This is a genomic window from Flavobacterium foetidum (assembly GCF_004634245.1).
Lineage (GTDB): Bacteria > Bacteroidota > Bacteroidia > Flavobacteriales > Flavobacteriaceae > Flavobacterium > Flavobacterium foetidum.
Window position 1 is genome coordinate 57,672 of record NZ_SJTF01000017.1, and the last position, 57,004, is coordinate 114,675.

Sequence of the window (57,004 nt, forward strand, 5' to 3'; positions counted from 1 at the left end):
AGGATAAAAACCTTGTAATGTATTGTACGGGAGGTATTCGTTGTGAAAAAGCGAGTGCTTATTTTAAGCACCAAGGTTTCAAAAACGTTTATCAGTTGGAAGGCGGAATCATTAATTACGCTAAACAATTGAAAGAAGAAGGTCTAGAAAGCAAATTCATTGGTAAAAACTTTGTATTTGATAATCGTCTGGGCGAAAGAATTACAGACGATATTATTTCACAATGCCACCAATGCGGAAAACCTTGCGATAATCACACCAACTGCGAAAATGATGGCTGTCATTTATTGTTCATTCAGTGTGATGAATGTAAAGCAGCGATGGAAAACTGCTGTTCTACAGAATGTCTAGAAATTATTCATATGCCTTTGGTGGATCAGGTTCGTTTAAGAACTGGTAAACAAGTTGGAAATAAAGTATTCAGAAAAGGAAAATCTGAAAACTTAAAATTCAAACATTCAGGTGAATTGCCAGAGACTGCTTTGGCGACAGCACAAAAACCAGCCGATATTCGTCAGAAAATAAAAGTAAAGAAAGTCCTTCTCGGAAAAGCAGAACATTACTATGTAAAAGCACAGGTTGGACAATTTACTATCGAAAATCAAGAACTAAACAGTGGTGATAAAATTTTAATTTCTGGTCCAACTACAGGAGATCAGGAATTGGTTTTGAATAGAATCATCGTTAATGGTGAAGAAACTCAAACTGCTAAAATTGGTGATAAGGTTACTTTTGAGGTTCCATTTCGTATTCGTTTGTCAGATAAATTGTATAAAATTGTAAATTAGCGAAATTTTTATGCTAATTTATTTATGTCACAATCGTTTACGAAATTATGGATTCATGCCGTTTGGGCAACCAAAAATCGACAGGAATTAATTGATTTTTCAATTGAGAAAAATCTCTACGATTTCATTTGGCAAGAGCTAACGGAACTTGGATGCCCAGTAAGAATCATCAATGGAATGCCCGACCATGTGCATGTTTTATTTTTACAAAACCCGCAAAAATCAATTTCAGACATTGTAAGGCAAGTAAAAGGAAGTTCTTCTCATTTTATGAATGGAGGAGAATTTATCCTTGAAAAATTTGCTTGGCAAACTGGATTTGCAGCATTTTCTGTCAGCGAATCTCAGTTAGATGTTGTTTACAATTACATTAAGAATCAAAAACATAATCATCTTAATAAAAACAGTCAAGATGAATTTGATGAGTTTGTAAAATTACATGGGCTGGGGGATAAATGATTGCTTGGCTTAAAGATGCGTTCCCCGTGGTTGAAACCACGGGCTATATTTGAGAAACCAACGCAAGGAAAACATAGCCTGCGGTTTGAGCCGCATGGACGTAATGCATATCCAGAACGCTACGTTCCCGTGGTTGAAACCACGGCTATATTAGATTAAACATAAGCAAGGAAAAACATAGCCTGCGATTTCAACCGCATGGACGCAATGTATTGTCCTCAACGTTGCGTTCCCCCGTGGTTGAAACCACCGGCTATATTTGAAAAACATACCCAAAGAAAACATAGCCTGCGGTTTCAACCGCATGGACGTAAAGGATATCCACAATGCTACGTTTCCTGTGGTTGAAACCACGGGCTATATATGAAAAACATACCCAAAGAAAACATAGCCTGCGGTTTGACCGCATGGGCGCAATGCATTGTCCACTGTGCGTTCCCGTGGTTGAAACCACGGGCTATATTTGAAAAACATAGTCAAGGAAAAACATAGTTTGCGGTTTCAACCGCAGGAACACAACGCATATCGACAACGATAATTAATACTGCTGCGAATAATTTTTAAAATATAAACTATGATATAAATCATAGGAATCTAATCTGCACCCACATTATTTTTGTTAATTGTTAGATGACTGATTAAAAAATCATTTCATTGGAATAATAAAATCAAAAATGACAATTAACAATACGATTGAACTTATGTCTCCAGCGGGAGACTTTGAGTCTCTTCAGGCTGCTTTAGATAATGGCTGTGATTCCGTATACTTTGGAGTTGAACAGCTCAATATGCGTGCACGCTCAACGGTGAATTTTACGATTGATGATTTAAATGAAATCGCCATTCGATGCGAAGCCAAAAACGTTCGAAGCTATCTTACATTAAACACCATTATTTACGATCACGATTTATCAGTTGTAAAAACATTATTGGCGAAAGCCAAAGAAGCCAATATTACAGCTGTAATTGCATCAGACCAAGCCGTAATTGCCATGGCAAGATCTATTGGGATGGAAGTTCATATTTCTACACAATTGAATGTGACGAACATTGAAACCATTAAATTCTACAGTTTGTTTGCCGATACTATGGTTTTAAGCCGAGAATTGAGTTTGCGTCAAGTAAAGAATATCACAGACCAAATCGAAAAAGAACAGATTAAAGGGCCAAACGGAAATTTAGTCGAAATCGAAATTTTTGGTCATGGTGCCTTGTGTATGGCAGTTTCAGGGAAATGTTATTTGAGCTTGCATTCTCATAATTCCTCTGCAAATCGTGGCGCTTGCAAACAAAACTGCCGAAAAAAATATACCGTTATCGATCAGGAAACTGGTTTCGAAATTGAATTGGATAACGAATACATGATGTCGCCAAAAGATTTGTGTACTTTGGATTTCTTAGATCAGGTTATCGATTCAGGAATCAAGGTTTTAAAAATCGAAGGTAGAGGCCGTGCGCCTGAATATGTAGCAACGGTAACCAAAACCTATCGTGAAGCTATCGATGCGTATTATGATGGCACTTTCTCCAAAGAAAAAGTCGCAGATTGGATGAAAGCTTTAGAAACGGTTTACAATCGTGGATTTTGGTCGGGTTATTATCTAGGTCAGGAATTAGGAGAATGGAGTGATATTCCAGGATCTGCAGCAACGCAAAAAAAGGTTTATGTGGGTAGGGGAACGCACTATTTCCCTAAAGCTGCGGTAGGACAGTTTAAGATTGAAGCCTATGATATTAAAATAGGTGATAAAATTTTAGTTACCGGACCAAGCACAGGCGCTCATGAAATGATTATTGATGAAATGTTTGTAAACGATATTGCGGGAGAAAAAGCAACAAAAGGAGATGACTGCAGTTTTAAACTGCCATTCAGAATCAGAATGTCTGATAAACTCTATAAAATCGTTGAGGCATAATGGTTATTGTAACTTTACAAAGAGACAAATGCATCGGCTGTAATTATTGCGTCGAAATGGATCCGGTTCATTTTCAAATGTCAAAGAAAGACGGAAAATCGGTTTTGATTCATTCTGTGAATTCAAAAGGCTTTTTTACGCTCAAATCTCCCAATCATACTATTGTTGAAAGTTGTGAATTGGCAGCGAAAGCTTGTCCAGTGAAGATTATTACGGTTAAAGAAACTTAGCCTTTTCTGCAGCAACACAGAATAGGTTTTTTTATTCATTCTCCCGAAACATCCAATTCATCAAAATCTTTAATTTCTGATAATTTGAGAAGTTTTGTTCGGGCAATTTTAGTTTCCGTTTTTTCGAAAATTTCATCATCGTCATAAGTGTTTTCATTGACGTTCTGATTGACAATCTTTTTTCGGGTCAGGAAATTGATGCTGGTTTCTGTCAAGACAATTGGGCCACGATTACTGCTCGAATCATAACCAATTAATTCAAAATCATTGTTTTGATATCTAAAAGTGTAATTCCAATAACCGTATCTTCCATGAGCATAATTTACATATAATTTGCCATTTTTTATTTCAAAGTCAAGTTCTGGGGCATAATAAACGCCTCCTTCTTCATTTTCAGACGAAAAGCAGTCATAATTTTTAACGGCCAATTCATAACCATTATTTTTGTTGATTAAAGCTATGATTCCTCTGCGGTTTCGGTCTAACTCGCCTCGATATTCGTGCTGGATTATTTTGCTTTTGTCTGTACCTTTGATGATGAGGATATAATCTTCGCGACCATCTTTATTAAAATCGCCTGTAATGGTATCAAAAGGAACATAGCCTTTCGGAATAAAGTCTTCTGGTTTTTTCTTTATTTCTGCGGAAGTTATATCTCCTTCAAAGACTTCTTCGACCGTTGGGATTTCTGAGACCTGTACAGATTCGGTTTTCTCTTTGGATTTGTTGCAGCTTGAAAATCCAATAAATGCTAAAATAATGGTTGTAAAAAATAGGTTTTTAATCATAATCTTTTTTTTAAATTTCATCAAATGGCACATTTTTATATCGTTCATAATAAATATTTTCATCCAGATTTTCTCCATTTGAAAGTCTTTCAGCTATTTCTTTTTGAAATTGAATTTCTTCCTCAAGCAGTTTATTCCAGTATTCCGGATTATCTGAGAAATCCTCATAATAATCCAATATATCTATTACTAGCAAAAAATTTGACATATTAATTTGTGGTTCTTCCAAACAGAACGCACAGTTTTCAAGACCGCTTAAAATGTTGATTTCCATTGGCTCCAATTCAACAAAATCTTCTGAGTATGGATCTGTTTCGGCATCATAGTTCTTTAATAGATTTCGGAAATACTGAAGATTGTTATTTTTAAAATCATTGATAAACTGCTCTTCGGTAATTTTAATTTTTAAATGCTCTTCTAAACATTCTGATACATTGGGCAATAAGAAATAGAACTTGGCAAAAGCACAACCAATACTCTTTTTTTGATTTGGGTTAAGTGCCTTAAGATTGTCTTCTAAAAAAGCTGTATGTTTCGAGATTACGGATACAATGTCAAACATTATTTACGGGTTTTAAGGTTCTTTTTCTATGGGCTTTTTTGTCAATTTGAGATAAAACATGAAAAGAATACTGCCATTACAATAGCAACTGCAATATCTGATACTAAATATAGAAAAATAAAACTTGTCATGCTTTTCGCAGAAGCAACCATTCCGCCATACACAATATAGAACGAAGCTGGAAAACCAACCCTCTTAAAGATTTTCAGGTTTAATTGTCATTCTTAGTATACTTATTATCGTTTCCTATTCCCATCAAAAAGCAAAATATTATTATTTACCCATTGGTTTTGTTTGTTCCATTTACCGCCACAATCTGATTGCATTTGGTGTACTACTTTATATTTTTTTATGTCTACAATAACGCAATGATAATTTTCATAATGTACACTGTCTGCCTCTTTTTGAATGTATCCTTTTGTGATGTAATCCATGACAACAAATAGTTTATTGGGTGCTATTTTTATAGAAGCACTGGTGTAATTATTTAAATCAAATCCGCTTATTGCATGTTCTTTGTTTCGAAACAGAATTATTGGGTTTTGGCACAAACTCGTTTCAGCGCTAGATTTTTTCAATATCATTTTATATTCTGTAGAAATAGGGAATACAACTTTATCGGGTTTAGTTTGACTAAATGTGAATGTTGTGAATAAACTAATTATGAATATGATTTTTTTCATTTCATCTTACTTTAAAAATTACGTTTAATGCAAATCCATGCTATTGATGGAGGTAATTTTAAATTCATTTTTTAATAACATTTTTGTACTGTGATTGCACAAGTTGTATAAATCCTTTTTTCAAATTAGCGGGGAGGTCTTTAAACTTCTCAGTCAAATTATCTTTAATTGTATAATTCTCAAAATTTTCTCCGTGTAAACGAATATGATAAACATATTTTTTTCTGTTGTACAGTAGGATGTAGGTAATATTCCTGTCATCATCGGCATTGCCACAATTGGCAAATGGTATAAATACGGCCTGTTTTCCTGAATATGCTTTTACAACAATAGTACTTTCAGCTAAATCTATCAGCGACATGGCTACATACGGATTGTAGTATAACAGTGTGTCGCCAAAGCTTTTATTGCTTAAGCGTACAGAAATATAATTTAACCATCCGTCGACTCTTTTTTCTTCTGCGTTTTCGGAACGTTTGCATGGATTAACAACTTTAATTTCCAAGTTATTCTTTCCGCTTTTATCTACAAATGTTTTGTGTATAACAAGCGAATCGGTTATGTATGGTTGTAATTCTGCAAGGATTTTTTTATCGCCTGGTAACATTTTTCTGTGGTTTAGCCGTTTGTAAAATGTTTCTAAACTGTCTATGGGAATTTGCTGTGCGTAGGAATTTGTTACGAGCAATAGCAAAATTATAATCCAATATTTTTTCATCAGCATTGTATGTTTAGGTATTTGGAAATCTGAGTTTAGTATTTCTACTCATTTTTTTAACTTTTATAAGAAAACTAAACTTTAACCTGTGTATTGCCACACGAAAGGATTTGTGCGGGAGCGGGGTAATGCTTTTTTTACTACACTTATTTTTTCTATTGCTGTAAAAGATTTATATATTACTTAAAGCACATTTCATCATGGTAAAAATCAGCATCAACTAGTTCTTTATTTATATCATACATGAATTCGCATTTGCATTTTTCGATTTCATAAATGCCATTTTCATTGGTTTTTAAGGTTCCAATAGCAACGTCAACAATCAATGGAATAAATGATATTCCGAAATACCTTTGCTCTATTTTTATCGATAAAATATTTAAGTCATCATCTATACTAAATAGGAATTTTTTTTCACTCCCTTCTTTAAGGGAATAAGAATATAATTCTGTTGCTTTACTTTCTTTAAATTCAACGTTTTCTTTTTTTAGCATATCAAACAAATCCTGTCGAAGTTTATTTGTATTCAAATACAATTCAACATCTTGAATAATGTTGTTATAGTTTTCTAAAAATGTCATTTTCTAAATATGTTTTCAAATAAATTAATTGTTTCCTGAACTCCTTTCGTGTGGTATGTTTTGTTTAATCTCTCAGAATTATAATCTTTACTCATTTTTTTTTCTTTTATAAGAAAGCTAAACTTTGACCTGTGTACCGCCATGTAAAAGGATGGGCTTCGCCGAATTTCGTTTTGTGCGGTAGCGGGGTTACCACTGTATATTGTTTCCGCTATAGCATCCAGCAATACAATCCAACCAATCGTCTACTAAATCCATTTTAGATTCATCTGTATTCATATATTTCAAATGTAGTTTGTACACTGTATTATATGCAATTTCTTTGTTTCCTCCGAGGTTTTTAAATTCCTCTATTTTTTCATGCCCTTTTTTGAATAATTCCGAACGATTGCTATTATGTAGTTCTATCAAAATTGTTTCAATGTCATGCAGTAATTTGATTTCTTTTTCCATTATTAAAATTTTCCGTCCTCAACAGCTAAAACTTTACAGCTCTCTGCATCATCTATATATTTTATGTCGCGTTTTAAAATGTAAACTCCTGCTGGTGCAAGCATCTTTTACCATGCAATATTTTGTCTATTTATATCGCCTAATTCATCGTTTGAAAGTGTTGTTTGCAAAAGGCTGGGTTTTTGTTTTCCTATCAATTTTTGTAACTTTTTGTCTTCAACAGGAAACATTTGAGTTACGGTTAGGCTTGATAAAGAGGTGTTTTTTAAAAGAGGAATTAAATTTTCTGCTAAAATTCTGTGTTTATCAACAGCCATCCAGGTATCAAAGACTTTCAGACATGGTAAAAATTCCAATGCTGAAAAATCAAATTGTTTTCGAATGTCATTTTCATTGCGACATACTGCAAAGATTGTATGTAAATGTTTTAAACTTTGAAGTTCAGAAAAATTATCAATGCCAAGCAGATTTAGATACAAGTATTCTACATTTGAAAATGTTCTTATAAAATCAATACTTTGAAGATATTTCTTATCTTGCTTTAAATTATGCAAACGCAGGCTGGTAATATTTTCATTTCCTTTTAAATCTGTCCAATAATCACTTTTACAGGCTAAAAAACCTAACTTTTTCAATGATGGAAAATGTCTCAAAAAATCAAAACTGTTGATTGTTGAACCCGAAATTATAAGACTAGTTATTTGAAGCAAGTCTGCTGTTTTTCCTGTGATAGTTTCTGTAGATTTTTTAAAGTTCGAAAAATCTGAAAAATCAAGTACTTTCATAACATTTTCAGAAACGACTATTTTCGGTATATTTTTATCTTTCATTATTTCTCTGATTCTGTCAATTTTTTTTCGCTAACGCTCTTTTCCCCTTTCTGGCGCAAGTCCCACTTGTGGCTGCTGTATTCAAAATTGCATTTAGTGGCTTCTTCGTCAAAATCTTTTTTAAATTCTTCTTCAATTACATGTATTGGCAAATACGAAGCTTCTTCCCAAGACGGAATATCTTCTTCTTGTATTTTATTGAATTCCAAGCATAAACTGTCTACATTTTCAAGTGCTTTGTAAAATACATCTCTGCCTCTTGTAATGAGCCAGTTTCTAAAATCCATAAAACCATCATCACTGCATCCGCCCATAACAATATAGGCCACCGCCCATAAATCTTGTCTGTAGGCTTTGTTTTCTAAATCGCCGAAAATACATTCATAGGCAACAATTTCTTTTATGCTTAGATTTTTAAGTTCAGAAACCAGTACTTCCTGTTGTTCATCGAGAGTTGGGTAAAGGTTATTATTTGTTTTTAAAGAAGTTTCTATTATTTGCCAAAATTTGTCCTCTGTTAAGGTATCAGTTGGTTGCGTTCTCATGTTTTTTTTATTTTAAGTTTTTTATGTATTTAATGGTTGTTGAATTTATTTGAAACTTGAGGGTTGTATAACGGGCAATCGAATTTCAGTATCGTAGCGATAATTCTGTTCCTACTGTTTCCGTTCATGCTGTAACATCGAACCGTACAAATTGTGTAATCCGTGTCCGCTCCAATTATTAAATCTTATTTTATTCTCCTAGTTTTTATTTTTCTTCTCTTTCACTTTGCCGAGATACTTTACGGGCATAGATTTCAAATCTGCACTATCGGGTTGCAAACTGGCACTATCTGATTCTTTTCTTTCATAATCTATTATTCTTTTTTCTTAAATGTGTTAATCTTACAAAGCCTTTCATGGCTGTATTTTCAGGACCAAATACATTATAATAATGGTGTTCGCAATAGCATAATTTATCGCCTATCTGTACATTGGTATGAGGCGGTATAATCATTTGGGCGATATCTATTTCAAATTCATTTTCATCTGTATCTACAAATTGCATTACATTATCTTTTATAGAGGTAACCTTTAACTGTCTCATGATAAATGATTATTTAAATAATCTTTCTGTTGCGGTAAACACTACTTGTTTAAAACTTGTAACTCGTTGGGTGAAATTATTTTCAACACATAGAAACATAGTTTAACTAAACTTAAAAAAGGCGTTTCACTAGTCTAAATGCACATAGTTTAGCTATGTGTGGAAACTTGTTTCTTCCATTTTCTTTTTTCGGCACAAAAAACTATGCTTCTATGTGTTAAAATGCTTTTATTTTTAATTACACCCAACGGGTAACTTGTATTAAATTCATATTGCCAAAAATTATATGCCATAACCAAATTCTTCTACAGCTACTGGCCACAATTGGTTTTCTTGGGCGAAGGCATTTTTATCCAATATTCTTAAATCTTTTTTAAGCTCTGAAGCAATCATTTTACGTTCTTTATCGCTGATGTCTTCTGCTGCATCACTTAATTTAGCCCACCGTATTGTACATTGGCAAAATTGCTCTAATGTTGAATTTACCAAAGAGATATTCATTTCATCATCTACAATCTTAACCTCGCCACTTTTGCGGTCAACTACAACTATAAAAACCACATCTTTTATAATCAATGCACATTGTTGTTGGTTGATATTGATATCCTGATATGGCAAAGCCATCCAAACACCCTCAATAGGCGCAGCTGTTAAACCTGTTTTTCCTATTTCTGAAAGTTTGGACGAAATGTATCCATCTGTGTATTTCATGTTGTTTTCACAATTTAAATTGTTGATTCAATACAAATCACTCTGCCGGTATAACTAAATGCTCCTATAGAAATAACCGAGTTTTATAATGGTTTTAGACAAACAGATTGTGTGTTTCATATTGATTGTTGTCGTATTGCTTTTTGTAATTCTTCTAAAATGTAAAAAGGGGGAAGGTTTTTTAAATTAGTCATAAACCCGCGATTTTTTTCAGATAAACCTAGAATATCAATTCTTTTAAGTTTCTGATTGCTTTCGTATTTAACAGCAATTGTGTAGCTCCATCCCCAGTTTTTTCTGTACTCTGGAATTAAATATTTTATAGAAGATAATTCTATAGATTTTTCTTTGCCAAAAGTTTTTTGATAAAAAAGTTTGTTTCCGTTTATATAAGCTTTAACAGGGTAAATAAGTACGAATGCAATGCAAGCAATTATAAAGAATCCGATTAATACAAACCTGGCTTCTTGTTCACTAATAAAAAACATGCCTAAACTTAATAATACAAAAGGAAGAATTTTGTAAATGAAAAGAGCTTTTTGTCCTTTTCCTTGAAGTAAATCTGTCATATTTTGTTGTTTTTTAAAAATTAAGAATTGTATGAAAAGACCGATTTCGGTATCAATCGGTTTTATTTTTTTAATGCTTTGATGCAGCGGCAATAAGAATTAAATTAGGGCTGGATATTGGTATGAGGAACCAATTTTTATAAAATATGCAGTCATCGTTTATTGTTGTATTAAAACTTATCTAAAATTTCAGGTTTTTGGCCGGTTAGCTGTTTTTGAGTTCATCAGGCTGTCAAATTCTGGTGTAATGATGATGATTTTTATTGTGGTTTTTGCTACATCGTTCAAATAATGTTTAAAGACATTTGCCACTTCATTTTCAGAAGGTTTTTCTGAAAGAACATAATCATCATCTGAAAATCTATCGTAAATCGCTTGGGCTGTTTTGATGAGTAATTTTATGATTTGATTTTTATTCTTCCAGCGAATTCCAAATGATGATGCAATACCATGTATACCTTCATTAGAACGAAAAGGCAGTCCTATATTATCGATTATAGCATCTTTTTGATTGGAATTGATTGTGTTGAACAAAGATTCAATTGTTCTTTTTTCTACATCGTCTTCTGAAACAACTACGGCATAATTCGAATTGCTTGTAGGATTGGTAACAAATACAAGCTTACTGAAGTTAATGGTTTGAATGTGGGCTAAACTTTGTTGTGGATTTTCTATCTCATAATAATTATAGTCAAAACTTCTGCCATCGATTTCAAAAGTATCTTTAGAACTATTTGCAAAAGAGCCTTTAATGTCGCACAGACTTTCAGCTAATGCTATTGGATTTAACATGTTTAAGTCAATACCGGTATTAAAATAAGAAGGTCTTGAAATAGATAAATTTAATCCTGATAAATCAGTTGGCTTTATCATTGCCTTAAGTTTGTTTCTTTCTGCTTGTAACTTTTGGTTTTCCTCGAGATATTTATCTTTACTGATATTGGTAAGGTTCAATACGAAACGGTTTTCTTCGTCACGTTCAGCATAGTAAAATTTGATAAGAAGCTTATTACCTTCGTTTTTTATTTCATATACACTGTCAAGAAGCTGTCCGGTTTCTTTTATTCGGCAATTGGTAAATGATTTAAATTCAGATATTTTTAGTTTTTTCTTGTACGGATACGAAAAAATAAGTGAATCGTTACTTACTGAAAGATGAATCTGCATTTTGGAAATCATCTCCATATAGGATTCTGTTATTCCCCATATAGGTTTGTTATCAATTCTAGCCACTTGTTCGGCTTTCCAATAAGTTTCTGTTTTTTGTCCGTTGCAGCTGTACAGTGTCAAGATTATAATTATAATGTTAATATTTTTCATTTATTTATTATGTTTTTTAATCTTTCTATTCATCAGACGTGTAGAGTTTTTGTCTTATCATTTTCTTATTGCTACTATTACCAGACTAAGTCTTTGGCTTTGTTTTAGATTTACGTGGACTCAAGCGAACACTTCAACTAGTTGGTTTTTTTGTTTAATCATTCATTAAAGACTTACAAGGTTTTAGAAACCTTATTAGCCGTTCGCTTTTTATTCGATATCATATTTTTCATACAACTCGTCTTGCATTTCATAAAGTTCAGGTGGCATTCCCTCTATAAAATTTTCAGGTTCCTCAACTTTTTGGCCTTCAATTTTCTCGAACATAATGTCAGGTATATTTCTTACCGTAATTTCATCTGCGTAATCATTTGTCCAGTCGTAGTTTTCGTGCGATAGGGAAAGAGGCGGTCTGATAATTATTGCCCCATTATTAAATTATACATCTTCGTGCCATATCTGTTTTAGGGATATTCCTTTGCTAAAAGTTTCTTTTGTATCGTCTTCAAAAGAAACTTCAACTATAATATCATCATCATTATCATCTGATTGTTGAATCCAATCAACCCATTCAATCATTGGCGATAAATCTCCATTTTCTCGAACTATTCTATATCCTTCTCCAAGGTTTTCAGATAGTACATTTTCAATTTTTTCTAAATTCATTTTTACTTTTTTTTGTTTTTAATGTTTTTGTAAATAATAGATACCCGATAACGCAAATTTGCAATGATGACCGTTCCAATTAGTAAATCCTTATTTATTCGCCTAGTTTTTATTTTTCTTCTCTTCCACTTTGTTGAGATACTTTACGGGCACAGATTGCAAATCTGTACTATCGGGTTTACAAATCCCGCGATACGGGCCACATTACAAATGTAGAGCAGTAGTGATAAGTCTCTACACGAAGCGTTAAGCTTCCAGTAGGTCTCCGCTTTTGGCAGTCCTCGTTGGTCGTAATTTTTATTCATTTATAAATACGATATTGCTAACGAGTTTTTTTCTCGTGAAAGAATGCTTTGATAAATAGTAAAATTCAACAATTCGTTGGTTCAAATATTCAATATCATTTTTGAGATAATCGATACTTTCTTTTAGTTCTGCAGTTAACGTTTTTCTTTTATTAAGAATACTGTCATTTACTATGATTTTCTGTTGATTTTCAAGAATTTTTAATGCCTCTTCTGTATTTTTTATTTCTTGTAAACTTGCTGAATTACTAAATGTAGACATCACTAAATTATAAACTAACTGTAGTCCAATTTTTTTTCCTTTCAAAGGGCATAATCCTTCGTTAACATAACGCTGTAAACTCATATTTTCTATTTTATTTGGTGGAATTCTTACTATGTCTTCTTCGATATTAAGTTTTTTAAAATAGTTAGAACTAGAAACTATTTCGTAAACAAATCTTCCTCCACATTCTTTATCAAATTTTTCAATTGAATTTTGTGTTTGAATTGTTTGGAATGGTTTTTCTTCTAGAAATGGTTCAACAAGTCTCGTAAATAAATAAATAGTATCTTTTGTGTTGTTTTTAACTTCAAATTCAATATCGATAATCCCTCTTACTAAAACTTCATCGCCATCTCGGCTAAGTACCTTTTTGTCTAAAGATGCTTTTTTTATCGTCAAAGTCTGGCCAAATAAGGTAATTCCAATTAAAAGTACAGGAATAGTAAAAATTATTTTTTTCATTGTATATATTTTTCGTTTTATAATGGCGCTACCCATTGCTCTTCGCGATTACTTTGTGAACTCGCAAAGCTCGGTTTACAATCCCGAAGCCTTATCTACGGATTTTCAACCTTGATAGCACAGATTTGCAATCATAAGTATTCTAAACCTTACTTCGTTGAAGATATCGTCAACTTGATTGCAAATCCGAGCTATCAGCCACATTATTTGTCTTTTTTAATGAAATTCTTTACGCCAATATATGTTAAGATAATCCCTGCAATCCAAAATAAACATGCCAGCCAATTTCCACCAATGTTGTACAAGAATGCCAGCTTTTTGCCTACACCACCAATTGTTTCTCCTCGTTCAAATGCCGAAAATTCATTAAAGAAATAAAATCCTCCTATGATTAATGCTATCCCTATAATTGGTGTCCAAATTTGGATTGTATATCTTGTAGTTTTTCTGCTCTTTCAATCGCTTTTTTTTGTTCGTCTGTTTGATTTTCCATGATTTATCATTAGCTGAGATTTTAATCTTTGCCAGCTCCAATTAGTAAATCCTTATTTATTCTCCTAGTTTTTATTTTTCTTCTCTCTTACTTTGCCGAGATGCTTTACGTGTATGGATTGAAAAATCTGTTTTATCGGGTTTCTATCCGGCATATACATAAGTTGTTGCATTAGTAAAGCAATAATGAATCCAATAGCCAGCTTCTTTACTGTAACCTTTTAAAATTAAGCTATCAGATACAGCCTCTATTTCCTGTATTAAATCAAAAGTTTCAAGATTTTTCTCCAATATGATTTCACTGAATTTACCAAATGGTTTGTCAGAAATGTACATTTTTATCTGAAACACTTCCCAATCCTTAATGTGAATTGTTATATCAGGAATGTATCTCTTTTCGATAATATCATAACCTTTTTCAGATTTGATGACTATTTCTCTTTCTTCTATCGTTATAGAAATTATTTTGCAATCTGCTAAAATAATGTTGTCTATTTTCATAATGTGCTAAATATGATTGCGCTTAGCTTTACTCAGTGGCAATAACTCAAATTCGCAATCCCTGCCCACAAAGATTTGTTCATCCTCATAATAAAGCTTCACGATTTTACTAAGCTTTTGTTTTGATGATTTTTTATGGTTTCATACTATTTAGTACACGAATTGCAAACCCACATCATTATGTTACTGGAAACGGTCGAAATTGAAGCCAAAAATTAACGCACAAAGTAATAAGCTAAGAATGGCTCCTGTCATAAATAGGCCAAAAATAAAAGCGGGACTTATTTTTCCGTCATATAATTTGAGTGCCAGTCCGGCCAAAATAAGACCATTTATCAAACCATAAAATCCGATAAATGACCTGAAAAAAAAGCAGAGCACTAATAGTAGTAACTGCAATGCAATAAATCAAATTTTAAGTTGTTTATAATTCATTTTTATTAAAATTTAATGAGTATATTCTAAGCTGTTTTAATTTGCTGTTTCTTTTACCTTGTTTTGTTTGAGGTTTTCCATCCATTTTTCGAGGTTGAAAAAATCTCTTTTAGCGAATCTTATTTTTTTGCCATTGCTTAAAAAAATCTCGTAATAATATTTCTTTACATAGAAGAAGGAAGCAGAATTTTGCGGAGAACGTATTCTCTCTTCTTCGAAAGTCTTGGCGATGGCTTTTATTTGGTCATACGGATAGTTTTTTTTGTAAAAAACGGAATGAATTTCCATTGCATAATAATAGAGCCGGATTTTTCGTGTAATAAAAAACACTTCTCTTCCTAGAAAGTAGAGACAAATTGATAAAACAAAAAGAGGGAGAAAGATTCCCTGAATTGGTTTCGACCAATCCATTTTCAAATCAGGTATTGTTGGATTTGGATATAACAACTGTCTTATATAAAACGCTGTGAGTAGTGCCATTCCGGCTGTTTTTATAGAAAGCAAAAAATAATTGGGGTAGATTGTCCGTATCAGAGCACCTTTAATTTTATCATTTGAGGAAGTAATTCTAACATCGAGAGGAGCATAAACGGTTCTCATGTTAGTAGTTATAAAAAATTAGTAACTCCTTCTCTGAAAAAAAGTGAAATTCGCTACTGTTAATTAGTAATGAATTGTAAACGAGTTGATTATTTGCAGATTGTCTGCAGTTTGAAAAATTCATTTTGATAAAAATTTTGAATGTATTTATCAAAAATATTTCCTCTTACAGAATAATTGTGCCAATGAAAGTTAAAAAAGCAGTAAAATAGGGTAGCATTTGTGCTTGAGAATTTGTACTGCTTTTTTGAAGTGAATGAGTTGCAAATCTGAATTATCAAGTTTCATGATAATTACCAAGCAAGCTGTTTCCAAGGGCTGTTAGGCTCTTCCTGAAGGTATTTTGCAATTGATATTATACCCAAATTGTACGATTGAGCTCCGCCCCACATGGCTCTTCCAAGAAGATAGCTTTTGGCATAATCATTCCAATTGGTAAAAGTGCTTTTAGCCAAAACATCTGCAGCGTCGATAAATGTCCAGGCCATTTCTTCGGAGATATATCCGGCATCAAAACAGATTCGGCTTAAAAAGACCAAACGTCCGCAATCCCAGCCAGCAGAGCCATATTTTAAGATGTCGCTGTCTTGCAAAAGTACATTGTTGGTTTTAAGCTCTTGTAGTGTGTCTTTAAGATTCTGCAGTTGCGAAAAGGCTCTGTCCAAATCATCTTCATTGCTGAATTTGTTTAGTATAATTGCTGTTTGCTGATTTTCATTGGCAGTGAATGCCTCATAGACAACAGGAAGAAAAAACCTGTGACCTCTGTCTTTTAAATTGGTAAGCGCTTCTAAAGCCTCTTGCGGATTTGTAATGCCCCACCAGTTTGCCAAAAGTTCCTGCAGTGTACTTTTTCCCAGACCAGTTTCTAATGAATTTATATAGGCAATCTGCTGTTCGCTATAAACGGCTCCCAAAGCTATTTTTCTGTATTGAGCAGGCGTTAAGTTTGCGTTTTTATTTAAATGAATTTTATTGAAGAGTCCTTTTGCTATTTTTCTGGTGTTTCTGAAAAAAGGCAAAATTTTCGCTTTAAAATAATACCCTCCTATAATTGTAATTATTATAAGAAGCACAATATTGTTTAAGATTTTATTCATTGGATAAAAATTAGTTTTATTTATCAAAAATATTTTCTCTTACAGAGTAATTGTACCAATGAAAGTTAAAAAAACAGTAAAATAGGGTAGGTTTGTGTTTGATTGTTTGATTGTGTTTTTTTGTTTGAGGCACGAGTTATAAATCTACTTTACCGCAGTTTAAGTTCTCTTCTAATTCTTCATGAGACATTACTCTGCCTAACATATAACCCCAATTTTTATCTTTGGCAAAACGCAACATTCCAGTAATACAGGATACAGGAAGTAATTCAAAGATATCAATATCGGCTTCTTTTATTAAGTTATTTGTGAAATAAAATCGGTTTTCGTCCTTGGAATAATAGGAACTTTCATGTAGTCTTTTCCATGTAGCAGGATTTGCTTTTGGTAAGCGTGTACCTCCAAAATATACATATTTATCATCTTTGGAAAAACATTCGTCTATACGCTGAAAGGTATTTTTATGTGTGCCTTTTATTAAAACGGGTTTGTACGAATAATACTCCATCCACCAAATACCCGATTTATCACTACTGAACGAAAGTTTAGAATCTCTCAATCCGTCACTGCTGATTTGAAATCCGGAATCCAGTACTTCAAAGGTGTCGTAATCTACATTTTTTACTATTCCGCCTATCGAATAAATGTGGTTTTTATCTTTTGCAAAATGGTAGTTCAGTACTTCAAAGGTTTCTGGGGCAGAGCCTTTATAGGCAGAATTTGCCCTGTAGCATTTGTTTTTATCTTTTGCAAAACCCATACAATGTACAAAAGTTTCAAAATCTGCACCTTTTACCGGATAGCTGTTAAATAAAACGGTTTTACCATCTAGTGAGTAATAAAGTTCGTCTTTTTCTTTGGTTCCGGGTTTGCCAAACTTGGGTAAGGTTACCACTCTTACTTTTTTCCAGATATTATTCATATTGTTTTATTTTTTTATTCTACTTATGCGCATAGATTGCAAATCTGCGTTATCGGTTTTTCGCTTTTTTAAAAACAGTAGTTAAAAAATACTTTTCTGGTTTTTCTAAGGTGCCGTCAGCTTTTTCAATTGTGGGAGCGGTTTTAAATATTAATTTTCCGTTTTTAACCGTCATTTCAGTATAATCATTTTCATGAATCTTAGCAGGAATGACTAATTTATTGTTCTGATAGTAAGCCTTTAAGAAAAGCGCCGGAGCTTCGCCACTTCCAATATCGATTATTGTGGCGTAATCTTTATTTTTTTCAAACTTAATTTCGACTGTATTGGTGTAATACTTTCGCTCAATAATCCATTTTCCTGCAAAAAGTGTTTTAACATTTTCAGGAATTGGACGGGTTTGACCAAAAGACATTCCAATTGAACAAATGAATAAAAATTTGATAATAAGAAACTTTATAGCTTTCATTTTGATGTTTATTTGGTTTATTCAAAAGTCACTTCTATTTTCGAAATCTTCCATTTCCCATTTTCTTTAACCATAGATACATGTGGTCTGGAATAAAACCCGCCCTCTAGCGAGTCAGACACTTTAAGCACAACAACGGCAGTATTAGCTTTGACGGAATATTTTTCTATTTCTGCTTTGTTCAACGTTTCGCCCTGTCCGTTTGTCCAAATCATATAATGAGTAAAGGCGCATTCATTTCCTTCAACATATTCGGCTGGATTCACAGCGCCAGACTCTTCGACTTGCTTCCAGCTTACTGTTCTCAATTTGTCTTCACAATCTTTGAAAGATAGTTTCTCGTTTTCATAAAATTTTGAAGAAAAATAACCGCTGGTTTTTAGGAACTTCTTATGTTCAGAAACATCTAAAACATAAATACTGTCTTTTGACAAAACTACATCTGGAGATTCTACAAACTTCTTGAGATAAATATCTTTCAGATACCAATTGTAAAAGGCGAGAGCAACGTTCTGCGGTTCGTTTTCAAAGTCTGTCTTTTTATTGTCGAATTTTCTTTCTGTTCCAATTTGGTTTTTTGACTCTGTTTTAGAATCCTCCTTTTTACAGGAAATACTAATGACAAAAAACAACAGAGCACAGATTGCACATTTTTGTTTCATTGATATGTTGTTCTAAATTTTTTTCTGGAATTTGTATAACAAATCGATTATGATTTTAATAGACTTTTATTCGAGCCAAAAGAATAAAACTAAGAAAGATAATCATAATTAGGAATAGGGGATAAGTCCACCATACCGATTTCCACGAAAAGTAAGGTTCATACTTCAGTATCTGTATGTATTTACCATTAAAAAATTTGTCTTTGGTATTTGCAAATCTTGTCGTTTTACCCTGTATATCCATGTTTATGGTAACAACATCATCATACTGTTTGGCTGCTACTTTTGCCTTTTCTTTGTAAGTTTCCTTAAAATTTTCTAGGTCTTTTACTACCAATATCGCTTTGGGTAATGTATCATGCTCACTCGAATATAACATTACATTTATAGCGTCCTCATATTCTCGTTGTTGTTCCCCGATATAAAAATGGCTAATTTCAAATTCCTCTTCGTTTGCATCAGGTAATTTATTTATAGAATAACTATGAAAGGTTTTTTGGCTTGCAGTATAATCGCTTTTGATGGTTATTACAAAAAATACAATAGCTGTAATTAAGAGAAGCAATGGCTTAATACTTCCTATTAAATTGTGTGAAAAATTGTTGTTAGTCATTGGTTAGAGATATATTTATTTTTATGGTTCCTTGAAGTATTCTCAATCACAGCAATCTTTAGCTTTTTAAGGATTGTTTTTTGAAGAATACTTCGTTAAAGTTTGATATTTAATACATAATTACTTTTTTACCAAAAGTGATGATAGGGAAGCCGGAGCTCCGAGGCAATTACTTTATCTTTTAGAAAGAAGACGGTCATTGTCCAGTCATTCAAAACCAAATATTCTATTTCGCTTTTACCAGTGCCAATATCTCCATATTCTTTTGAACCTTTTCCCAACATATCTTTTATTTGTGTTCTTGTCAGGCCAATCAATTTTTTCTCTCGAACTAAAGTCTTGGCCATTTTTTCAGGTTTATACAAAGATTGCATCCAAAGTGTTTTACTGAAAGGGGTATGATTGAAATTGTTTTTGAGCAAATAATTTGATGTGGAAAGTACAAGTAGAATGGGCAAAACAAGGATTCCCAATGCCGTGTATTTTTTGCCCTTTCGCAGGTAAAATTTAGCAACAAGAAAGGCAATAGCTAAAATCAGAACTGATATATAAAATTGCTGGATATGCTGGTTTTCTATCTCATTTAAAGGTTGTCCGCCTTCAATACTAAAGGTAAAAAAGAGGTAAAAAAATCCAATAATCAATATTGTAACAGTAGTGATGGTCAGGCTGATTAGTAATGATACAATTGGATGATAACTCGCATGTTGATGTAAGTGTCCTGTTTGTGAGGTTGAAGAATTATTATCGAATTGCAATGGTTTCATAATCAGGTAAAAGTATCAAAATCTGAAAATGAAAACAGCTTCTAAAAGTCATTACTTTATTAAAATAAGTTTTGACCCGTTTGGTGAAATAGAATAAACTAGCTTCATTCAAGAATTAAAATCTAATCTGCTAAAATCCTTTTGCTTATAAATTTTTCACGCAGATTCAGACAGATTAAAGCAGATTTGTATCTAGGCTGATATTTGCATTAAGTGTTACTAAAATTCAATTGAAAAACTGCTGTTGAATTTTTCAATTTGGTCTGTCTGATGCAGATTATTTTGGAAGCAATTATTTTTTAGCCATTTTTATTTTTTTGTATTTATTGAATAATTCGGCACACTTTTCAGCATAATTAAAATAAGTTTCTTCAGAGAAGTTTTCTAAATTGATATTTCCAAATTTCATTTTTGTTTTGATAGTCGGTATTTTTATTAACCTATCTTTCTCCATATCAAAGTAATTCCAATTTCCTATATAATCATCTGTCAGCAGGTTTACACTTGATTCGCCACTCCCGTCATTCGCCGCATTTCCAAATTCGTATCTGCTCATCCCGATTAATTGTATCTTTTTTGTCTTGGAGTTGTATCTAAATTGATTTTTGTAGCCTGCACGCATCCAGTCATTGTAAAATATAAATCCGTTTTTTGATTCTTTAATTCCACAAGTTTCATTCAAGATTTCGATTGGTTTACTTGATATGGATTTATAATTCAATGTCGATAACTTACAAACGATTGTTGATTTTATAGAGTCAATAAGAACAGTATCCTCTTTACCATCAAAATCTATATCTTTGATTAACTTTTTTTGCCCAAATGAATAATTTGCCAGGATTATTAAGGCAAAAAGGATTGAGATTTTTTTCATATTATCAGTTTCTTAAGTTTAGTCTTTTTTAATCTTTATAGATGTCAAAGTCTTGAAATTTAACACGTCCAAAATCTTTTGCGGTTTTAATTTCGGTTTTTACATTTTCTGTGTCGGAGATTTGAAAACTTTCTAAACCATCTTTATACAAAAACCATTCTTTGTCTTTTTTGGAGTATTTATATGTGATTATACTTTTCCAACGCCAATTGCTTCCACCATAATGTTCAACAGAAAAATATCCGTTTTTTATTGTTATTCCCATAAAAGGGTCGCCCAACATTCCTCCGCATTGAATACAATAAACCGTATTATCATTTCTTCTGGCAAATTTTAGTTTATTCTCTTTGTCTCTTAGTAAAATTAACAAAGGTCTTCTTTCTGGATTATCAATATCGACAGACAAAGTATCTTCTCCATTTTTTTTAAGTACAACTATTAAGTCTTTAATTTTATCAAGATTTAAGTCGCCCGATGCAGTGTCCAGCACAGAATAGTTTTTTGGTATAAAGGCTGATAATTCATTCGGTAAATTATGAACGCCCCGTTTAAAAGATTCTCTTTTGGAAATAGTCACGTTTGTTGTTTTGTCATTACTTATAATTATTGTCCTTTCTGGTTTTCGATTTTGATTACAAGAAATTAATGTCAATATAATACAGAGAAGTATGTTTGTTTTGAGCTCTTTAGGTTGCATTTTTAAAATAATTTATGAATATAAGGCTAACGTGCCGGGGCTTGGCGTTCGGGCGGGTGAAGTCCGCACGAAGTGTCAAGCTACGACTAAACCCCGCCTGACGCCAAACCCTTGTTGGGCGTTCGGCGTTGTCATTCTGCCGATTAAATTGTCGGACTGACAAAGGTTTCAAGTGCCTTATTGAGTTCAATTACATCATCCTTATATCGAGGATATTTTGTAATATTTCGCACACTATGATTTGTATCATTGACAATGCCTATATCTTGGTTTGTGTAAAAAGGTTTATCGACGATTAAACCATTCACAATAAATTTTGCGATATAATCAGATTGTTTAGAAAACATAGATATTGATTTTAATTTTTCACTTACTAACGATTCGGCAAATTCTCTTTCACTTTCTTCAATTCCTGTCATTGGCAGTAAAAGTAAGAATAGCATTTCATATTTGTCAAAAGCAATAAGTTCTTTGAGCGTTAAAAACCAAGCCTCAAAATGTCCACCTAAATTCCCTATATATTTGGAATTAAGATAAAATGTCGTTTCGGACAAATGGAATTCTATTGCAAAACCTATTTCATCAGTTAATTTCCCTGCAATCGTTTTCGGATTTTCAAATAATCCTTCATCATCTGCTTCTGATTCTGGAAGAAATTCTTCATACCAATTATCAAAAGAAGCAATGTATGTTTTAACATCAACCACTTCATTAATTGCATCGTCTAAGTTCAATTCTTTTTGGTCATCATATCCTCTGAATCCAAGAATGTAATAATACAAAAAATTCAAATTGTCAAGCCCGATGTCCTTTTTTGTCAAAATCCGACTATCCATATCTTTCATTTTTTATGTCCTTGTCAGAACGATTAATATATTTTGTTTAATTTTCAATTTTCAGCTTCATTGTCTACCATGCTGTCAGGCTGACGCCCAACGGTTCGCGGCTTTGCGAAGTGGCGGATTTTTAGCACAAATGTTCATTTGAAAAACGAAACTTGAACCTTGCACTAAACTGTCATAGAAGCACGAAACCCGCCGTTTTGCAAAACCGATGTTAGCACTTCGCCCTTCTTTTCTGTCGTGTTTGTTCGTTGTAATTTCGTGTCTGTCTTGGTGCGTTGGCTTGGTGGCTCTTTTGAAAAAATTGGTTTTAGCGTGGGCTTGTGCGGTTTTGCAAATGTGCCACCAAAAGCAGTATCTAAACTATCCCTCTTGTCTGATTTGCTAAGTTTATATTTTCAATGTTTGGTCTTAATGTATGATTTGTTGGTAATTGAATTTTGTCAAATGCTAATGATTGAAATTTTCGAAAACCTGAATCAAGTCCAACCTTCTCTAAATATTCCATTTTACTATTGTTTATCAAAATGTTGAACTCGTTGTCAAAATATATTAACGAACGGTCATAAGCTGTATGATGTAATGCACATAGGCTAATACCATTACCAATGTCGTCAGTTCCCTTTTCGTGTGAATGTGGAACAATATGGGCTGCTTCAATTAACTCTAATTGGATTCCGCACATAGCACAACGATTGTCGTAAGCAGCATAAACTATAGATTTAAATCTTGGGTCACGTTTATACCTTGTATGTGTTATTGTTAAATGTCCCTCTGGAAAGTCAGCAAAACCGTCTTGGTTATTTGAATTTAATGTGTCAGATTCATTTACTAATGCTAATAATTCCTCGTCTGGGAGTAAATGAATATTTGATAAGTTCTCCAAATAAAGTCCCAAATAGTCAGGCAAAAAACTGATAACAGATTGTCCGTTTGTGTCCCGATAAGTAGCTATTTTATTTATTGCAGCTTGTCTTTGAACAGAAAATCTAGAATACAAAGAAATAGTTTGTCTCTGATTGAAACGGTCTCTCATTAAATATGGATTCCAAGCTGTGAAGACTTTTTCATCTGCAAAATATCCAAGAACAATTACATCTGTTCTTGAATTTAGTGCATCATTAAAATTGCCTGTTTTCGCAACTTGAATTCTACATTCATCTTGATTGCCTCTGCCGTCACCTGATTCGTGAACATTCTTGATTAAAACATAAAAAGTCTTTTTGTTAATTGAAAAACGATATGGATTGTTTCCATCAATGAATACTACGTTGTCTGAATACAAACGCAAACTATCAATTAGCAGATACTTTAAGTCTGAATGATTTAAGATTATGGTGTTTCTTACGCTCATTATTTAAAATATTGTTTTTTAATTTCATTAGCGATTCTATAAGCTAATAAAGGCGGAACAGCATTACCAATCTGTCTCCATTGCTCTTTATATGAGCCTAAGAAAATATGCTTGTCTTCAAATGATTGAATTCTTTTTATTTCTTCAATTCTCAAAAATCTATTTTTCCAATGAAATGGACCCATATTATTTGAGTGGCTGGCTTGAATCGTCCAAGAAGGTCTTTCGGGTGATAGTTTTAATAAGAAAGACCAATATCTTGAACGCCATTTGAAAATGGGTTGTGGATGGTTTCTCTCTTTTGTAAAAAATAGATAATTGTCACCTGGTGGAACTAATTTTAAAAGGTCTTTATGTTTTGAACCTGCTAACATTTTACTGTCCTCTGGAGAGTCAAAATCTATATCATTTAAAATATCGCCACAAGTCACCCACGGTTTTGTTCCTTTTATTGGTTTTGCTTGGTCAGAATGCGTTTGCTTAGGAAATTTAAAGTCCTCCATTGTTTTCTTTACACCAATGCAAATAAAACGTTGTCTTGTTTGAGGAACACCGAAGTCAGCAGCATTAAGAACACTGTGAAATATTTTATAGCCTAATCTTTCACTTTCTTTTTCGACCAATTCCAAAGCTGTCTGATGTGGTTTAAAAACAAATCCGTGGACATTTTCGAAAAAGAAAAACTTTGGATTCAATTCTTCAACTGCTCTAAAGTAATTTGAAACTGTCATAAATCCATCTTCATCATCAATACCTCTTTCTTTTTCTTTACGATAAAATCGAGATTTTGAGAATGGAGGGCAAGGAGGACCTCCTACTAAACCATCAATGACTTTGTGCTTCTTTTTAATTTTTTTAAAATCAACATTCTCAATTGTGTCACAAACAATCTCTGAATTTGGAAAGTTGGCTTTCAATGATTCGCAAGCTTTGTTCCAAATATCAGATGCAAAAACTGTTTCAAATCCTGCTTTTTCAAATCCAAAATCAATACCACCAACTCCTGAAAATACACTTACAATTTTTGGCTTCATTAAATATTAGAAATTAAATGTTTAACGATTGCTTTGCCTAATAGAGATGGCACAGCGTTCCCAATTTGTTTTTGTATTGAGCGTCTAGTTCCTACAAAATGGTAATCTTCAGGGAATGTTTGGATAGCCGCACTTTCAGGAACTCTTAATCTTCTATTATTCCAATGAAACGGACCAACCCAAGGACCAGGTTGAGCAGCAATAGTCCAAGATGGTTGATTTGGATGGAGTTTTAAGAGAAAATTCCAAAATCGCTTATTTGCTTCAAATTTTGGATTTGGATGTCCGCTTCTTTCAGTTAAAGCAAAATAATTTTGTCCGGGTGGTATTTGCTTTAATTCTTCATCATAAGTTTTTCCTGTAGTTAATTCTTCTGCTTCAAAGTATTTATCTGAATCAAATTTCCCAATCCAATCAATAACTCTTTCGTGTGGTAATAAATTTTTATTTACCAATATTTCTAATTCATCACCGTGAGTTTTTATTGGTTCTCCCAAAATGCCTTTTCTTGAAGCAATAAAGAATACTCTTTTTCTTTTTTGTGGTACACCAAAATCTAAAGCGTCAGCACGATAAACAATGAATTTATAACCCAACTTATCTATTGCTTCTTTTAAGTCTGTTACAGCTTGTGCGTTTTTTGGATGCAAAAGGCTTTCTACATTTTCAAGCAAGAATCCGTCTGGCTGAAGTTCTTCAACTATCCTTAAGTATTGCCCTATCATATTTCTTGGGTCTTCGCTTCCAAGTCTATTTTTATGTGTCACCCAATAACCCGCCTTTGAAAATGGTTGACAAGGAGGACCACCAACAAGGATTAATTTTTCAGGGTTATTTGCCTTTATTATTTTATTATAATCCTTGGCATACATTTCTTTAATGTCCTTGTGAAAGTGAGCAGAGTGGGCGAAATATTTGTTTGCTTTCATTGTTGCCACGCTATCTCTGTCAAAATCTAAACTAGAAATCACTTTCGCTCCTGCAAGTTGAGAACCAATATCAAGACCACCTGCCCCTGAAAAGAATCCAATTGTTTGAATTTTACTGTCAATTATCAAATCAACTTTGTCATTAACAGTATAACCACGCTGATTGAAGTCTATTCCGATAAACTCTTTTTTGGTAGATATTTTAAACTCGTCCTCAAATAATCTTATCTGCGGTTCTTGGACAAGCATTAAAGATTCTTTCGGCAACTTGTATTGAATTGTTTTAGTGCTTATCATTTTTCTTATGGTATTTTATTTTTTGTTCGGCAACTTTCAAGATTTCAATCCCATCTTCTTCCTCTAAAAGTTGGTATGTGATTTTATCACTTAAGTAACGAACTTTCAATTCTCCCTTGTCAATTTCAAATATTTCAGAAAGTCGTTCAATTATTTGTTCACTTGCATTTCTTTCGTTCTTCTCTATTTTACTCAGAGTTGAAGTGTCAATGTCAAGTTCAGCAGCAATTTTTCTTAAAGGTAGATGTTTGTCCTCCCTTAATTGCTTGATGTATTCTCCGAACGATGTGTTATTTATCTTGGACATTTTATGCTTTGACAATTTTTGTCCAAATTTACTGCTAAAATTCGTCACGACAATTTTTTTAACCAATAATTATTAACATTTCTTTCAATTGTCCACTTGTCGGGTGATGGGGGGGCTTTGGGTGCGGTTGGGCAAAATTAAATGTGGTGTTTTTGTGTCGGCAAGTGCGTTGGCAAAACACCTCTTTTAATTTTGCGAAGGGTTGGCATTTTGTCTCTCGTTTTTCTGTTCGTTTCTTGTCGGTCCTGTCGGTCTTTTAGGGTGAGTGCTAACATTATAATATACGCAATATATACAAAATCAACCATGCAAAACACGAAGCTGTTATTTTTTTGATAATAAGTACATTACCTGCGTCATCAAAACTTTCGTATTTTGTATTGATTTAAATGGATAGAAAATTCACCATACAAAATGCGTACATCTATGGAGCTTAAAAACGCTCTATTGCTCTTCGTGATTACTTTGTGAACTCGCAAAGCTCGGTTTGCAATCCCGAAGCATTATCTACGGATTTTCAATCCGAATAAAACGGGATTACAAATCCCGGGATAGGGGTTCGACATTGCAAATGTCGAACAGCGGCACAGCGACGATGTTGGGTTTTCGAAGCCGAAACTCACAATTACTGATATTTAATTGAAAACCGCAGTTCTGTTGCAATTCAGCCCGTATAAAACAAAGCCCGTTTTAGGCGTTCGCTTTCAAATCAATTCGATAAAATTACTATCCAACATTTGCAAAAGAACATTCGAATTATTTTTATCTTTTATTTTAAGAGCGATAGGTTTCAAATAGTTGAATATTAATTCGTTTAGTTTTTCATCGCCAAAGTCATGATTGTGTTCTATTATATCGCCATTTATTTCGAATTTCGGATGGTCGCTTTCATACTCTTCTTGCCATTCGGGGAATTCTAAAAAATCAAATTCGACAAATTGAAAATCTGGGCAATTGTTTTCTGCTTCGTTAAGTGTCTTGTCTAAGTTGAAATTTGTCGTCAACCAGCCAGCCCAAGGGCAACAATAAATTCCAATTGAATTTGGATTGCCGTTTTCTATTTTAAATCGTTCAATTGAATTTTGGATGAACTCTTCTATTTGTTTAGTGTTTTTGTCGATGTTTATCATATTTCTTTGTTTTTCACTCGTTGGCGCTTCCGTTTTTATTTCTTCCATAATAAACTTCCTTAACTGTTTAAGTTTGTGAACTCCGCCAAAATGCGCCTCAATAAATCATTGTCAATTTTAGCTACCGTTTTTTAATTCACTTCATAACACTACTTGTATTCTTTACGAACTTTATCCAACAATTCTTCTTCGTCGTCTGTGTCGGCATCAACTTGTGTTACTAATGTCCAAAAGTTGTTTGTTGTCTTAATTTTTTCAAAGGCTTTACTGCTTTCAAGTCGAACCATTACTCTGCGTAAACTGTTTAAAAAGCCACTTGAAAATTCGTCAATAAAATCATAATCATCGGTATTCTCTATCATTTCGTCGAATGCCATTTCAATTGTTTGATACTTGTCTTTCCAAAGTTCCCCAATATCAGCAATTTCAGTTTCTATTAGTTCGTTTGTCCAATCTGGTGGATAATAACCTTTTTTACGCAAGTCAACTTCGATGTCTGTGTCAAAGCTCAATGAAATGCTTCCACGCCACTGGCAATTAAATGCAAAAGATTGAAATATTTTATCTGCAAATTCCGACTTCGAAAGCAAGTCCAATGATTGGTTTGTCAAGTCAAAAACTGTGTTTTCAAAATTGTATTTTTTTTCAAATTCTGTCCAATTCATAAATTATAATTTTTGTTTGTTATTTTTCGTCATACGTATCAGGATTAAATTTTTTCACTTGCAGGCTTCCCCGCCAACGAGTTCGGGGTTTTCATTGTCTGTAAATTCTAGGTAAGTTTCTCTCATATTTTTTTCTGTATATAGTATTCAATTATGTGATTATCAGATAAAAATATTAAAATCGCAGAATGAAAACAGCTTCTAAAAGTCATCACTTTGTCAAAATAAGTTTTAGCAAGAGAAAGGTTAGAAACAGGGAAGTTGCTTTTTAAAGTTTTTAGCGAAATATTATTTAGATTTTTTGTAAATGTCTTTTTAGGATGTAAGTGTTAATTAGGTACACTTTTTTTATAACTAGACAGATGTGTATTCGACGAAGTTAATACCGAATTATAAAATAGGCAATTAAACAAGCAATTGTATAAGGTCCGAAAATAAGCAAATTAGAAAATACCAGTTCCTTTTTGGTAAGAATATAGGAACTGTCGGCGTTTTCATGCCTCCATTTACTGTATCTTGATGCAAAAAGAATTGTTGGTTTTGTATGAGAAGTTGCAAAATCTTTATAAAACAGGAAAAGCAACAGGCGAAAGCAAAGCATATAAAGAAGCGGATATCCCGTGATAATGAAATTATAGAAACTGCTTTCTGTCAAAAGAATAAGAATTCCGCTAAAAAGTATAATAATAATACTTAATAAAAAATAGGGTGTAAACAGATTCTGGTTTATAATATCTTGTGATACTGTGTAAAACAAACTCCATGAACCGACTCCTACAATAAAAGCAAAAAAACAAAAATCAAAAAGCGGATTGATGTAAAATAATAACAGTGCAACTAAATACACCGCTATTAAAACCATCAGATAAATGGCAAATTTAGATTTGATAGGGGCTTTGACACGGAGTTTATTTCCTAAATTTTCTTTACATGTAGTGTGTTCAAATTTCAATTTTGTCATTTTTTCCTTAGTAATCGTTTTCAGTTTCAAGTAGTGATAATTCAATGCTCAATAGAAATGTAAATTTTTCTTTGGCCTGAAACTCTATAATGTAAAATCATACTTAACCTTTCTAAACATGTTTTCGAATTAATTGCCAGTTAAAACAAATCCCACAAGTATTTACCTGTGGGATTGTATGTAGTTTTTTTGTAAATGAAATACGTTTTTTTACCACCAACCAGCGATAATGTAGCTAACAGATGTTGATTTTGCGTAAGCAAGAGCAATATCCCTTTCTGCTTTCAAAGCAGCTCTGTCTGCAGCAACTTCATCCTGATAAACTTTCATTCTAAAGTTCCATTCTTTATTATGGTCAGCCATAATTTTAGCCCCGATTTTATCGGTAAATGCTTTTGCTTCTTTATAGCAGCTTGCATTTGGGCTAATTTCTGTAAGATATTCTCCAGCCGCATAAGCTCCTGATTCATCCTGGCTTGTATTCCAAATATTTTTCGCCTGATTTAATTTTACTTTACAATCATTGTCTATATATTGTTTGTAAACAACCTTAGTTACTGGAAGGCTTTTGTCATAACAAGCCTTGCAGGCATCCGGAATTGTTGCTAATTTATACAACGCAGCTTCATATTGTCCCTGACTAGCTTGTGATTTGGCATCTTTAATAATAAAATCACATTTACGATTATAATAATCTACAATTTTTAATTTTGCCTTTGCAATAAAATCTTGATACTTAGGGTCATCTGTTTTTAAGTTTTTCAAAGCCGACATGTATGCTTTGGTTTCATTTTCTCCAACGCCTTTCAATGTTACAGAACAGCTCGAAAACTTAATACCTTCCATTCCGTCTCCAATATAGAGATTTACACCCAAAGTATACGCTTGCATTGGCGGAGCTGTTGGCGTAATGTCTTTTGTTAATACTACAATGTTGGCAGTAATAATAAATCTTGAATTTTCAGAACTTACGCCCAAACCACTAGATGTGATGATTTGAGATAATTTGTTTTCAAGGTTATTCCGTGCAATATCCGTCAAGCCTTCCACTTGGTCGGGAACGTATGCCGTAATATCAATCTGTGAACTGTCATCAGACGAGTTTTTACTTTGAGCTCTAGCTCCCATGATTAAAAGTAGGCAAAGTATCGAAATTATTTTTTTCATCTTTTTTAGGTATTAAGATTATTTTTCTCCAACCACGATAGAAGCTTGGCCTAAGCCTTTTGTCATTAATTTTGAGTCTATTTTAAAAGTGTCTTTCAAATATTTTTGAAGTCCTTTTGCCCAGCCTTTAGCGTCTATGGCTCTTCCGTTGGCATCGGTAAGCGGAATTCTAACCTGTTCAAAAAGCATCATGTTTTCAGTTGCATCAGTTGCGCTGAATCGACCTTTTACGGTATTGTTTTTTACCCAGTTGTCAATTTGATTTCCTAGTTCATCTCCTCCGTATTCAGTTTCAAAATCTCCTTTAAACGAATCAAATTTTTTCAATCTCAAGGTAATTTCTCTTCCATTGGCAAACATATCTTCAAAATGACTCATCAATTGTGTATTGAAGTTATCCATATGAGATAAAACCGCAGTTTCTAACATTACAGGCAAATTAGAGCCGATAAGTTCACTTCCGGTTCCAGATGCTCCTGCAATTTGTTTATCGGTATAAGCGTCTAAACCTTGTAAATTAAATGTCACAGAATGCTTTGGCCCCATTGTATTAACGTTCCATGTAAGTTGCATGATAATGTCGGCTTTTGCAGTTTTTTTCAATTTGTCGATAGGACTTTCAGCCACAGATGCACCGCTAGTTTTACTGGTTAACATGGCATCTTCTGCAGCTTCGCTTTCGAGCGATTTTAATGCAGATTCCAAGTTTTTTAATGGAAAGCCTCTTGCTGCCATCAATTCGTTTATTTTGCTGATGGCAATTAATAGATTAGAATTTTCCTGAAGGGCTGTTTTATAATCAGGAACTTTTACGATTGTTCCCTGATTATCGTATTCTATCATATAGCCTCTCTGATTGCACCAAGCATCACTTGGAACTACCATAATAGTAGGCTTTTTTGCTTGAGCATTACTAGTTATTGCGCTTAAAAAAAGTGTCATGATTAAAATTACTTTTTTCATTTTAAGTTCTTTTTATTTTTTAGAATCCACTCGAAAGTGATTTGATAACTCCTGAATTTTCTAATTCTTTTCTTAATTCGGCAACATTCACAGAAACAATTACTCCAATTTTATATTCTTTGCCAATTTTCATGCGGTCTTCTGCAGCAACTGCACCGTCATTTGATAAATAAACATATTTCATATATTTTCCTCCATCGCTAAAAAAGGTTTTAAAGTAATCTGCTTTTTCTTCTTCTAAATTGGAGTTACTAGTCAAAGGGTTTTGGCCTGGCACTCCAGCTTTTCCTGGAAAACCTTTAAAAATCACTCCATGAATAGCGTTCTTTTTAGATTGCTCTGCTGCTATTTCGGGTTTTTTAGAATAGGACCAGACTTTTATTAAATAGGTTCCTTGGGTTCCAGTTTGCACTGCTTCAATTTCATAGCGCCACGCCTCGGTATCTTTGTTTGCTTTTCTTTGCTGTGCTACAGTTATGAATGAGAATGCTGCTACAAATAAAAGCGTGATAGCATATTTTAGATTTTTCATTTTTTATGATGTTTAGTTCACTTGTCTAATTAACATTCCTGGATAGTATTTGCTGCCGCCTTCAAATGTAGTTGCGTCAATTGTTTGTTTGATTTCGTTGCCATCATCATCTAGAAGTGGCATTCCTCCTGTGTATCGATTATCCCAGATTTTGTTTTTTTCTACTTTAATAGTTCCTTTCTTTTTGTATTCGATAATTCCGGTTTTAGGATCCATATTGGCTTCTAGAACTTCAAATTTATCTCCTGCTTCAAGACCTTCTTTAAGACCAATTTTTGCCGTTATAGGATTACCGGTAAACAATGGCACTTTGGTTTTAAATACATCATATTTCTTCTGAAGTTTTGCATACACATTGTCTATATTTCTAGTTACAGCGAGATTGATGATTTCATTTTCTGTTCTTTTTCCGTTAACAGAAAAAGTGACCACACTTGTTGAGCTCTCAGAACCGATAAGCTCTAACTGAAACAAATCAGATTTATCGAATTTTGCTTTTCTCTCTGCTATATTTCCAGTTGTAGAGCTATCTATCCAATAATCTTGATAAAAAGTATTACTTGTGTCATCATCCCATTTTAATTTGTACAAGTATGAAGTAGTCCATACAGAGTAGCCTTCTTTCGCTCTCTCATAAGCTTTGTCTGCAACGTCTATTGCTTTGTTTCTAAGCATCGAAACGCTTATTTTATTTGCAGCTAGATAGGCCGCTTCTCTGGCCGCTCTTGCAACAGGCTCGTTCTCGATGAATTTCATTTTTGAAACTACAACAAATGTGTTCCCGATTAATTCCAATCCTGCCGATTGCAGTAATGCCTTTCCTTCTGAAGAAGCTTCGGCAGTTTTAATGTCAGTAAAAGAAGCATTGATCAATCCTCTTTCGCTTACTAAGCTAATATCAAAAGTTCCGTTAGCTTTTCTGTTAAACCATTTGGCAACCAGTTTGTTGGCTATTTTGTTGTCTGCAAAATACTTGTTTATAACTGGAATCATTTTTTCATCAGAAGTATCATCAGTTAAACCATATTTTTTAGGATCAAATGACTTTTCTCCTATAGTTTGATCATCGTACTTATCTGGAAACGGGGCATTGTAGTAGGCATTGATGACCTGATCTTTTCTCGGAAAATTTTCAGACTCTATTAAGATGGTGTGCAGAGAACTTCTGCGGTATTTTGCATCTTTTACGTCTTTGTTTGTTTGTGCAAAGCCGGTTGAACTTGCAATCAGAATGAAGGCAAATAGTACTTTTTTTAATTTCATAAAATTTAATTTTTGGATAAATCCAGTGAATAATTGATTTTTGTATTTTTTAGTGAAATATTGATAAGAAAATTTTGTAAAAATAAGAGGTGACTACTTTCAAGTTTGTACACTAAAAGTTATAAAATAGATAGAATAAGGTTTTTTAATGAAGAATTTGTACGCCTTCAGATTTGCTACAAGTGAACCTTCAAAATGTATTACAAAATCAGCCGAATCTGATAAACCTATTAAAATACAAAATGCAGAAAGAGCCCCGAAAGGCTCTTTTTTGTGTTAGAATTGTTTGTAATAAACAGAACAGTTGGCGTAGGAAAATTTACTTTTTAATGTTTTGAAAACTATTTAGCTATTTATTCATTGATTATTTGAATTTCTGATAATTTTTGTTCCAATATTCTTCAATGAAACTCCATTTGTCTGTATCATTTAAGACGGAATAAGGGAGGTTTTTTATCAATTTTAAATCATTTTCATCATTGTTAATTACCCTGGAAATTTGAATACTCTGTGGTTCTTCATCATCACAACCCTTTCCATAGATATAGCCTAATTCAACTGTCTCAAAATTTTTGAAAGTAAACAGCTTGCTTGTCCAATTCATATCAGCACAGCCTGCCCGACTATAGCTATACCAATAATTCGAGTTAGATTTTAGTCGAACATACTCACTGATACGTTCAAAACCGCTGGATTTTACAAAAGTATTCTTTAATGAATCATACAAATAAAGTTCATGCGGGCCTCTCTGGTCTCCGCGGGAAAACAGGATGTCGAAAAAACCATCATTATTAAAATCGATAAATTCTTGATTATTAAGTCCGTTTTTGTTGGTATAGGTTTTGAAAATTGCTAAAGAATCCCTTTTAACTAAGACTAAAAGCGTATCACTATTTTTAAAATCAGGGTCGATAGTTAAGACCTGAAAAGAATGTCCCTTACTGACAAAAATGGTATCAGAGTTGAAATAACTTTCTGTCGTTGTTGTATCAGTTGGTTTTTTTGTTGGAACAACAGTATTATTTCTTTTATTACAAGAATTTAATACAGCTAGTACTATAAGTATAAAGATGAATTTTGTTTTCATGTTTTGAATCTTTGATGTACTGCTAAAAAAATCTTTAAATATTATTTTTTCAGGATTTTTAAATTCCGATTTTAGCATTAATATTATGTTTTTCAACGTATGCTTTTGCCTCATTCATCAATTTGCTGAATTTAGCATCGATGTCTTTTTGGGTTGAAGCGTCAAAATCGGCAATTGCTTTCTGAATTTGTTCATCAGAGGCTTTTTCGTCTTTCATTTTTGCAATGGGCAGATAACCTTCTTTTTGTTTTGCGATTGCATAAGCAAACAAGTCTTTTGATGCCTGAAGAAATTGTTTATTGTCATCGTCTTCGGCTATATCTTTAATAGTTTGAAATCGAGCTTCCAGATTCTTGATGTCATACTTAAAAGCATCGTAATAAGAAGAAGGAGTCATCTTTTTTTGATTTTCATCATAAACTTGTGGTTCCGACTGTAGTTTTTCATTTATTTCTTTACCACCAAAACGGGATAATAGATTAGAATTTAATCCCGCTATTTCAAAAGTTTTTTCCGGCGAAAGGTTATTGCAAGAGCTAGAAACGATAGCGATTAATACTAAAAATAGAGTTGTGGTATTTAAGATTTTTTTCATTTTAAATTGTTTATTATTTGTTTTTTCGAATTCTTCCGAAGTCAAAAATCAGGAGCTGAATTTTGTTGATTTTGCAAATGCTTGTTCCAGTTTCACTTTCAGTTTCTAAAAATTTTTAACCGCAAATTGCACAAATTAATTTGCGAAAAATTACTTCGTCAGTTCGCTGTCGCTCGGGTGTGTAATTTGTGGTTGAAATTAAGCTTTGCAACCTTGCAGAATTTAAGTCATAGTGGTTTATTCAATCTATTCAAAATAGGTCAAACTATTTTTTGCATTGTCTATGATGTTTTGCGGATATTCTGTACTTAAGGCTATGCTTTTCATTAAGTCAAGATATTTTTGATGTTGAGAGTTGTTTTTATCGTTTATCAGGCGATGCAATAAATGCAAAGTGTATTCTGTTGGTTTGCGTTTGATAGATTGCAAAAGCAGTTCCTCATATCCTTTTTTATAATGAGTTTCCATAAAACTGCCTAATGGACCCGGTCCGCCATAATCTATATCCGGACTACGTTCAATAAGTTTAAAAATGGGTTCTATTGCGTTGAAATTATCTTCCATCGCTTCAAGTTCGTCACAGATTTCATAAGCAGGGTCTATAAATTCATATTTATCTCCCGTTTCGTTTGCTTTTTGAATGTATTGTTCCAGATTGGTAATGATTGTTTTAATTTGGGTTGTCATATTTTATTGCTTTTAACTCGTTGGGTGTAATTCATGTTTTTTTATTCAACACATAGAAACATAGATTTTATTAAAAAAAAGGAATTATAAAGAAACCAGTTTCTAACACATAGCCAACTATGTTTGTTTTAATAAAGTGAAACGCCTTTGTCTGTATCCTAAATCTATGTTTCTATGTGTTTGAATTAATTGTACCCAAGGGGTTGTTTTTATTTTTACCCTTTTAAGATTTTACTTTTCTCAGCATCAAATTCTTCGGAAGTCAGAATTCCGGCATCCAAAAGCTCTTTTAAGTCTAGTAAAGCTTTCTTTTTGGCTTCCATAGCATTTCCTGTATCTGCTTTTGGTTCTTCGGTTTTGGTTTGAATTGGTGTAACGACTGTTCCAGAAGGAGCATATTTCAGAATCAATTCTGTAATTTCATTAAAACCTTTTACATTCGAATAATCTATTGCTTTTTGTTCTTTTACGTTTACAATTGAGGCATCGGCTTTGTTGTCAAGAAGATATTTCACTACATCTTTTTTTCCGTTGGCCGCACTGTAATGTAAAGGTGTATTTCCAGATTCGTCCTGAATATTGATATTTGCTCCGGCTTCAATCAGCAGTTTTACCATGCTGAGGTTTCCTTTTTTGGTAGCAACATGAAGCAGACTTTCTCCGCCATAATTGTAACTGCTGTTTAATGTAAAGCTTGAATCGTTGGAAATGTTAGAAGCACTTACCACCCAATCCAGATAATCGTTCATAGACGAAGTATCGCCAGCGACTGGTTTGCTGTAATTGACATCAACGCCATTTTCTAAAAACAAAGCCACGATTTCCTTTTGATTATTCGCGCAAGCGTACCAAATTGGAGAATAGCCGTTGTTGTTTGAGGTAAATACATCCGCACCTCTTTCGACCAAAAGTTTTGCCAACATTCGGTTGGTTTCGTAACAGGCAATCAAAAGTGCGTTTTCTCCTGAATGATTGGCATGATTTACATCGGCGCCATTATCTAAAAGCAAGGTCACCATTGGCAGTGATTTGGTGTAACAAGCATAAAGCAAAGGCGTATTACCTTGTTTATCTGTCACATTAATATCGGCACCTTTGTCTAACAGCAATTGGATAATTTCTCGATTCAGTTTTGCAGAAGCCAATAAAAGTGGAGTTTCTCCGTTGTTGTTCAGTAAATTAACATCGATTCCAGCTTCAAGCAACTTTGTTGCAATTTCGATTTGGGCAGTCTGAACGACCAAATGTAAGAGACTGTTTCCGTATTTATCGTTCTTGGTGATTTCGGCTCCATTTTCTAAAAGATACAAAGCAGTCTGTTTTTGTTTTTGAAGACAAGCAAAGTACAAAGGCGTTTCTCCTTGGTGGTCCTCGTAATTTATATCCGCACCATCTTCGGTTAAGATTTTTACGATATCGAGATAACCTCTATGTGCCGCATAATGAAGCGCTGTTCTTCCAAGTTCATCGGTATATTTTACATCTACTTCTTTGTTTTGAAGCAGTAATTCAGCTATTTTTCGGTTGCCGTTCTCGCAGGCAATTATAAATGACATTGACATAGAATCTTAGTTTTTATATAATTATTTTTAAACACATAGAAACATAGTTCATTGAAGGTTAAAAAAGGCATTTCACTTGCATAAATTTACATAGTTTGACTATGTGTAAGAAACTAGCTTCTTTATTTTTCACCATTAAGAGATTAAGAAAATTAAGTCACATACTTAATGAAACTTAACGACAAAAAGAAAATTAAGCTTGGCTTTATGAACTTAATATCTTAATGGTAAAATAAAAAATTCAGCGTCTCCTATGTGTTTAAATTGTTTTTTTATTTAAAACAGTGTTTAAGTTTAAGCTTTCATTAAAAGCTCAACAGTTTTTATTTTCAAATTATCTCCAGAAGCAAGCATCAGAGCTGTTTCATCTTTATCATTAGTGATGTCTTTATCGGCGCCATTCTCCAAAAGCAGTTTTACTTTTCTGTAGATTTCTTTTGCAGCTTCAGCATCATAATTCACATTAAAAGCACAGACTTTGTGTAAAATAGTATTTCCCTGATTGTCTTGTTCGTTAACATCAATGCTTCCGCTGTCTAGTGCCGATTTTAGAATGCCCGATTTCTTTTCAGCAATATAATCAATACCCGATTTTGGATTTCCGTAATAGGTAGCGCAATGATTTAAGTCGGCACCATCTGATAATAATCGTTGTAAAGAATTCAAATCAGATTCAGAATCAGACATCATTCGGATAAATTCGGTCAGCAAAGTTCTTCCGTCTTTATTGATGCTGCTGAAATCTGCCGATGAAGATTCTGCCAGAAGTTCGTACATCGGAATCGAAAATTGTTCACCAACTGCATAATAAAATGAACTGTTTTCCTGATTGTCTTTTTCGTTTGCATCCGCTCCATTTTCTAGCAACATCGGAATGTATTCTTTTTTATGTCTTTTAACAGCATACATCAACGGCGTAGTGCCTACTACATTTTTCTCATTAATATCGACACCGTTTTCAAGCAGTATTTTGATGTATTCTTTGCCTTTTTCAGCATTCAAAGAATAATTATTCACGATTTTATGAATTAGATTTTCTTGTGAATTGCTTTTGTAATTGGCGTCGCAACCGAAATCTTCTATTAAGATTTTAATGACTTCTGGAACGGCTTCTTTTTCGATGCAATATCCCAATAAAGTCTGGTCGCTGATTTCGTCATTCACATTATCGACTTTTGATAGGATCTCTTTGAAGAAAGAAAGTGACTCGTCATCATTTTTTATATTTCTGGAAAGAGGATTGAATATTGATTTGTCAAAACTATCCAATTCGTAGATATCCGTTTCGATAAATCCGGCTTTAATCAATCTTTCAATGAAATCAATTTCTTTGGCTTCAATAATTTTAGCGGCGATTTGGGAAAAATTATTTTTAAGATACTGCTCATTGAACTTTTCCCCGTTGTTTAGGCATTCTCTGGCCTCGTCAAATTTTCCCTGAAAAAGGAAATTTTCAATCTGGTTTGTCTGCATTTGAAATATATTTAAAAATGATGATAAATTTTGATAGCGGTCTGCTTTGTAATTACTGACTTGGCAAACGATGCTGTAAGATAAAACATAAAAATCGTAAATATATTTCAGGATAAAAAGTAAAAAAGGCCATTTACAGCATAAAACTTACAGAATAGGGTTTTATAGAAAAAAATAGAGTTGTAACTGTTTTTTCTGGAAATGAAATTTCTTTTTATTCCCCATAAGTTTCGGCTTCAATTTTATTCAAATCCTCAATCATGATTTGGTAATTTTCATGATTTTGAACCTGATTTAGAAAGCGAAGAGAAGACAGTGTTTTTTCTTTTACATCTTCCATGATAAATCCATTTACTTTTAGGTTTGTAAAGCCAATTGCGACAATTGCATTGTGGTCATGAACCAAAAAATGTAGATTCTCATAATCTCTTTTTTCATCATAATCATAATTTTCGATATTAATTTCATCAATCAGTTGAATCAGATAAAAATTGTTTGAATCTTCACTTTTCAGAAATTTTTCAGCTTCTATCATGGCGTCAAAACCGGCATCATTCCCAAAAGGTGTATAAAAGTCACTAATGCTATAATAGAAATCAGCTTTAAAGTAATCATAGTAAGATGGATGCACCGTTTCTTGATTTAGACCAATTTCTGTGTTATAATAATGCTGTCTTACATATTTTGTAATATCTTCCCATTCATTTAAATCAGGCAGACGGCCTTCGAAATAGTGTTTAAAAATTTCCAAGCAATCATTTTTGGTCACTTCTTCAATGCCATATTGCGAAAAATCATTTTCGTATTCGAATCTTATTTCCAAAGTGTATTGATTTTTTCCAGAAAGCATTGTTTGTAAATAAATGGAATTGCTAATTGCTGGGTCATTGTTAAGTATAACAAAATCTTCTTTGTCTTTGCAGTTGTTTATTTCCTTTTCGACTACATCAAAATTTTTAATTGTTCTTTCAGTTTCGTTTGTGCTCGTTATAATTGAAAACTTCATGGCGTATCTAATTTATTAGTAAATGTCAGAAAATATATTAAAGAGGATAATGCAAACGGGTTTTTACAGCTGAAGATGGATAGAATTGAGGGTAATTGAATTACTTTTCTTGAAATTGCTCTAATTCACTAATCATTTTTGTGCCAATTTCTGATGGTTTTCCGCTAGTATTCCATTTGAGTATTTCGGCTATAATCTCCATTCGCTTCATGGCATTTACGGCTAATTCTTTTAATCTTGAATCAATCTTTCCTGTAATTTTGATTTGTGCAAAAGCAGTAGCATAAGTTACCATATCACATTGCGTGAGATTCATTTCATCTGTTTTTAATAACTCTTGTATATTTTCATGAGAGATATCCTCAGCGGGAAGATAAGTCATGTCCCAATATTCTTCAATCATCTTTTTCGGAAAAGTAGCAAAGTCAAAGGTTTTGCTTTTGCGTAAATCTTCTACAATTTGAGCCAAAGTATCCGAGCCCTCATCACTGCCAAAAGGTGTTTCCTCGTCAAAACAACTGTAATAAAATGCCTCAGTAAAATGGGTACGAAATTTTGGATGAGAGGTCAATGGATGCAATCCGATTTCTTCATCATCAAAATAGTAATGATTATTACAATCAAATTCTGGATAAAGTTTATAGCCTTTTTTCTTTTTAGAATCAATCAGTTTCGTAGCCTCTTTTTGACAATCTGCTGCACTTTCAAATTCCTTAATCTGATATTTTCCAGTCGTTCCCGTTTTGCCATAATTGACAGCAAATGCAGATTCATCATGTTCAATTCGCCAGAATTTATCACTTTTCCCGTCATTGTATCGATATGCCTCCATAAGATTTTTTGGTTTTTAAAGTTATTTGTTTTTCAATTTGTCATTTTGATGCATTAAAATAATTAAAGTTCGATTTTTTAGTAAGTCTCACTTTTGCGAAAATAGATTTCTGGCATTGTAATCACTATTGATTTTGATATTGATTACTTCTTAGCAAGCAACAACTCTACAGTTTTGCCCTTGGCATCGTCTAATATGGCGAGCATCATTGGAGTTTCGTCTTTATCATTCAAAGCCTCAGGATCGGCTCCTTGTTCTACCAATAGTTTTACTTTACGATATACTTCTTTTGCTGTTTCGCTATTTCCGCCAATATAGGATGCACAAACATGATGCAGAATGGTGTTGCCGTTATTATCTTTTTCGTAAATATCAATAAATCCCTGTTCCACAACAAATTTTAATACTTCAAGATTTTTGTCTGCCAATAAAGAAATAGCCGATATTTGATTGCCATGAGGACCTAAAACGGTCTGCGAAAAATAAGCTCCTGCTTCTATTAATTTTGGCAGTAATTCCATGTTATATTCTTCTCCCTGAAACTGTTTCATAAAAGCAATAAAGGACGTTTCGCCATAACGGTTAAGTGTTTCAAAATCTGGTGAAGCATGTTTTTTCATAATCTCAAATGCCACATTTCGATTGCCATAAGCCATCGTATAATAAAACGCAGAGCATTTATAATTATCCGTTTCGTTTGGGTCTGCACCATTATCCATTAATGTTTTGACGTATAAATCGGCACCTTTTTTTACAGCATATATTAATGGTGTTTCGCCTTCATTGTTTTTCTGGTTAATATCGATACCCGCATTTATCAGCATAATAAACCATACCAATTTGGTGTCTTCATGTATCATGTGCCAATAAATATCGATAATGTCGTGCAGATAGGTGTGACCGCTACTGCTTCTGTAATTAACATCACAGCCGGCTTCTGCAAGCATATAAAAAAATTCGGCTGGCAACCCTCTGTCAAGGTAGTAACTCAATAATGTTTTGTTGCTTACTTCCTCATTGATATTTTGAGTGTTTGAAACGATATGCCAAAAAAGTCCTAGATTTTTTTCGGTAGGGGGTGTGTCGTAATTGAAAACGGAATAAATAGTGCTAAAAAAACTATCGTATTCATAAAGATCCAATACATATTTAGTTCTTTCAAAAATGCCAAATGCGAAATCTCCCGCATCTTCTGCCATTAGGGACTGAATGGGATTCAGCATGGCTTCAGGCTCAAACCATTCGTCAGGAAAACCGTAGCCTGCATTTATGTAATCGTATATGGCCTGTGCATCTTTAAAGTTTTGTGTGCCAATTGTAAACATGTTTTTTAGTGTTTTTTATTTGCATTTCACTTTCTAATATTGGGTTCGATCACTGCTTTTGCGACAAAAACACTCGCATTGTTTTTTTCTTATTATCCATTCTGCTAAAAAAACCGTCAGTACGCCCAAGACATAAGACCATATATCTTTCCATGCGAAAGAGGTGCCGATAACAATCCTTGCCAGTTTGTTGTCTATGCCCATGCGGTCAACAAAATCAAAGTATTGCATGGTTTCTATCAGAAATGAAAATAAAAGAACGGCTATACTTGTCTGAAAAACTGGCGTGTTTAGGAATGATCTGACAAAACAGTAAATTAATATCACAACCAAATAATCTCCTCCGTAAGGGCGAATAATAGTATCGTGTACATATATGCCGATACAAACTTCGGTTAGGAATATTAATACGGTAAGAATAAAATAAGTCAGGCTAAATTTTAAAAATTTACGCATGTTGTTTGTGAATGGATGATTCGATTTTGTCTAAAATATGTTTCTTAAATGTTGGGCCTCAATCTTTATGTCAAAAGCGAGATATGCTTTAAGGTTACAGATTGTAAATCCGCACTATTGGGATTGATTTTTTTCTATTTTAACTCGTTGGGTGAAATTATTTTTAACACATAGAAACATAGTTTAACTAAACTTAAAAAAGGCGTTTCACTAGTCTAAATGCACATAGTTTAGCTATGTTTGGAAACTTGTTTGTTCCATTTTCTTTTTTCGGCACAAAAAACTATGCTTCTATGTGTTAAAATGCTTTTATTTTTTTTAATTACACCCAACGGGTTATTTTATTTTTTAGATATTCTTTATTAAACATTTAGAAGAAAATTTAAAAGTCAAAGGATTGACTTCTCCGAATTTCATTCCGTGCAGAAGTGTTGGAGAAGTTTAACTTTCCCAAGCTAAATGATCCAAATTGCCGTTTTCATCTGTTTTTACTGCAATTATTTGGTCAGTCAAATCTTTACTAACGGTATAATCAAACACTGCATAGTAAGATGAATTATACTTTTTATCAGGATACAATCCTACTCTTACCAAATGGATCATAGCCATAAATTGTTTTTCTTTGTCTCCCTCTAAGTCTATGTTGAGTTCTTCCAGAAATTCATCTCCATAATCCTCAACATGTTCTGTTACAAATTGTTTTACGGTGTCTCCATTTTCGTCATCGTAATCATGTTTTATAAACATTATGTTTTGTTTATCATAATCTTCGATGTTTTCAAGAAAATTTTTAATGACATCCATGCCACTTCTGTCAATAGCTGTTTTTCCAAAATTGAGATCAATTCCAATTTCTCTTCCATTTAATTGGATTGAAATACGATAATCTTCTTCTAAATTATCTGGATTTATCAATCCAAAATAGGGTAATAAATAATCCGTCATTTATTTTGTGTTTTTAGTATTTATTTCTTGGCTTTTTTTTGCGTTGGATGTTTTTTGACAAAGCCATCTGAATACAGAGTGTTTAGCATTTTATGTTGTACAAAGTCAAAAAGGCATTGCATAGCAATTATGAGTACTTTGTGCAAAGGTTGCATTTGAGATTAATTAAAATTATATGGATAGCCAATTTCGTTCAGGTCGTTTTCCAGTTGTTCCCAATCTTCAAGTTCTTCAACAATTGATAATACCATTTCTTTTGTCAAAGTTTGTCCATTATAAATTTTTGTCACTGTGTTTAACGGAATACCACTTTCAATATAACTTTCTTCAAAATATTCTGTTGCCCAGTCTATATAGGTTTGCGGATTACCATCAAAAATATTCAACATTTCTTCTGAATTATCGTCATAGTTTTCTATTTGCCCTACTTGCCAGTTTTGTTGTTCGGTTGTCCACAAGCAAAAAGTTGTTCCAATTGTTTTTACAGGTTCGCTAAAAATAAATTCATCAAAAATTGAGGGTAAATTCTTAGTTAATTTTTGTTTTTCTTGTTGCACAAATTCGTGTGCAAATCCGTTTATTACACATCCGTCCAGTCTGAACAAAATGAGCATTTGGTCGCCCGAACCATTTCGCATTTCACAAAATTCTTCATTATCTGTCCATTTGTTGTTGTAAGAATAATAGCGATATTCCCATTCTTGTGAAATAATTGCATCCAAAACCGAAATGGCTTTACAAATTGTTTGTAATGTTTCTTTGTTTGGTAACGCTGTGTAATCTTTTGTTGAAATCATATGTTTGTTTAAGACTGGCATTATTTATTAACGATTGAACCTTGTTCTTCAAAGTCTTCTATAAAACTAAAATAGTACTTAACAGTTTGATTTTATGTGAAGTCAAAAAGACATTTGCAGAGCAATTATAGACACTTGGTAGCGGTTTAATCAGCGTCGATATGAATTCTGTGTTTTCCGCAATGCAGGCATTGAAATAAATATCCTCCAAGTGTTTCTTCTTCAATTCCTTCTATTAATTCTTCGACATCTCCATAACCGCTATTTTCAAGATCTTCTTCTAAATCGGCCATATGTTCTTTAATGTGTTTTGGTTTTGCAAAACCTATAAATGCACAAAGATCATCGCAATATGACAGCCAAACTTCTTGTTGCCAGCCGAAATAACCAGGCGAGCGTTTCGTTACTTCCTCAACAGCATCTAAATTTTTACAATCTTCTATGCTAGCTGCATCCTGAAATTCGCCGTCAAATTTTTTTGAGGCTGAACCATTACTAATGCACCAAGGACAAATTTTTTCAATATCTTCAATACTGTAAAACGGTCCGTCATACGAATATTCACTTTTGTTGCCACAATATTCACAAACAATATTTTTCTTTTTGATTATTTTCAGTTTGTAAGCATTCGGGTTGTATTTAAATTCTGGTAACTCCATATTTTTTTCGGTGTTAATAGTTAATGTTGTAGGTTTTATTTGTATAAGATTATTCTTAGCCTTGCTTTATGTTGTAAAATGGACAAAATAGGTTTCTTTGGCTCAGATCAAGTTTGAAATAAGTTGTTAGAAAAAAAGCCGTCCCTAATATTTTAGAGACAGCTTTAATTTGATTGAAAATGTTACATTACATCATTGTAGCTTTTTTCATCCACACATTCTGTTGGGTCTGATGGGTTGTAATACACTTTCATTTTTTCACCTATATCTTTTCCTGTAGTGGTGTTATCCAAGATTTTTACGGTTTGCAGTTTGTTTTCTTTGTCTTTGAACTGAACCACCCAAGTGGCGATTTTTTTGATAGCACTGCCGCGATACTCTATTGTTAAAATTGTACCTTCTGCCTCTACATACGTTTCATATTTTTTACGAGTTTCATTATGACTGAACGAATCTGGACCGTAGTTGTAGAGCCAAAAGGCAAAAATACCTGCTGCCACTACAAGAATAATAAAAATGACTTTTGCTGCCTTGCTTTGCATAATTTAGTAAGTTATGGGTTATTTGTGAATAGTTACATTATCTAAGTAATATGTATTGTTGATATAAATTAGTGTACCGCTAAATTTGAATTTTCCTGTTGGCAGTTCCTGATAATCATCTGTAATATATTTTAATGTTGCATTAGTGAATTTTTCGGTTGCCAGGGCAACATTTCTTTCTTCTTCTCCAGAAAGACGTATTTTGTCTCCTCCAAAAAACAAATTCACCTCTATAAGTTTTTCGCCTTTGCAATCAGGCTCAGTCCGAATTTCCATTTTGTTTTTTTCGCCTACTCTTACATTGCCAAACATGCCACAAATTGCAGGATAGCCTTCTATTTCGACCAATTTCCCGTTCAAAGATTGGTCTTTTTCTAGAGATTTAACTTGTTCAATGGTAAGCAACTGACCTTGTTTGGATGGTTCTCCTTTTTTTGTACATGCGGTAAAAATGAAAGTTATAGCTAAGAAAATTGCAATTGGCGCAATTTTAGTTTTGTGTCCATTTAGCATTTTTTTCATGTTTGAAATTTTCTGATTCATGTAATAGTTTTTGCAATATTAAAAGTTGTAAAACTATAGAAGGAAACAAGAGCAAAGTGGATAATTCGGACATTTAAACAATAAAATAAGACAAAAAATATACTGTTTTCGAATCAACACCCACTTATTAGATTTAATCCATAAAAAGCAAAATAAAAAAAATACTATCTTTACCGATCAAACGTTTATGAACTTAAGCTGCATTCTGGCAGCACTACATATATAATTATGGCATGTACAAGTTGTTCAACCTCAGATGGTGGCGCACCAAAAGGTTGTAAAAATAATGGGACTTGCGGCACCGATAGCTGCAATAAATTGACGGTTTTTGACTGGCTTTCGAACATGAGTCCGTCTAATGGAGAGGCGATTTTTGATTGTGTTGAGGTTCGTTTTAAAAACGGACGCAAGGAATTCTTTAGAAATTCAGAGAAATTAACTTTAAGTATCGGCGATATTGTTGCAACTGTTGCTTCGCCGGGTCATGATATCGGAATTGTAACGCTTACAGGCGAATTGGTAAAAATTCAGATGAAAAAAAAGGGTGTGAATTACGAAAGTAACGACATTCCGAAAATCTACAGAAAAGCTTCTCAGAAAGATATTGATATTTGGTCTGTAGCGCGCGATCGTGAAGAACCAATGAAGGTTCGTGCTCGTGAGCTTGCCATTCATCATAAACTCGAAATGAAGATTTCGGATATCGAGTTTCAAGGAGACGGATCAAAAGCAACGTTTTATTATACTGCAAATGACCGAGTTGACTTTAGAATGCTGATTAAAGATTTCGCAAAGGAATTCAGCACTAGAGTAGAAATGAAGCAAGTGGGTTTCCGTCAGGAAGCGGCTCGTTTAGGAGGAGTAGGTTCTTGCGGACGTGAATTGTGCTGTTCGACTTGGTTGACCGATTTTAGAAGTGTGAATACTTCTGCTGCACGTTATCAGCAGTTATCGTTGAATCCGCAGAAATTAGCGGGTCAGTGCGGAAAATTAAAATGCTGTCTGAACTACGAGTTAGACACTTACATGGATGCTTTAAAAGATTTTCCGGATTATGACACAAAACTCATTACCGAAAAAGGAGATGCTGTCTGCCAAAAACAAGATATTTTTAAAGGATTGATGTGGTATGCTTATACTAACAATTTCGCCAACTGGCATGTTCTTAAAATTGATCAGGTTAAAGAAATTATTGCTGAAAATAAGCAGAAAAACAAAGTTTCTTCTTTGGAGGATTTTGCGCTTGAAGTTACTTCAGAGCCTGAAAAAGACTTTAACAATGCGATGGGACAAGAAAGCTTAACACGCTTCGACCAGCCGAAAAGAAAGAAAAAACCAAACCGCAAGCGTAAACAAAATGCAGAAAGTGCTGTGGCAAGCGCTCCAGCAAAATCTGAACAAACTCAGAATCAAGGCGGAAATAATGGTGGAAACAATAATTCTGGCAAGCAAGGCGAAAGAAATTCGAATAAAAATAAAAACAATCGTAACAAAAATCATTCGAACAAATCAAACAAATCGAATGATACTAAATCAAACGAGCAGAGAAAACCTATAACGAATACAAAAAATGAGAATAAAAAATAGCGGTATTCTTCTTGTGGCAGCCATTCTTCTTTTTTCCTGCGATAAAAAAAGAGTGTTTGATGAATACAAATCTGTCGGAAGTGCTTGGCACAAAGACAGCATTGTAACGTTTGACCTGCCGGTTTTAGATTCAACCAAAAGATACAATTTGTTTGTAAATCTGAGAGATAACAACAATTACCCATTCAATAACATATTTTTAATTGTTGCGCTCGAAATGCCAAACGGCTTTACTAGAGTCGATACTTTAGAATACGATATGGCGGCGCCAGACGGAACTTTGCTCGGAAACGGTTTCAGCGATATAAAAGAAAGCAAGTTGTTTTACAAAGAAAACGTAAAGTTTAGGGGCAAGTACAAAGTAAACATTAAACAAGCATTGAGAGAGTCCGGGAAAGTTCCGGGAGTTCAGGAACTAGAAGGAATTACAGACGTTGGTTTTAGAATAGAACAAAAAGATTAGAGAATAATTATGGCTACTAAAAAAAACAATCAATCAAACACCGTAAAAGATATTAAATACTACCAGAAGAAATTTTGGAGAGTCTTTGCCTATTCACTAATAGGAGTCTTGGCATTTTTTCTCTTTGCTTCATGGGGATTATTCGGCTCAATGCCTTCTTTTGAAGATTTAGAAAATCCGGATTCGAATCTGGCTACAGAAATTATTTCTTCGGATGGAGTGGTGTTGGGAAAATACTTCAAAACCAACAGATCACAGCTTAAATACTCAGATTTGCCAAAAAGCCTAGTAGAAGCTTTGGTTGCAACTGAGGATGCGCGTTTTTACGAACACTCTGGAATTGACGGAAGAGGAACTTTAAGAGCTGTATTTTCTCTAGGAACCAATGGTGGAGCGAGTACATTGACACAACAGCTTGCTAAACAATTGTTTCACGGAGAAGGTTCTAAATTTCTTCCTTTCAGGATTGTACAAAAAATAAAAGAATGGATTATCGCTATTCGTTTAGAAAGACAATATACCAAAAATGAGATTCTGGCGATGTACTGCAATGTTTACGACTTCGGAAATTATTCTGTGGGAGTGAGTTCTGCGGCGCAAACCTATTTTTCGAAAGAGCCGAAAAACCTGACATTAGACGAATCTGCTATTTTGGTCGGAATGTTCAAGAATTCAGGATTATACAACCCTGTTAGAAATCCACAAGGTGTTAAAAACCGAAGAAATGTGGTTTTGTCGCAGATGGCAAAAGCTAAAATGATTTCTGAGTCAGAGAAGGTAAGGCTTCAGGCGCTTCCAATCTCTTTAAAATTCAAATTAGAAAGCCACCGTGAAGGAATGGCAACCTATTTTAGAGAATATCTTCGTGATTATATGAAGAAATGGACAGCTGAAAATAAAAAGCCAGACGGATCCGATTATGACATCTATAAAGATGGTTTGAAAATTTACACTACCATCGATTCGAGAATGCAACGATACGCAGAAGAGGCCGTTTCTGCACACATGAAAAACCTGCAGCAGCAATTTTTTATTGATATGAAAAACAATAAAAATGCTCCTTTTGTCAACATCACAAAAGCCGAAACAGATCGTATCATGATGCAGGCGATGAAAAACTCTGTTCGTTGGGCGACTTTGAAAGATATGGGCAAAAGCGAAGACGAAATCATAAAATCGTTTGGCGTAAAAGCAAAAATGACCGTGTTTACTTGGAAAGGAGAGCGCGATACTATCATGACGCCTACCGATTCTATTCGTTATTACAAGCATTTTCTTCAAACTGGTTTAATGTCAATGGAACCTCAGACCGGAGCAATTAAAGCTTGGGTTGGAGGTATCAATTATAAATACTTTCAGTACGATCACGTAGGGCAGGGCGCAAGACAAGTAGGTTCTACTTTTAAGCCTTTTGTATATGCGACAGCTATCGAGCAGTTAAACATGTCTCCTTGTGATTCTATTCTAGATGGCCCTTTCATGATTCATAAAGGACGCCATCACGTTACTGCAGACTGGGAGCCAAGGAACTCTGATTACAGATACCGTGGAATGGTTACTTTAAAACAGGCTTTAGCGGCTTCGATCAATACAGTATCGGCTAAATTAATTGACAGAACAAGTCCGGAAGCGGTTGTGGAATTGACTAAGAAATTAGGCGTAAAGACAGAAATTCCAGTTCAGCCTTCAATTGCGTTGGGAGCTGTAGACATTACGGTTGAAGACATGGTTGCGGCTTACAGTACTTTTGCAAACCAAGGAGTTTATGTAAAACCACAGTTTTTAAGCAGAATCGAAAACAAAAGCGGTGAGGTTATTTACGAGCCAATTCCAGAATCTCACGACGTTTTAAATAAAGATATTGCCTTTGCGGTAATCAAATTACTTCAAGGGGTAACAGAAAGCGGTTCTGGTGTTCGTTTGCGTACGCAAGGCGGCGGAAGCGGAGACAACCGATGGACAGGCTATCCGTATATGTTTACAAATCCAATTGCTGGTAAAACAGGAACAACACAGAACCAGTCTGATGGTTGGTTTATGGGAATGGTTCCGAATTTGGTAACTGGAGTTTGGGTTGGGTGCGAAGACCGTTCGGCTCGTTTTAAAAGCTTGACTTACGGACAAGGAGCTACAGCAGCCTTACCTGTCTGGGGTTATTATATGAAAAAGTGCTATGCCGATAAAGATCTTCAGGTTTCTAAAGCTGAATTTGAGCGTCCAGCTAATCTTTCTATTAAAGTAGATTGTTACCAAAGACCTGCTGTGGTAAAAGATACTACGCAAACGGAACAAAATACGGATGAATTTGAATTGTAACATTGTTGCAATAGTGCATATCTAATTATATTTTAATCCCTTTACTTCTCTTTTTAGAGATTGGTAAAGGGATTTTTTATTTAGGTTTTATTTTTACGAAATCGTTATAATTCAATCTAAAAATCTTATTTTTATCAAAAATATTCAGCAATAAAGATAGTTTGTTATGATAACAAAAAAAGTAAATAGTGTTCAGGAAGCTATTAACGGAATTGAAAGCGGCATGACCATTATGTTCGGCGGTTTCGGATTATGCGGTATTCCTGAAAATACAATAGCAGCTTTGGTAAATACTTCTATTTCTGATCTGACTTGTATTTCTAATAATGCAGGAGTCGACGATTTTGGATTAGGATTGTTGTTGCAAAAGAAGCAGATCAAGAAAATGATTTCTTCGTACGTGGGAGAAAATGCCGAATTCGAGCGTCAGATGCTTTCTGGGGAATTAGAAGTTGAACTGACTCCACAAGGAACTTTGGCAGAACGTTGCCGGGCAGCTCAAGCCGGAATTCCAGCTTTTTTTACTCCGGCAGGTTACGGAACTGAAGTTGCCGAAGGAAAAGAAGTGCGGGAATTTAACGGAAAAATGCACATTATGGAAGAAGCTTTTAAAGCTGATTTTGCCATAGTGAAGGCATGGAAAGGTGATGAAGCTGGAAATCTGATTTTTAAGGGAACGGCCAGAAACTTTAATGCACCAATGGCTGGAGCCGCAAAAATCACAATCGCCGAAGTCGAAGAATTGGTTCCTGTCGGTACATTAGACCCAAATCAGATTCATATTCCAGGAATTATGGTTCAAAGAATCTTTCAAGGAGAAAAATTTGAGAAGAGAATCGAACAGCGAACAGTGAGGGTTAAAAATTAGATAATGAGAAAATTCGTCAATTAGACAATTGTTTTTGTATTATCTAATTATCATATTGACGAATTGGCACATTAAAATAATTAACACATTAAGAAGTATGTTAACAAAAGAAGATATAGCAAAACGAATTGCAAAAGAAGTAAAAGACAGATATTTTGTAAATCTGGGTATCGGAATTCCGACTTTGGTTGCCAATTATGTCAGAGAAGATATTGCGGTCGAATTCCAAAGTGAAAATGGGGTTTTGGGTATGGGGCCTTTTCCGTTTGAAGGAGAAGAAGATGCTGACATTATCAACGCAGGAAAACAAACCATTACAACACTTCCGGGAGCAAGCTTCTTTGATTCTGCATTTAGTTTCGGAATGATTCGAAGCCAGAAAGTTGATTTAACGATTCTTGGTGCAATGGAAGTTTCTGAAAACGGAGATATCGCCAACTGGAAAATTCCTGGCAAAATGGTAAAAGGAATGGGAGGTGCAATGGATTTAGTAGCTTCCGCTGAAAATATAATCGTTGCCATGATGCACGTCAACAAAGCAGGTGAATCTAAAATCTTAAAAAAATGCACTTTGCCATTAACGGGCGTAGGATGCGTTAAAAAGGTCGTAACAGAACTTGCGGTTCTCGAAGTAACCGAAAAAGGTTTTAAGCTCTTAGAACGAGCGCCAGGTGTCTCAGTTGAGCGCATTATCGCATCAACTGAAGCTGATTTGATTATTGAAGGAGAAATTCCTGAGATGACTATTTAGGAGAAATTGCCACAAAGTCACAAAGACTCCAAGTAATTTTTTCGAGAGAATAAAAAGAAACCGCCCAATAAGGCGGTTTATCTTTTAAAAAACTTTGTGACTTAGTGCCTTTGCGGCAAAAAACTATAAGTTGAAAGAAGCTCCTAAACTAAAAGTAGCTTGATTATTCAAATGATAAAAAGGGTCATTGTTCGAACCGTATTTTGCAATTGGGAATCCGATTTCTGTGAAAACACCAAATCCGTCAGTAAAGAAATAACGTCCACCAACATGACCTCCAAAATTATGTAAACCTAAGCTTAGACCAGGATAAACATCCAATTGTTCAACACCGATTACGCTCGACAAGTTAGCATTGATTCTTGCTTTTGCATCAAAACGTTCTGCGAAATCTGGTTTTTCATCAACGTAAGCTGCAGTATTTCCACGGTAAAAACCAGTAAAATTGTCAACTCCTAATAAATAGTTGGCAACAAAACCAAAAGAGAAATTTTCTCCTAAACCAAAATCTACAGACCCTTGAATTCCAGAACCACCATCTTGAAGATTAGCACCAACATTAACTTTTACGTCTCCTTTACCGCTAAAAGCTTTTTGAGCATTTATAAATCCGAATGATACTAAAAACAAAAGTGTAAAAACCTTTTTCATAAATTTTAAATATTAATTATTTTGCGTGGCAAATGTAAATTTTTAATGATTTAATTCCTACCTTTTTCGTTAAAATACAATTCATTTAACGGTTCGCTCTGCCAGTATTCCTTGGTGTCAATGTTCATGATTGTAAGCGGTCCTCTAAAGGCGGCGCCTGTGTCAACATTCCAAACGCAGGCTTTGTTTACTGGTACAGTTTTTCCTATTCTTGTCACAGGAGTATGACCAATGTAAACTTCTTTATAAACGGTAAATCTTTTTGGATAGTATAGGTCATCTTCCTTTAATTTTGGGTCTAGAGAAAGAGCGGCTTCCCAAAGTGTTCTGTCCCAATAGAATAGTTTAGAAAAATATTCCCATTTAACGCCGTTTAAATTCGTAAATCCGGCATGTACAAATAAGCGATTCTGGTCATCGAGATAATAATCCTGGAGATCGGCTAAAAAAGCGATATGTGTTTGTTTTTTTTCTTCAGAAAGTTTTGCATAGCCTTCTACAGTGGCTTTTCCACCATGTTTGTACCACATTTCTTCATCAAATTCTTCATGTCTGTTTTCCAGCCAGTCCAAAGCCAGTTGGTCATGATTGCCTCTGATGCATATACAATTTTGTTTTCTTTTCAAATCAATCAAATAGTCGATTACTTCGACAGACTGACTCCATCCGTCAACATAATCGCCCAAAAAAATTAGTGTATCTTCTGTAGTAACTTCGGCTCTTTTCATCACTTGTTCAAGTGCAAGTAATCCGCCGTGAATGTCGCCTATAACAAATGTTCGCATTATTTAATTTTTCGTGTAGAAGAGCAAAAATATAAAGAATTATTGGTTTGCACTCATTCAATTCTTATTCTTTGGAAATTGATATGATTTATAACTATTTGTAACGCTTTTTTATTGCTTTACTGATTAAATTTGCAATATGTCTGAAACACCAACATATCGCAAAATCATTCACATTGATATGGATGCTTTTTATGCGTCGGTAGAACAGATGGATAATCCTGAATTGAGAGGAAAACCTGTTGCTGTTGGCGGCTCAGAAAATAGAGGAGTAGTTTCGGCAGCGAGTTATGAGGCACGTAAATTCGGGGTAAGAAGTGCCATCAGCGGTGTTTTGGCCAAAAAATATTGTCCCGAGATTATTTTTGTCCGACCAAGATTTGACCGTTACAAAGAGATTTCGTCCAAAATTCATAAAATCTTTCACGATTATACCGATTTGGTCGAGCCGCTTTCGCTTGATGAAGCTTATCTGGATGTTACCCAAAACAAGAAAGGAAATCCGAGTGCGAGTCTTTTGGCTCAGGAAATTAGATCAAGAATTTTAAATGAAGTTGGGCTAACGGCTTCTGCAGGTATTTCGGTTAATAAATTTGTAGCAAAAATTGCGAGTGATTATAACAAGCCGAACGGACAGAAAACGGTAAATCCGGATGAAGTTGAAGCTTTTTTGGAAGAATTGCCGATTCGTAAATTCTATGGAGTAGGAAAGGTGACAACCGAAAAAATGTATCAGCTCGGAATTTTCACTGGAATCGATTTGAAAAGCAAATCATTGGAGTTTATGGAGAAACATTTTGGCAAATCGGGCGCTTTTTATTACAATGTTGTGCGAGGCATTCATAATTCAGAAGTAAAACCTTCGAGAATCACCAAATCGGTTGCGGCAGAACATACTTTTGATGTTAATCTGTCATCGGAGATTTTTATGCTCGAAAAATTGGAATTAATAGCAGTTTCATTAGAAAAACGACTTCAAAGACACAAGATTTCAGGTAAAACGATTACCCTGAAAATAAAATACAGCGATTTTACACAACAGACGAGAAGCAAAACAATGCCGTATTTTATTTCGGATAAAAGTCTGATTATGGAAATTGTGGAAGAACTGCTTTATCAGGAAAAAATGAAGGATTCTGTGCGTTTACTCGGTATTTCGCTCAGCAATTTAAACACCGAAGAGAAAAAAGCTGTGGCTGTTCAGTTAAAGTTTACATTTTAATAACGATTTTAACATCTAAAAAGGGAAATTCTATATGCATTGCAGCGATTTTCAGACTATCTTTGAGTGTTAGATTTAGAATGAATAATAGGATTTTATGAAAGTTGATAATTCTGAGGAATTTACACGGCAAAATTCGGTGCCAATCATGGCATGGGATTTTCATTATGAATATGTGAAGGAACTAAAAGCACTCAGCGATGACCTCAAAAAAGTTAGTCAGATTGCAAATCAGTATACTTGGGACGAAAAGCAACTGAATATCAATGAGCGAATTAAAAATGAGGTGGTAGTAGTAACCGACTTAGATTTGAGAATCATTTTCGCCTCGAGCGGCATCAAGAAAATGACGGGCTACAAGGAAGAGGAAATTCTCGGAAAAACTCCTAAGATGTTTCAAGGTCCGGCAACTTCGGAAAAAGATTTAGATGAAATTCGTGAAGCGTTAAAGCTCAGAGTTCCTTTTGAAAAAACCCTGGAGAACTACAGAAAAAACGGAAAAACATATAAATGCAGAATTGATGCTTCACCGGTTTTTAACCTTAAAGGAGAAGTTTCGCATTTTATAGCTTTTGAAAAACAGGACTTAAGTGCTTAGATTTATTTTTAACCGCAAAGAGCGCAAGGATTTACGCAAGGCACGCCAATATATTGTAAAACAAAAACCGCCTATTGGCGGTTTTTGTTTTTTATCAATTACTTGCGAACTTCGCGTAAATCCTTGCGCTCTTTGCGGTTAAGAAAAATTATAAATTTGCAAAGAAATCATTTCCTTTATCATCTGTAATAATGAATGCTGGGAAATCTTTAACCGTGATTTTACGAACGGCTTCCATTCCTAATTCTTCAAAATCAACTACTTCTACTTTAAGAATGTTTTCTTGTGCCAAGATTGCAGCGGGGCCTCCGATTGAGCCAAGATAAAATCCGCCGTATTTGTTGCAGGCGTCTGTAACTTGTTTCGTGCGATTTCCTTTAGCCAGCATAATCATACTGCCGCCGTTTTTTTGGAATTCATCAACATATACATCCATACGTCCAGCTGTAGTTGGCCCGAAACTTCCTGATGGCATTCCTTCTGGAGTTTTTGCAGGTCCAGCATAATAAACTGGGTGATTCTTAAAATATTCTGGCATTGGTTTTCCAGCGTCTAGCAATTCTTTGATTTTTGCGTGGGCGATATCTCGAGCTACAATAACGGTTCCGTTTAGTTTTAAACGTGTTTTGATCGGATATTGCGATAATTTAGCCAAAATATCTGCCATTGGCTGATCCAAATCAATTTCGACCGGAGCTTCTAGGTGTGGTGCCGTTTCTGGCAAAAACTGTTTCGGATTTACTTCTAATTGCTCAACAAAGATTCCGTCTTTAGTGATTTTTCCTTTGATGTTTCTGTCGGCAGAGCAAGAAACTCCTAATCCAACCGGACAAGAAGCGGCATGGCGTGGCAAACGAATTACGCGAACATCGTGCGTGAAATATTTTCCTCCAAATTGAGCACCGATTTCACTTTCTTGACAGATTTTCTGAACTCGTTCTTCCCACTCTAAATCACGAAACGCCTGACCGGCCATATTTCCAGAAGTTGGGAGATTGTCATAATATCCTGCTGAAGCTTTTTTTACAGCGCTTAAGTTGGCTTCTGCAGAAGTACCGCCAATAACCAAAGCCAAGTGGTAAGGAGGACAAGCCGAAGTTCCTAAATCCTTAATTTTAGCACGGATAAAAGCATCCATCGATTTATCGTTCAATAACGATTTGGTTTGTTGATATAAGTAAGTCTTATTCGCAGAACCTCCTCCTTTTGCCATAAACAAGAACTCGTACGAAGCTCCTTTTTTAGCATAAATATCAATCTGTGCCGGAAGATTCGAACCCGAGTTCTTCTCTTCAAACATTGAAATAGGCACTATCTGAGAATAACGTAAATTTCTTTTTTGGTAAGTATTGAAGATTCCTCTGCTCAACCATTCTGCATCGTCTACACCAGTAAAAATGCTTTCTCCTTTTTTGGCCATTACAATAGCAGTTCCTGTATCCTGACAGCTTGGCAATTGTCCTTCTGCAGCAACAGTGGCATTTTGCAATAAATTATAAGCTACGAAACGGTCATTATCTGTCGCCTCTGGATCGTCAAGAATTTTTCTTAGTTTTTGAAGGTGTGTCGTTCTAAGCATAAACGAAACATCTGTCAAGGCTTCTTCTGCTAATAATTCTAAACCTTTTGGGTCAACGGTCAAAATTTCACGTCCGCCAAACTCTTCTACTTTTACAAAATCTGAAGTAATTTTGCGGTACTGCGTATCATCCTTCAAAATCGGATAAGGATCCTGGTATATAAAATCAATCATTACTTTGTTTTTTTACAAAGTTAAAAATTATTTATTTTAGAAAGGTTTTGAATAAGGTCTGCCGACAAGTTATTTCGTATTGTGGAACTCATCAAAACTCATTGTTTTCTGGAAATAATTCTTGTCTTTTGCAGAAAGCAATATCTTGTTCCAATGGTTGTTTTTGAATTCAAAAGAAGTTGAATCTGAGTAACTTACAACTCCTAAATTTTCATCGTCTCCGTCCGCAGGTTCAAATGCAACATTCTTGCAATAAAACTTTTTTGTTTCAGAATCAACGTCTTGGCTGTAAAATTCAACCCAGCTTCCCCAACCGCTATCTGAAATTGTGAGCCATGAATAAACAAGCTCGGCTTCGTTATTTTTCAGGTAGAAAAGAAAATGATCGTGTGCATATCCACAGGCGGGATAGCCATATGAAACATGCAGAAAAGGGGAGCTTTTAGATTTCTTTACATCATTCAACCCAAAAGAAGCACTCCATTCCGAACCTTTTTCATTTCCTTTAATTGCTACTTTAGAAGAAGCCG

65 protein-coding genes (2 of these 65 only partly in view) are annotated in these 57,004 nt (G+C 34.0%); 11 read left to right on the forward strand and 54 right to left on the reverse strand.

All coding sequences use genetic code 11. The features are described from left to right. The 4 genes from trhO to E0W73_RS18915 form a co-directional block, all read left to right on the forward strand. Window positions 1–788: the 3' portion of an oxygen-dependent tRNA uridine(34) hydroxylase TrhO gene (gene trhO / locus E0W73_RS18900; RefSeq protein ID WP_135223601.1), read on the forward strand. 571 nt of this gene lie to the left of the window's left edge; 788 of the gene's 1,359 nt are visible here — the last part of the coding sequence; the start codon falls outside the window, past its left edge; it ends in the stop codon at window positions 786–788. A gap of 24 nt (window positions 789–812) precedes the next feature. Continuing rightward, window positions 813–1,247 (forward strand): IS200/IS605 family transposase, encoded by a 435-nt coding sequence (gene tnpA / locus E0W73_RS18905; RefSeq protein WP_135223602.1) that lies wholly within the window; start codon window positions 813–815, stop codon window positions 1,245–1,247. 674 nt (window positions 1,248–1,921) lie between these two features. Beyond that, window positions 1,922–3,163, forward strand: a complete 1,242-nt coding sequence (locus tag E0W73_RS18910) for a peptidase U32 family protein (protein ID WP_135223603.1) — start codon at window positions 1,922–1,924, stop codon at window positions 3,161–3,163. Beyond that, window positions 3,163–3,393: a ferredoxin gene (locus E0W73_RS18915; protein ID WP_135223604.1), complete on the forward strand. Its 231-nt coding sequence runs from the start codon at window positions 3,163–3,165 to the stop codon at window positions 3,391–3,393. Before E0W73_RS18910 ends, E0W73_RS18915 begins: the two co-directional genes overlap by 1 nt. Window positions 3,394–3,428: 35 nt before the next feature. On the opposite strand, the gene E0W73_RS18920 is transcribed toward E0W73_RS18915, so the two are convergent. From E0W73_RS18920 to E0W73_RS19170, 50 genes are all read right to left on the reverse strand, one after another. Then, window positions 3,429–4,181 (reverse strand): hypothetical protein, encoded by a 753-nt coding sequence (locus E0W73_RS18920; protein ID WP_244248514.1) that lies wholly within the window; start codon window positions 4,179–4,181, stop codon window positions 3,429–3,431. A gap of 10 nt (window positions 4,182–4,191) precedes the next feature. Beyond that, window positions 4,192–4,743, reverse strand: a complete 552-nt coding sequence (locus E0W73_RS18925; RefSeq protein ID WP_135223605.1) for a hypothetical protein — start codon at window positions 4,741–4,743, stop codon at window positions 4,192–4,194. A 236-nt stretch (window positions 4,744–4,979) separates the two neighbouring features. Then, window positions 4,980–5,426 carry a hypothetical protein gene (locus E0W73_RS18930; protein ID WP_135223606.1) on the reverse strand — a complete coding sequence of 149 codons (447 nt, stop codon included), beginning with the start codon at window positions 5,424–5,426 and terminating at the stop codon, window positions 4,980–4,982. 64 nt (window positions 5,427–5,490) lie between these two features. Beyond that, window positions 5,491–6,033, reverse strand: a complete 543-nt coding sequence (locus E0W73_RS18935; protein ID WP_135223607.1) for a hypothetical protein — start codon at window positions 6,031–6,033, stop codon at window positions 5,491–5,493. A gap of 290 nt (window positions 6,034–6,323) precedes the next feature. Continuing rightward, window positions 6,324–6,725: a hypothetical protein gene (locus E0W73_RS18940; protein ID WP_135223608.1), complete on the reverse strand. Its 402-nt coding sequence runs from the start codon at window positions 6,723–6,725 to the stop codon at window positions 6,324–6,326. Between the two features lie 189 nt (window positions 6,726–6,914). Then, window positions 6,915–7,178 (reverse strand): hypothetical protein, encoded by a 264-nt coding sequence (locus tag E0W73_RS18945; protein WP_135223609.1) that lies wholly within the window; start codon window positions 7,176–7,178, stop codon window positions 6,915–6,917. Window positions 7,179–7,285: 107 nt separating this feature from the next. After that, window positions 7,286–8,008 (reverse strand): hypothetical protein, encoded by a 723-nt coding sequence (locus tag E0W73_RS18950; RefSeq protein WP_135223610.1) that lies wholly within the window; start codon window positions 8,006–8,008, stop codon window positions 7,286–7,288. After that, window positions 8,008–8,553 carry a DUF4240 domain-containing protein gene (locus E0W73_RS18955; protein WP_135223611.1) on the reverse strand — a complete coding sequence of 182 codons (546 nt, stop codon included), beginning with the start codon at window positions 8,551–8,553 and terminating at the stop codon, window positions 8,008–8,010. The genes E0W73_RS18950 and E0W73_RS18955 overlap by 1 nt, the downstream gene beginning before the upstream one ends. Before the next feature lie 304 nt (window positions 8,554–8,857). Then, window positions 8,858–9,097: a hypothetical protein gene (locus tag E0W73_RS18960; protein ID WP_135223612.1), complete on the reverse strand. Its 240-nt coding sequence runs from the start codon at window positions 9,095–9,097 to the stop codon at window positions 8,858–8,860. A 282-nt stretch (window positions 9,098–9,379) separates the two neighbouring features. Further along, window positions 9,380–9,808 carry an SUKH-4 family immunity protein gene (locus E0W73_RS18965; RefSeq protein ID WP_135223613.1) on the reverse strand — a complete coding sequence of 143 codons (429 nt, stop codon included), beginning with the start codon at window positions 9,806–9,808 and terminating at the stop codon, window positions 9,380–9,382. A 116-nt stretch (window positions 9,809–9,924) separates the two neighbouring features. Beyond that, window positions 9,925–10,377, reverse strand: a complete 453-nt coding sequence (locus E0W73_RS18970; protein ID WP_135223614.1) for a hypothetical protein — start codon at window positions 10,375–10,377, stop codon at window positions 9,925–9,927. Between the two features lie 189 nt (window positions 10,378–10,566). Beyond that, window positions 10,567–11,697 (reverse strand): hypothetical protein, encoded by a 1,131-nt coding sequence (locus E0W73_RS18975; RefSeq protein ID WP_135223615.1) that lies wholly within the window; start codon window positions 11,695–11,697, stop codon window positions 10,567–10,569. 438 nt (window positions 11,698–12,135) lie between these two features. Beyond that, window positions 12,136–12,363, reverse strand: a complete 228-nt coding sequence (locus tag E0W73_RS18980; protein ID WP_135223616.1) for a hypothetical protein — start codon at window positions 12,361–12,363, stop codon at window positions 12,136–12,138. A 297-nt stretch (window positions 12,364–12,660) separates the two neighbouring features. After that, on the reverse strand, window positions 12,661–13,395 hold the full coding sequence (locus E0W73_RS18985; protein ID WP_135223617.1) for a hypothetical protein: 735 nt from the start codon (window positions 13,393–13,395) through the stop codon (window positions 12,661–12,663). A gap of 636 nt (window positions 13,396–14,031) precedes the next feature. Further along, window positions 14,032–14,388: a hypothetical protein gene (locus tag E0W73_RS18990; RefSeq protein ID WP_135223618.1), complete on the reverse strand. Its 357-nt coding sequence runs from the start codon at window positions 14,386–14,388 to the stop codon at window positions 14,032–14,034. A 471-nt stretch (window positions 14,389–14,859) separates the two neighbouring features. Beyond that, window positions 14,860–15,423 (reverse strand): hypothetical protein, encoded by a 564-nt coding sequence (locus E0W73_RS18995; protein ID WP_135223619.1) that lies wholly within the window; start codon window positions 15,421–15,423, stop codon window positions 14,860–14,862. Window positions 15,424–15,716: 293 nt separating this feature from the next. After that, complete coding sequence (locus tag E0W73_RS19000) at window positions 15,717–16,523, reverse strand: DUF1266 domain-containing protein (protein WP_135223620.1); 807 nt, start codon at window positions 16,521–16,523, stop codon at window positions 15,717–15,719. Window positions 16,524–16,659: 136 nt separating this feature from the next. After that, window positions 16,660–17,445 (reverse strand): DKNYY domain-containing protein, encoded by a 786-nt coding sequence (locus E0W73_RS19005; protein ID WP_135223621.1) that lies wholly within the window; start codon window positions 17,443–17,445, stop codon window positions 16,660–16,662. A gap of 49 nt (window positions 17,446–17,494) precedes the next feature. After that, window positions 17,495–17,914: a hypothetical protein gene (locus tag E0W73_RS19010; protein WP_135223622.1), complete on the reverse strand. Its 420-nt coding sequence runs from the start codon at window positions 17,912–17,914 to the stop codon at window positions 17,495–17,497. 17 nt (window positions 17,915–17,931) lie between these two features. After that, window positions 17,932–18,576, reverse strand: coding sequence for a hypothetical protein (locus tag E0W73_RS19015; RefSeq protein WP_135223623.1), 645 nt, complete (start codon window positions 18,574–18,576; stop codon window positions 17,932–17,934). A gap of 55 nt (window positions 18,577–18,631) precedes the next feature. Further along, window positions 18,632–19,189, reverse strand: coding sequence for a hypothetical protein (locus tag E0W73_RS19020; RefSeq protein ID WP_135223624.1), 558 nt, complete (start codon window positions 19,187–19,189; stop codon window positions 18,632–18,634). Window positions 19,190–19,317: 128 nt separating this feature from the next. Next, complete coding sequence (locus E0W73_RS19025) at window positions 19,318–19,956, reverse strand: hypothetical protein (RefSeq protein ID WP_135223625.1); 639 nt, start codon at window positions 19,954–19,956, stop codon at window positions 19,318–19,320. A gap of 292 nt (window positions 19,957–20,248) precedes the next feature. Beyond that, a complete protein-coding gene (locus E0W73_RS19030; protein ID WP_135223626.1) occupies window positions 20,249–20,830 on the reverse strand; it encodes a hypothetical protein in 582 nt (193 codons plus the stop codon). A 28-nt stretch (window positions 20,831–20,858) separates the two neighbouring features. Then, the gene (locus E0W73_RS19035) at window positions 20,859–21,320 is read right to left on the reverse strand and encodes a hypothetical protein (RefSeq protein WP_135223627.1); all 462 of its coding nucleotides are present in this window, start codon (window positions 21,318–21,320) and stop codon (window positions 20,859–20,861) included. A gap of 350 nt (window positions 21,321–21,670) precedes the next feature. Beyond that, window positions 21,671–22,372: an Imm19 family immunity protein gene (locus tag E0W73_RS19040; RefSeq protein ID WP_135223628.1), complete on the reverse strand. Its 702-nt coding sequence runs from the start codon at window positions 22,370–22,372 to the stop codon at window positions 21,671–21,673. A gap of 355 nt (window positions 22,373–22,727) precedes the next feature. Beyond that, window positions 22,728–23,723: an HNH endonuclease gene (locus E0W73_RS19050; protein WP_135223629.1), complete on the reverse strand. Its 996-nt coding sequence runs from the start codon at window positions 23,721–23,723 to the stop codon at window positions 22,728–22,730. Beyond that, window positions 23,723–24,757, reverse strand: coding sequence for a DNA cytosine methyltransferase (locus E0W73_RS19055; protein WP_135223630.1), 1,035 nt, complete (start codon window positions 24,755–24,757; stop codon window positions 23,723–23,725). The genes E0W73_RS19050 and E0W73_RS19055 overlap by 1 nt, the downstream gene beginning before the upstream one ends. After that, complete coding sequence (locus E0W73_RS19060; RefSeq protein WP_135223631.1) at window positions 24,757–25,983, reverse strand: DNA cytosine methyltransferase; 1,227 nt, start codon at window positions 25,981–25,983, stop codon at window positions 24,757–24,759. Before E0W73_RS19060 ends, E0W73_RS19055 begins: the two co-directional genes overlap by 1 nt. Further along, window positions 25,970–26,338, reverse strand: a complete 369-nt coding sequence (locus tag E0W73_RS19065; RefSeq protein ID WP_244248515.1) for a helix-turn-helix domain-containing protein — start codon at window positions 26,336–26,338, stop codon at window positions 25,970–25,972. The genes E0W73_RS19060 and E0W73_RS19065 overlap by 14 nt, the downstream gene beginning before the upstream one ends. 656 nt (window positions 26,339–26,994) lie before the next feature. Further along, a complete protein-coding gene (locus tag E0W73_RS19070; RefSeq protein WP_244248516.1) occupies window positions 26,995–27,468 on the reverse strand; it encodes a hypothetical protein in 474 nt (157 codons plus the stop codon). Window positions 27,469–27,569: 101 nt separating this feature from the next. Further along, window positions 27,570–28,085 carry a DUF4303 domain-containing protein gene (locus E0W73_RS19075; RefSeq protein ID WP_135223632.1) on the reverse strand — a complete coding sequence of 172 codons (516 nt, stop codon included), beginning with the start codon at window positions 28,083–28,085 and terminating at the stop codon, window positions 27,570–27,572. A gap of 379 nt (window positions 28,086–28,464) precedes the next feature. After that, on the reverse strand, window positions 28,465–29,046 hold the full coding sequence (locus tag E0W73_RS19080) for a hypothetical protein (protein WP_135223633.1): 582 nt from the start codon (window positions 29,044–29,046) through the stop codon (window positions 28,465–28,467). Window positions 29,047–29,256: 210 nt separating this feature from the next. Further along, on the reverse strand, window positions 29,257–30,213 hold the full coding sequence (locus tag E0W73_RS19085) for a hypothetical protein (protein WP_135223634.1): 957 nt from the start codon (window positions 30,211–30,213) through the stop codon (window positions 29,257–29,259). Window positions 30,214–30,231: 18 nt separating this feature from the next. Further along, window positions 30,232–31,176: a DUF6175 family protein gene (locus tag E0W73_RS19090; RefSeq protein ID WP_135223635.1), complete on the reverse strand. Its 945-nt coding sequence runs from the start codon at window positions 31,174–31,176 to the stop codon at window positions 30,232–30,234. 19 nt (window positions 31,177–31,195) lie between these two features. Then, window positions 31,196–31,708 (reverse strand): hypothetical protein, encoded by a 513-nt coding sequence (locus E0W73_RS19095; protein ID WP_135223636.1) that lies wholly within the window; start codon window positions 31,706–31,708, stop codon window positions 31,196–31,198. 12 nt (window positions 31,709–31,720) lie between these two features. After that, on the reverse strand, window positions 31,721–32,971 hold the full coding sequence (locus tag E0W73_RS19100; RefSeq protein ID WP_135223637.1) for a hypothetical protein: 1,251 nt from the start codon (window positions 32,969–32,971) through the stop codon (window positions 31,721–31,723). A gap of 364 nt (window positions 32,972–33,335) precedes the next feature. After that, on the reverse strand, window positions 33,336–34,136 hold the full coding sequence (locus E0W73_RS19105; protein WP_162847732.1) for a hypothetical protein: 801 nt from the start codon (window positions 34,134–34,136) through the stop codon (window positions 33,336–33,338). Continuing rightward, a complete protein-coding gene (locus E0W73_RS19110) occupies window positions 34,117–34,653 on the reverse strand; it encodes a hypothetical protein (protein WP_135223639.1) in 537 nt (178 codons plus the stop codon). The genes E0W73_RS19105 and E0W73_RS19110 overlap by 20 nt, the downstream gene beginning before the upstream one ends. Before the next feature lie 246 nt (window positions 34,654–34,899). Continuing rightward, window positions 34,900–35,340, reverse strand: a complete 441-nt coding sequence (locus tag E0W73_RS19115; RefSeq protein ID WP_135223640.1) for a hypothetical protein — start codon at window positions 35,338–35,340, stop codon at window positions 34,900–34,902. A 215-nt stretch (window positions 35,341–35,555) separates the two neighbouring features. Beyond that, window positions 35,556–36,896 carry an ankyrin repeat domain-containing protein gene (locus E0W73_RS19120; RefSeq protein WP_244248517.1) on the reverse strand — a complete coding sequence of 447 codons (1,341 nt, stop codon included), beginning with the start codon at window positions 36,894–36,896 and terminating at the stop codon, window positions 35,556–35,558. Window positions 36,897–37,196: 300 nt separating this feature from the next. Then, on the reverse strand, window positions 37,197–38,375 hold the full coding sequence (locus E0W73_RS19125; RefSeq protein ID WP_135223642.1) for an ankyrin repeat domain-containing protein: 1,179 nt from the start codon (window positions 38,373–38,375) through the stop codon (window positions 37,197–37,199). Between the two features lie 214 nt (window positions 38,376–38,589). Then, window positions 38,590–39,381 (reverse strand): hypothetical protein, encoded by a 792-nt coding sequence (locus E0W73_RS19130; RefSeq protein WP_135223643.1) that lies wholly within the window; start codon window positions 39,379–39,381, stop codon window positions 38,590–38,592. Window positions 39,382–39,481: 100 nt separating this feature from the next. Further along, window positions 39,482–40,213 (reverse strand): WGR domain-containing protein, encoded by a 732-nt coding sequence (locus E0W73_RS19135; RefSeq protein WP_135223644.1) that lies wholly within the window; start codon window positions 40,211–40,213, stop codon window positions 39,482–39,484. A gap of 143 nt (window positions 40,214–40,356) precedes the next feature. After that, window positions 40,357–41,538, reverse strand: coding sequence for an ankyrin repeat domain-containing protein (locus tag E0W73_RS19140; protein ID WP_135223645.1), 1,182 nt, complete (start codon window positions 41,536–41,538; stop codon window positions 40,357–40,359). 33 nt (window positions 41,539–41,571) lie between these two features. Continuing rightward, entirely contained in the window at window positions 41,572–41,994 is a 423-nt protein-coding gene (locus E0W73_RS19145) for a ribosomal maturation YjgA family protein (RefSeq protein ID WP_135223646.1), read from the reverse strand. Window positions 41,995–42,435: 441 nt separating this feature from the next. Then, window positions 42,436–42,939 carry a DUF2004 domain-containing protein gene (locus E0W73_RS19150; protein ID WP_135223647.1) on the reverse strand — a complete coding sequence of 168 codons (504 nt, stop codon included), beginning with the start codon at window positions 42,937–42,939 and terminating at the stop codon, window positions 42,436–42,438. Window positions 42,940–43,100: 161 nt separating this feature from the next. Next, window positions 43,101–43,736 carry a hypothetical protein gene (locus E0W73_RS19155; protein WP_135223648.1) on the reverse strand — a complete coding sequence of 212 codons (636 nt, stop codon included), beginning with the start codon at window positions 43,734–43,736 and terminating at the stop codon, window positions 43,101–43,103. Between the two features lie 146 nt (window positions 43,737–43,882). Then, complete coding sequence (locus tag E0W73_RS19160) at window positions 43,883–44,395, reverse strand: CbrC family protein (protein ID WP_135223649.1); 513 nt, start codon at window positions 44,393–44,395, stop codon at window positions 43,883–43,885. Window positions 44,396–44,577: 182 nt separating this feature from the next. Then, window positions 44,578–44,937: a DUF3592 domain-containing protein gene (locus tag E0W73_RS19165; RefSeq protein ID WP_135223650.1), complete on the reverse strand. Its 360-nt coding sequence runs from the start codon at window positions 44,935–44,937 to the stop codon at window positions 44,578–44,580. A gap of 18 nt (window positions 44,938–44,955) precedes the next feature. Then, a complete protein-coding gene (locus E0W73_RS19170) occupies window positions 44,956–45,459 on the reverse strand; it encodes a hypothetical protein (protein WP_135223651.1) in 504 nt (167 codons plus the stop codon). Between the two features lie 249 nt (window positions 45,460–45,708). Between E0W73_RS19170 and E0W73_RS19175 the strand changes: the two genes are divergently transcribed. From E0W73_RS19175 to E0W73_RS19195, 5 genes are all read left to right on the forward strand, one after another. Beyond that, window positions 45,709–47,067 (forward strand): PSP1 domain-containing protein, encoded by a 1,359-nt coding sequence (locus E0W73_RS19175; RefSeq protein WP_135223652.1) that lies wholly within the window; start codon window positions 45,709–45,711, stop codon window positions 47,065–47,067. Then, entirely contained in the window at window positions 47,051–47,530 is a 480-nt protein-coding gene (locus E0W73_RS19180; RefSeq protein ID WP_135223653.1) for a gliding motility lipoprotein GldH, read from the forward strand. Before E0W73_RS19175 ends, E0W73_RS19180 begins: the two co-directional genes overlap by 17 nt. A 9-nt stretch (window positions 47,531–47,539) precedes the next feature. Continuing rightward, window positions 47,540–49,846, forward strand: a complete 2,307-nt coding sequence (locus tag E0W73_RS19185; RefSeq protein WP_135223654.1) for a penicillin-binding protein 1A — start codon at window positions 47,540–47,542, stop codon at window positions 49,844–49,846. A 166-nt stretch (window positions 49,847–50,012) separates the two neighbouring features. Next, window positions 50,013–50,714 (forward strand): CoA transferase subunit A, encoded by a 702-nt coding sequence (locus E0W73_RS19190; RefSeq protein ID WP_135223655.1) that lies wholly within the window; start codon window positions 50,013–50,015, stop codon window positions 50,712–50,714. 97 nt (window positions 50,715–50,811) lie between these two features. Continuing rightward, complete coding sequence (locus tag E0W73_RS19195; RefSeq protein WP_135223656.1) at window positions 50,812–51,465, forward strand: CoA transferase subunit B; 654 nt, start codon at window positions 50,812–50,814, stop codon at window positions 51,463–51,465. Between the two features lie 123 nt (window positions 51,466–51,588). Here the strand turns inward: E0W73_RS19195 and E0W73_RS19200 are convergent, their stop codons facing one another. Further along, a complete protein-coding gene (locus tag E0W73_RS19200) occupies window positions 51,589–52,116 on the reverse strand; it encodes a DUF6646 family protein (protein ID WP_135223657.1) in 528 nt (175 codons plus the stop codon). A 50-nt stretch (window positions 52,117–52,166) separates the two neighbouring features. Beyond that, window positions 52,167–52,901, reverse strand: a complete 735-nt coding sequence (locus tag E0W73_RS19205) for a metallophosphoesterase family protein (RefSeq protein WP_135223658.1) — start codon at window positions 52,899–52,901, stop codon at window positions 52,167–52,169. 139 nt (window positions 52,902–53,040) lie between these two features. Between E0W73_RS19205 and dinB the strand changes: the two genes are divergently transcribed. Next, window positions 53,041–54,123: a DNA polymerase IV gene (gene dinB, locus E0W73_RS19210; RefSeq protein WP_135223659.1), complete on the forward strand. Its 1,083-nt coding sequence runs from the start codon at window positions 53,041–53,043 to the stop codon at window positions 54,121–54,123. Between the two features lie 97 nt (window positions 54,124–54,220). After that, window positions 54,221–54,721 (forward strand): PAS domain-containing protein, encoded by a 501-nt coding sequence (locus tag E0W73_RS19215; RefSeq protein ID WP_135223660.1) that lies wholly within the window; start codon window positions 54,221–54,223, stop codon window positions 54,719–54,721. A gap of 148 nt (window positions 54,722–54,869) precedes the next feature. On the opposite strand, the gene E0W73_RS19220 is transcribed toward E0W73_RS19215, so the two are convergent. Further along, window positions 54,870–56,474, reverse strand: a complete 1,605-nt coding sequence (locus tag E0W73_RS19220) for a fumarate hydratase (protein WP_135223661.1) — start codon at window positions 56,472–56,474, stop codon at window positions 54,870–54,872. Window positions 56,475–56,543: 69 nt separating this feature from the next. Then, window positions 56,544–57,004: the 3' portion of a hypothetical protein gene (locus E0W73_RS19225; protein ID WP_135223662.1), read on the reverse strand. 271 nt of this gene lie beyond the right edge of the window; 461 of the gene's 732 nt are visible here — the last part of the coding sequence; its start codon lies off the right edge, out of view; it ends in the stop codon at window positions 56,544–56,546.

Bases quoted from the DNA above. Each gene is read 5' to 3' on its own strand.
- E0W73_RS19000 (WP_135223620.1), bottom strand. From the start codon at position 16,523: ATGAATAAAATCTTAAACAATATTGTGCTTCTTATAATAATTACAATT.
- tnpA (WP_135223602.1), top strand. From the start codon at position 813: ATGTCACAATCGTTTACGAAATTATGGATTCATGCCGTTTGGGCAACC.
- E0W73_RS18920 (WP_244248514.1), bottom strand. From the start codon at position 4,181: ATGATTAAAAACCTATTTTTTACAACCATTATTTTAGCATTTATTGGA.
- E0W73_RS19015 (WP_135223623.1), bottom strand. From the start codon at position 18,576: ATGAAACAAAAATGTGCAATCTGTGCTCTGTTGTTTTTTGTCATTAGT.
- E0W73_RS19090 (WP_135223635.1), bottom strand. From the start codon at position 31,176: ATGAAAAAAGTAATTTTAATCATGACACTTTTTTTAAGCGCAATAACT.
- E0W73_RS19205 (WP_135223658.1), bottom strand. From the start codon at position 52,901: ATGCGAACATTTGTTATAGGCGACATTCACGGCGGATTACTTGCACTT.
- E0W73_RS18925 (WP_135223605.1), bottom strand. From the start codon at position 4,743: ATGTTTGACATTGTATCCGTAATCTCGAAACATACAGCTTTTTTAGAA.
- E0W73_RS19180 (WP_135223653.1), top strand. From the start codon at position 47,051: ATGAGAATAAAAAATAGCGGTATTCTTCTTGTGGCAGCCATTCTTCTT.
- E0W73_RS18930 (WP_135223606.1), bottom strand. From the start codon at position 5,426: ATGAAAAAAATCATATTCATAATTAGTTTATTCACAACATTCACATTT.
- E0W73_RS19155 (WP_135223648.1), bottom strand. From the start codon at position 43,736: ATGATTTCAACAAAAGATTACACAGCGTTACCAAACAAAGAAACATTA.
- E0W73_RS18970 (WP_135223614.1), bottom strand. From the start codon at position 10,377: ATGACAGATTTACTTCAAGGAAAAGGACAAAAAGCTCTTTTCATTTAC.
- E0W73_RS18975 (WP_135223615.1), bottom strand. From the start codon at position 11,697: ATGAAAAATATTAACATTATAATTATAATCTTGACACTGTACAGCTGC.
- E0W73_RS19195 (WP_135223656.1), top strand. From the start codon at position 50,812: ATGTTAACAAAAGAAGATATAGCAAAACGAATTGCAAAAGAAGTAAAA.
- dinB (WP_135223659.1), top strand. From the start codon at position 53,041: ATGTCTGAAACACCAACATATCGCAAAATCATTCACATTGATATGGAT.
- E0W73_RS19170 (WP_135223651.1), bottom strand. From the start codon at position 45,459: ATGAAAAAAATGCTAAATGGACACAAAACTAAAATTGCGCCAATTGCA.
- E0W73_RS19055 (WP_135223630.1), bottom strand. From the start codon at position 24,757: ATGAAGCCAAAAATTGTAAGTGTATTTTCAGGAGTTGGTGGTATTGAT.
- E0W73_RS19190 (WP_135223655.1), top strand. From the start codon at position 50,013: ATGATAACAAAAAAAGTAAATAGTGTTCAGGAAGCTATTAACGGAATT.
- E0W73_RS19200 (WP_135223657.1), bottom strand. From the start codon at position 52,116: ATGAAAAAGGTTTTTACACTTTTGTTTTTAGTATCATTCGGATTTATA.
- E0W73_RS19005 (WP_135223621.1), bottom strand. From the start codon at position 17,445: ATGAATAATATCTGGAAAAAAGTAAGAGTGGTAACCTTACCCAAGTTT.
- E0W73_RS19140 (WP_135223645.1), bottom strand. From the start codon at position 41,538: ATGTTTACAATTGGCACACAAAACTTTAAAGATGCACAGGCCATATAC.
- E0W73_RS19110 (WP_135223639.1), bottom strand. From the start codon at position 34,653: ATGAAAAAAATCTTAAATACCACAACTCTATTTTTAGTATTAATCGCT.
- E0W73_RS19165 (WP_135223650.1), bottom strand. From the start codon at position 44,937: ATGCAAAGCAAGGCAGCAAAAGTCATTTTTATTATTCTTGTAGTGGCA.
- E0W73_RS19120 (WP_244248517.1), bottom strand. From the start codon at position 36,896: ATGTCATTTATAATTGCCTGCGAGAACGGCAACCGAAAAATAGCTGAA.
- E0W73_RS19150 (WP_135223647.1), bottom strand. From the start codon at position 42,939: ATGACGGATTATTTATTACCCTATTTTGGATTGATAAATCCAGATAAT.
- E0W73_RS19085 (WP_135223634.1), bottom strand. From the start codon at position 30,213: ATGAAAAAAATAATTTCGATACTTTGCCTACTTTTAATCATGGGAGCT.
- E0W73_RS19215 (WP_135223660.1), top strand. From the start codon at position 54,221: ATGAAAGTTGATAATTCTGAGGAATTTACACGGCAAAATTCGGTGCCA.
- E0W73_RS18910 (WP_135223603.1), top strand. From the start codon at position 1,922: ATGACAATTAACAATACGATTGAACTTATGTCTCCAGCGGGAGACTTT.
- E0W73_RS19115 (WP_135223640.1), bottom strand. From the start codon at position 35,340: ATGACAACCCAAATTAAAACAATCATTACCAATCTGGAACAATACATT.
- E0W73_RS19080 (WP_135223633.1), bottom strand. From the start codon at position 29,046: ATGACAAAATTGAAATTTGAACACACTACATGTAAAGAAAATTTAGGA.
- E0W73_RS18915 (WP_135223604.1), top strand. From the start codon at position 3,163: ATGGTTATTGTAACTTTACAAAGAGACAAATGCATCGGCTGTAATTAT.
- E0W73_RS18955 (WP_135223611.1), bottom strand. From the start codon at position 8,553: ATGAGAACGCAACCAACTGATACCTTAACAGAGGACAAATTTTGGCAA.
- E0W73_RS18965 (WP_135223613.1), bottom strand. From the start codon at position 9,808: ATGAAATACACAGATGGATACATTTCGTCCAAACTTTCAGAAATAGGA.
- E0W73_RS19095 (WP_135223636.1), bottom strand. From the start codon at position 31,708: ATGAAAAATCTAAAATATGCTATCACGCTTTTATTTGTAGCAGCATTC.
- E0W73_RS19130 (WP_135223643.1), bottom strand. From the start codon at position 39,381: ATGAAGTTTTCAATTATAACGAGCACAAACGAAACTGAAAGAACAATT.
- E0W73_RS18990 (WP_135223618.1), bottom strand. From the start codon at position 14,388: ATGAAAATAGACAACATTATTTTAGCAGATTGCAAAATAATTTCTATA.
- E0W73_RS19075 (WP_135223632.1), bottom strand. From the start codon at position 28,085: ATGAATTGGACAGAATTTGAAAAAAAATACAATTTTGAAAACACAGTT.
- E0W73_RS19040 (WP_135223628.1), bottom strand. From the start codon at position 22,372: ATGAAAGATATGGATAGTCGGATTTTGACAAAAAAGGACATCGGGCTT.
- E0W73_RS19025 (WP_135223625.1), bottom strand. From the start codon at position 19,956: ATGAAACCATTGCAATTCGATAATAATTCTTCAACCTCACAAACAGGA.
- E0W73_RS19070 (WP_244248516.1), bottom strand. From the start codon at position 27,468: ATGGAAGAAATAAAAACGGAAGCGCCAACGAGTGAAAAACAAAGAAAT.
- E0W73_RS18980 (WP_135223616.1), bottom strand. From the start codon at position 12,363: ATGAATTTAGAAAAAATTGAAAATGTACTATCTGAAAACCTTGGAGAA.
- E0W73_RS19175 (WP_135223652.1), top strand. From the start codon at position 45,709: ATGGCATGTACAAGTTGTTCAACCTCAGATGGTGGCGCACCAAAAGGT.
- E0W73_RS19160 (WP_135223649.1), bottom strand. From the start codon at position 44,395: ATGGAGTTACCAGAATTTAAATACAACCCGAATGCTTACAAACTGAAA.
- E0W73_RS19020 (WP_135223624.1), bottom strand. From the start codon at position 19,189: ATGACTAACAACAATTTTTCACACAATTTAATAGGAAGTATTAAGCCA.
- E0W73_RS18985 (WP_135223617.1), bottom strand. From the start codon at position 13,395: ATGAAAAAAATAATTTTTACTATTCCTGTACTTTTAATTGGAATTACC.
- E0W73_RS19050 (WP_135223629.1), bottom strand. From the start codon at position 23,723: ATGAGCGTAAGAAACACCATAATCTTAAATCATTCAGACTTAAAGTAT.
- E0W73_RS18995 (WP_135223619.1), bottom strand. From the start codon at position 15,423: ATGAGAACCGTTTATGCTCCTCTCGATGTTAGAATTACTTCCTCAAAT.
- E0W73_RS19105 (WP_162847732.1), bottom strand. From the start codon at position 34,136: ATGCTAAAATCGGAATTTAAAAATCCTGAAAAAATAATATTTAAAGAT.
- E0W73_RS19135 (WP_135223644.1), bottom strand. From the start codon at position 40,213: ATGGAGGCATATCGATACAATGACGGGAAAAGTGATAAATTCTGGCGA.
- E0W73_RS19220 (WP_135223661.1), bottom strand. From the start codon at position 56,474: ATGATTGATTTTATATACCAGGATCCTTATCCGATTTTGAAGGATGAT.
- E0W73_RS19060 (WP_135223631.1), bottom strand. From the start codon at position 25,983: ATGATAAGCACTAAAACAATTCAATACAAGTTGCCGAAAGAATCTTTA.
- E0W73_RS19185 (WP_135223654.1), top strand. From the start codon at position 47,540: ATGGCTACTAAAAAAAACAATCAATCAAACACCGTAAAAGATATTAAA.
- E0W73_RS19145 (WP_135223646.1), bottom strand. From the start codon at position 41,994: ATGCGTAAATTTTTAAAATTTAGCCTGACTTATTTTATTCTTACCGTA.
- E0W73_RS18945 (WP_135223609.1), bottom strand. From the start codon at position 7,178: ATGGAAAAAGAAATCAAATTACTGCATGACATTGAAACAATTTTGATA.
- E0W73_RS19100 (WP_135223637.1), bottom strand. From the start codon at position 32,971: ATGAAATTAAAAAAAGTACTATTTGCCTTCATTCTGATTGCAAGTTCA.
- E0W73_RS19030 (WP_135223626.1), bottom strand. From the start codon at position 20,830: ATGAAAAAAATCTCAATCCTTTTTGCCTTAATAATCCTGGCAAATTAT.
- E0W73_RS18960 (WP_135223612.1), bottom strand. From the start codon at position 9,097: ATGAGACAGTTAAAGGTTACCTCTATAAAAGATAATGTAATGCAATTT.
- E0W73_RS19125 (WP_135223642.1), bottom strand. From the start codon at position 38,375: ATGCAGACAAACCAGATTGAAAATTTCCTTTTTCAGGGAAAATTTGAC.
- E0W73_RS19010 (WP_135223622.1), bottom strand. From the start codon at position 17,914: ATGAAAGCTATAAAGTTTCTTATTATCAAATTTTTATTCATTTGTTCA.
- E0W73_RS18935 (WP_135223607.1), bottom strand. From the start codon at position 6,033: ATGTTACCAGGCGATAAAAAAATCCTTGCAGAATTACAACCATACATA.
- E0W73_RS18940 (WP_135223608.1), bottom strand. From the start codon at position 6,725: ATGACATTTTTAGAAAACTATAACAACATTATTCAAGATGTTGAATTG.
- E0W73_RS18950 (WP_135223610.1), bottom strand. From the start codon at position 8,008: ATGAAAGATAAAAATATACCGAAAATAGTCGTTTCTGAAAATGTTATG.